53 protein-coding genes, 1 tRNA gene and 1 pseudogene (1 of these 55 running past the window's edge) are annotated in these 56,486 nt (G+C 65.5%); 40 read left to right on the top strand and 15 right to left on the bottom strand.

Annotated features, from left to right (window positions below; genetic code table 11):
* The 5 genes from BLU17_RS28740 to BLU17_RS28720 form a co-directional block, all read left to right on the top strand.
* Positions 1–196, top strand: partial view of a cupin domain-containing protein gene (locus BLU17_RS28740; RefSeq protein ID WP_245747060.1) — the 3' end only. The gene continues 266 nt to the left of window position 1, outside the view; only the last 196 of its 462 coding nucleotides appear in the window; the start codon falls outside the window, past its left edge; it ends in the stop codon at positions 194–196.
* Between the two features lie 69 nt (positions 197–265).
* On the top strand, positions 266–598 hold the full coding sequence (locus tag BLU17_RS28735) for a hypothetical protein (RefSeq protein WP_092004946.1): 333 nt from the start codon (positions 266–268) through the stop codon (positions 596–598).
* Between the two features lie 61 nt (positions 599–659).
* Positions 660–1,475: an SDR family NAD(P)-dependent oxidoreductase gene (locus BLU17_RS28730; protein ID WP_092004943.1), complete on the top strand. Its 816-nt coding sequence runs from the start codon at positions 660–662 to the stop codon at positions 1,473–1,475.
* Positions 1,476–1,518: 43 nt separating this feature from the next.
* Entirely contained in the window at positions 1,519–2,316 is a 798-nt protein-coding gene (locus BLU17_RS28725; protein WP_092004940.1) for an SDR family NAD(P)-dependent oxidoreductase, read from the top strand.
* A 57-nt stretch (positions 2,317–2,373) separates the two neighbouring features.
* On the top strand, positions 2,374–2,769 hold the full coding sequence (locus BLU17_RS28720; RefSeq protein ID WP_092004980.1) for a VOC family protein: 396 nt from the start codon (positions 2,374–2,376) through the stop codon (positions 2,767–2,769).
* 204 nt (positions 2,770–2,973) lie between these two features.
* Here BLU17_RS28720 and BLU17_RS28715 read toward each other — a convergent pair whose 3' ends face one another.
* A complete protein-coding gene (locus BLU17_RS28715; RefSeq protein ID WP_245747059.1) occupies positions 2,974–3,933 on the bottom strand; it encodes a helix-turn-helix domain-containing protein in 960 nt (319 codons plus the stop codon).
* Positions 3,934–4,276: 343 nt separating this feature from the next.
* On the opposite strand from BLU17_RS28715, the gene BLU17_RS32750 reads away from it, so the two are divergent.
* Positions 4,277–4,708: a hypothetical protein gene (locus BLU17_RS32750; protein ID WP_143189368.1), complete on the top strand. Its 432-nt coding sequence runs from the start codon at positions 4,277–4,279 to the stop codon at positions 4,706–4,708.
* 285 nt (positions 4,709–4,993) lie between these two features.
* Here the strand turns inward: BLU17_RS32750 and BLU17_RS28710 are convergent.
* Positions 4,994–5,084 (bottom strand) — tRNA-Ser (locus tag BLU17_RS28710).
* Between the two features lie 219 nt (positions 5,085–5,303).
* Here BLU17_RS28710 and BLU17_RS28705 point away from each other — a divergent pair.
* Together BLU17_RS28705 and BLU17_RS28700 are read left to right on the top strand one after the other, a co-directional pair.
* The gene (locus BLU17_RS28705; RefSeq protein WP_092004934.1) at positions 5,304–6,509 is read left to right on the top strand and encodes a porin; all 1,206 of its coding nucleotides are present in this window, start codon (positions 5,304–5,306) and stop codon (positions 6,507–6,509) included.
* 86 nt (positions 6,510–6,595) lie between these two features.
* On the top strand, positions 6,596–7,267 hold the full coding sequence (locus BLU17_RS28700) for a nitroreductase family protein (RefSeq protein ID WP_092004930.1): 672 nt from the start codon (positions 6,596–6,598) through the stop codon (positions 7,265–7,267).
* Between the two features lie 49 nt (positions 7,268–7,316).
* Here the strand turns inward: BLU17_RS28700 and BLU17_RS28695 are convergent, their stop codons facing one another.
* Positions 7,317–7,733 carry an HIT family protein gene (locus BLU17_RS28695; RefSeq protein ID WP_092004927.1) on the bottom strand — a complete coding sequence of 139 codons (417 nt, stop codon included), beginning with the start codon at positions 7,731–7,733 and terminating at the stop codon, positions 7,317–7,319.
* Between the two features lie 242 nt (positions 7,734–7,975).
* On the opposite strand from BLU17_RS28695, the gene cfa reads away from it, so the two are divergent.
* Complete coding sequence (gene cfa, locus BLU17_RS28690; protein WP_092004924.1) at positions 7,976–9,145, top strand: cyclopropane fatty acyl phospholipid synthase; 1,170 nt, start codon at positions 7,976–7,978, stop codon at positions 9,143–9,145.
* A gap of 58 nt (positions 9,146–9,203) precedes the next feature.
* Here cfa and crcB read toward each other — a convergent pair whose 3' ends face one another.
* Positions 9,204–9,584 (bottom strand): fluoride efflux transporter CrcB, encoded by a 381-nt coding sequence (gene crcB / locus BLU17_RS28685; RefSeq protein ID WP_092004921.1) that lies wholly within the window; start codon positions 9,582–9,584, stop codon positions 9,204–9,206.
* A gap of 235 nt (positions 9,585–9,819) precedes the next feature.
* Positions 9,820–10,566, bottom strand: coding sequence for an SDR family oxidoreductase (locus tag BLU17_RS28680; RefSeq protein ID WP_092004917.1), 747 nt, complete (start codon positions 10,564–10,566; stop codon positions 9,820–9,822).
* A 723-nt stretch (positions 10,567–11,289) separates the two neighbouring features.
* Here BLU17_RS28680 and BLU17_RS28675 point away from each other — a divergent pair.
* From BLU17_RS28675 to BLU17_RS28650, 5 genes and pseudogenes are all read left to right on the top strand, one after another.
* Positions 11,290–12,033 carry a (Fe-S)-binding protein gene (locus BLU17_RS28675; protein WP_092004977.1) on the top strand — a complete coding sequence of 248 codons (744 nt, stop codon included), beginning with the start codon at positions 11,290–11,292 and terminating at the stop codon, positions 12,031–12,033.
* Entirely contained in the window at positions 12,030–13,424 is a 1,395-nt protein-coding gene (locus tag BLU17_RS28670) for a lactate utilization protein B (protein WP_092004914.1), read from the top strand. The genes BLU17_RS28675 and BLU17_RS28670 overlap by 4 nt, the downstream gene beginning before the upstream one ends.
* Positions 13,411–13,998, top strand: coding sequence for a LutC/YkgG family protein (locus tag BLU17_RS28665; protein WP_092004911.1), 588 nt, complete (start codon positions 13,411–13,413; stop codon positions 13,996–13,998). Before BLU17_RS28670 ends, BLU17_RS28665 begins: the two co-directional genes overlap by 14 nt.
* Positions 13,999–14,010: 12 nt before the next feature.
* Positions 14,011–16,239, top strand: coding sequence for a cation:proton antiporter (locus BLU17_RS28660; protein ID WP_092004908.1), 2,229 nt, complete (start codon positions 14,011–14,013; stop codon positions 16,237–16,239).
* A gap of 702 nt (positions 16,240–16,941) precedes the next feature.
* Positions 16,942–17,196 (top strand): annotated as a pseudogene (locus tag BLU17_RS28650) (hypothetical protein); the annotation flags it as partial.
* A 280-nt stretch (positions 17,197–17,476) separates the two neighbouring features.
* On the opposite strand, the gene BLU17_RS28645 reads toward BLU17_RS28650, so the two are convergent.
* Together BLU17_RS28645 and BLU17_RS28640 are read right to left on the bottom strand one after the other, a co-directional pair.
* Positions 17,477–18,865, bottom strand: coding sequence for an NYN domain-containing protein (locus BLU17_RS28645; RefSeq protein ID WP_176929223.1), 1,389 nt, complete (start codon positions 18,863–18,865; stop codon positions 17,477–17,479).
* Between the two features lie 200 nt (positions 18,866–19,065).
* Complete coding sequence (locus BLU17_RS28640; protein WP_092004902.1) at positions 19,066–19,932, bottom strand: IclR family transcriptional regulator; 867 nt, start codon at positions 19,930–19,932, stop codon at positions 19,066–19,068.
* 162 nt (positions 19,933–20,094) lie between these two features.
* On the opposite strand from BLU17_RS28640, the gene BLU17_RS28635 reads away from it, so the two are divergent.
* The 4 genes from BLU17_RS28635 (at position 20,095) to BLU17_RS28620 (ending at position 26,909) form a co-directional block, all read left to right on the top strand.
* Positions 20,095–22,422 carry a cytochrome P450/oxidoreductase gene (locus tag BLU17_RS28635; protein ID WP_092004899.1) on the top strand — a complete coding sequence of 776 codons (2,328 nt, stop codon included), beginning with the start codon at positions 20,095–20,097 and terminating at the stop codon, positions 22,420–22,422.
* Positions 22,423–22,469: 47 nt separating this feature from the next.
* A complete protein-coding gene (locus BLU17_RS28630; protein ID WP_092004896.1) occupies positions 22,470–23,834 on the top strand; it encodes an MFS transporter in 1,365 nt (454 codons plus the stop codon).
* A gap of 315 nt (positions 23,835–24,149) precedes the next feature.
* Positions 24,150–25,682 (top strand): class I adenylate-forming enzyme family protein, encoded by a 1,533-nt coding sequence (locus BLU17_RS28625; protein WP_092004893.1) that lies wholly within the window; start codon positions 24,150–24,152, stop codon positions 25,680–25,682.
* 69 nt (positions 25,683–25,751) lie between these two features.
* Positions 25,752–26,909, top strand: coding sequence for an acyl-CoA dehydrogenase family protein (locus BLU17_RS28620; RefSeq protein WP_092004890.1), 1,158 nt, complete (start codon positions 25,752–25,754; stop codon positions 26,907–26,909).
* Positions 26,910–26,973: 64 nt separating this feature from the next.
* On the opposite strand, the gene BLU17_RS28615 is transcribed toward BLU17_RS28620, so the two are convergent.
* Complete coding sequence (locus tag BLU17_RS28615) at positions 26,974–27,876, bottom strand: LysR family transcriptional regulator (protein WP_092004887.1); 903 nt, start codon at positions 27,874–27,876, stop codon at positions 26,974–26,976.
* Positions 27,877–28,151: 275 nt separating this feature from the next.
* Here BLU17_RS28615 and BLU17_RS28610 point away from each other — a divergent pair, with 275 nt between their 5' ends.
* From BLU17_RS28610 to BLU17_RS28550, 13 genes are all read left to right on the top strand, one after another.
* Complete coding sequence (locus BLU17_RS28610) at positions 28,152–29,057, top strand: SDR family NAD(P)-dependent oxidoreductase (RefSeq protein ID WP_092004974.1); 906 nt, start codon at positions 28,152–28,154, stop codon at positions 29,055–29,057.
* Positions 29,057–30,349 carry an acetyl-CoA hydrolase/transferase family protein gene (locus BLU17_RS28605; RefSeq protein WP_092004884.1) on the top strand — a complete coding sequence of 431 codons (1,293 nt, stop codon included), beginning with the start codon at positions 29,057–29,059 and terminating at the stop codon, positions 30,347–30,349. Before BLU17_RS28610 ends, BLU17_RS28605 begins: the two co-directional genes overlap by 1 nt.
* Positions 30,350–30,405: 56 nt before the next feature.
* On the top strand, positions 30,406–31,605 hold the full coding sequence (locus BLU17_RS28600) for an acetyl-CoA C-acetyltransferase (protein ID WP_092004881.1): 1,200 nt from the start codon (positions 30,406–30,408) through the stop codon (positions 31,603–31,605).
* Between the two features lie 43 nt (positions 31,606–31,648).
* Positions 31,649–32,824, top strand: a complete 1,176-nt coding sequence (locus BLU17_RS28595; protein ID WP_092004878.1) for a phenylacetate--CoA ligase family protein — start codon at positions 31,649–31,651, stop codon at positions 32,822–32,824.
* The gene (locus BLU17_RS28590; RefSeq protein ID WP_092004875.1) at positions 32,821–33,957 is read left to right on the top strand and encodes a lipoate--protein ligase family protein; all 1,137 of its coding nucleotides are present in this window, start codon (positions 32,821–32,823) and stop codon (positions 33,955–33,957) included. The genes BLU17_RS28595 and BLU17_RS28590 overlap by 4 nt, the downstream gene beginning before the upstream one ends.
* Entirely contained in the window at positions 33,954–34,754 is an 801-nt protein-coding gene (locus BLU17_RS28585) for an enoyl-CoA hydratase/isomerase family protein (protein ID WP_092004872.1), read from the top strand. Before BLU17_RS28590 ends, BLU17_RS28585 begins: the two co-directional genes overlap by 4 nt.
* A gap of 21 nt (positions 34,755–34,775) precedes the next feature.
* Positions 34,776–35,645 carry a MaoC/PaaZ C-terminal domain-containing protein gene (locus tag BLU17_RS28580; RefSeq protein WP_092004869.1) on the top strand — a complete coding sequence of 290 codons (870 nt, stop codon included), beginning with the start codon at positions 34,776–34,778 and terminating at the stop codon, positions 35,643–35,645.
* Between the two features lie 32 nt (positions 35,646–35,677).
* A complete protein-coding gene (locus BLU17_RS28575) occupies positions 35,678–36,466 on the top strand; it encodes a citryl-CoA lyase (protein ID WP_092004970.1) in 789 nt (262 codons plus the stop codon).
* Positions 36,467–36,624: 158 nt separating this feature from the next.
* Positions 36,625–37,470 (top strand): HTD2 family dehydratase, encoded by an 846-nt coding sequence (locus BLU17_RS28570; protein WP_092004866.1) that lies wholly within the window; start codon positions 36,625–36,627, stop codon positions 37,468–37,470.
* A 38-nt stretch (positions 37,471–37,508) separates the two neighbouring features.
* Positions 37,509–38,672, top strand: coding sequence for an acyl-CoA dehydrogenase family protein (locus BLU17_RS28565; protein ID WP_092004863.1), 1,164 nt, complete (start codon positions 37,509–37,511; stop codon positions 38,670–38,672).
* Positions 38,673–38,687: 15 nt separating this feature from the next.
* Positions 38,688–39,866, top strand: a complete 1,179-nt coding sequence (locus BLU17_RS28560; protein ID WP_092004861.1) for a CaiB/BaiF CoA transferase family protein — start codon at positions 38,688–38,690, stop codon at positions 39,864–39,866.
* Positions 39,867–39,911: 45 nt separating this feature from the next.
* Positions 39,912–41,291, top strand: coding sequence for an MmgE/PrpD family protein (locus BLU17_RS28555; RefSeq protein ID WP_092004858.1), 1,380 nt, complete (start codon positions 39,912–39,914; stop codon positions 41,289–41,291).
* Positions 41,288–42,091: an HpcH/HpaI aldolase/citrate lyase family protein gene (locus tag BLU17_RS28550; RefSeq protein WP_092004855.1), complete on the top strand. Its 804-nt coding sequence runs from the start codon at positions 41,288–41,290 to the stop codon at positions 42,089–42,091. The genes BLU17_RS28555 and BLU17_RS28550 overlap by 4 nt, the downstream gene beginning before the upstream one ends.
* Before the next feature lie 74 nt (positions 42,092–42,165).
* Here the strand turns inward: BLU17_RS28550 and BLU17_RS28545 are convergent, their stop codons facing one another.
* Together BLU17_RS28545 and BLU17_RS28540 are read right to left on the bottom strand one after the other, a co-directional pair.
* Positions 42,166–43,158 carry a hypothetical protein gene (locus BLU17_RS28545; protein WP_092004852.1) on the bottom strand — a complete coding sequence of 331 codons (993 nt, stop codon included), beginning with the start codon at positions 43,156–43,158 and terminating at the stop codon, positions 42,166–42,168.
* Positions 43,159–43,628: 470 nt separating this feature from the next.
* Positions 43,629–44,246 carry a LysE/ArgO family amino acid transporter gene (locus BLU17_RS28540; RefSeq protein WP_092004967.1) on the bottom strand — a complete coding sequence of 206 codons (618 nt, stop codon included), beginning with the start codon at positions 44,244–44,246 and terminating at the stop codon, positions 43,629–43,631.
* A gap of 131 nt (positions 44,247–44,377) precedes the next feature.
* Here BLU17_RS28540 and BLU17_RS28535 point away from each other — a divergent pair, with 131 nt between their 5' ends.
* The 3 genes from BLU17_RS28535 to BLU17_RS28530 all read left to right on the top strand — a co-directional run bounded on the left by BLU17_RS28535 (position 44,378) and on the right by BLU17_RS28530 (position 46,513).
* Complete coding sequence (locus BLU17_RS28535; RefSeq protein WP_092004849.1) at positions 44,378–45,286, top strand: LysR family transcriptional regulator ArgP; 909 nt, start codon at positions 44,378–44,380, stop codon at positions 45,284–45,286.
* 383 nt (positions 45,287–45,669) lie between these two features.
* A complete protein-coding gene (locus tag BLU17_RS32745; RefSeq protein WP_143189367.1) occupies positions 45,670–45,936 on the top strand; it encodes a hypothetical protein in 267 nt (88 codons plus the stop codon).
* Between the two features lie 268 nt (positions 45,937–46,204).
* Positions 46,205–46,513 carry a DUF3331 domain-containing protein gene (locus BLU17_RS28530; RefSeq protein WP_245747058.1) on the top strand — a complete coding sequence of 103 codons (309 nt, stop codon included), beginning with the start codon at positions 46,205–46,207 and terminating at the stop codon, positions 46,511–46,513.
* Positions 46,514–46,832: 319 nt separating this feature from the next.
* Here BLU17_RS28530 and BLU17_RS28525 read toward each other — a convergent pair whose 3' ends face one another.
* Complete coding sequence (locus tag BLU17_RS28525; protein ID WP_092004961.1) at positions 46,833–48,083, bottom strand: MFS transporter; 1,251 nt, start codon at positions 48,081–48,083, stop codon at positions 46,833–46,835.
* Positions 48,084–48,094: 11 nt separating this feature from the next.
* Complete coding sequence (locus BLU17_RS28520; RefSeq protein ID WP_245747057.1) at positions 48,095–49,129, bottom strand: PRC-barrel domain-containing protein; 1,035 nt, start codon at positions 49,127–49,129, stop codon at positions 48,095–48,097.
* 547 nt (positions 49,130–49,676) lie between these two features.
* On the opposite strand from BLU17_RS28520, the gene BLU17_RS28515 reads away from it, so the two are divergent.
* Positions 49,677–51,077 carry an NCS2 family permease gene (locus BLU17_RS28515; protein ID WP_092004844.1) on the top strand — a complete coding sequence of 467 codons (1,401 nt, stop codon included), beginning with the start codon at positions 49,677–49,679 and terminating at the stop codon, positions 51,075–51,077.
* 166 nt (positions 51,078–51,243) lie between these two features.
* Here the strand turns inward: BLU17_RS28515 and BLU17_RS28510 are convergent, their stop codons facing one another.
* Entirely contained in the window at positions 51,244–51,642 is a 399-nt protein-coding gene (locus BLU17_RS28510; RefSeq protein WP_092004841.1) for a hypothetical protein, read from the bottom strand.
* A 128-nt stretch (positions 51,643–51,770) separates the two neighbouring features.
* On the opposite strand from BLU17_RS28510, the gene BLU17_RS28505 reads away from it, so the two are divergent.
* Genes BLU17_RS28505 through BLU17_RS28495 form a run of 3 tightly spaced genes read left to right on the top strand, consistent with a single transcriptional unit; the run spans position 51,771 to position 53,342 of the window.
* Positions 51,771–52,229, top strand: a complete 459-nt coding sequence (locus tag BLU17_RS28505; protein WP_092004955.1) for an ArsR/SmtB family transcription factor — start codon at positions 51,771–51,773, stop codon at positions 52,227–52,229.
* Positions 52,163–52,567 carry an SRPBCC family protein gene (locus tag BLU17_RS28500; protein ID WP_092004958.1) on the top strand — a complete coding sequence of 135 codons (405 nt, stop codon included), beginning with the start codon at positions 52,163–52,165 and terminating at the stop codon, positions 52,565–52,567. Before BLU17_RS28505 ends, BLU17_RS28500 begins: the two co-directional genes overlap by 67 nt.
* A gap of 34 nt (positions 52,568–52,601) precedes the next feature.
* Positions 52,602–53,342, top strand: a complete 741-nt coding sequence (locus BLU17_RS28495; RefSeq protein WP_092004838.1) for a DUF899 domain-containing protein — start codon at positions 52,602–52,604, stop codon at positions 53,340–53,342.
* A gap of 78 nt (positions 53,343–53,420) precedes the next feature.
* On the opposite strand, the gene BLU17_RS28490 is transcribed toward BLU17_RS28495, so the two are convergent.
* Positions 53,421–53,603: a hypothetical protein gene (locus BLU17_RS28490; RefSeq protein WP_027821027.1), complete on the bottom strand. Its 183-nt coding sequence runs from the start codon at positions 53,601–53,603 to the stop codon at positions 53,421–53,423.
* A gap of 446 nt (positions 53,604–54,049) precedes the next feature.
* On the opposite strand from BLU17_RS28490, the gene BLU17_RS28485 reads away from it, so the two are divergent.
* On the top strand, positions 54,050–54,292 hold the full coding sequence (locus BLU17_RS28485; RefSeq protein ID WP_218137051.1) for a hypothetical protein: 243 nt from the start codon (positions 54,050–54,052) through the stop codon (positions 54,290–54,292).
* Here BLU17_RS28485 and BLU17_RS28480 read toward each other — a convergent pair.
* Positions 54,279–55,193, bottom strand: coding sequence for an NAD-dependent epimerase/dehydratase family protein (locus BLU17_RS28480; RefSeq protein WP_092004831.1), 915 nt, complete (start codon positions 55,191–55,193; stop codon positions 54,279–54,281). The genes BLU17_RS28485 and BLU17_RS28480 overlap by 14 nt on opposite strands.
* A 108-nt stretch (positions 55,194–55,301) precedes the next feature.
* Between BLU17_RS28480 and BLU17_RS28475 the strand changes: the two genes are divergently transcribed.
* Positions 55,302–56,228, top strand: coding sequence for a LysR family transcriptional regulator (locus BLU17_RS28475; protein WP_092004829.1), 927 nt, complete (start codon positions 55,302–55,304; stop codon positions 56,226–56,228).
* Positions 56,229–56,486: the final 258 nt, after the last annotated feature.

Here is a 56,486-nt window from a genome sequence, read left to right as displayed (position 1 = left end):
GGAACACGGTGGCGACACCGTCGTTGCACCGGCTTACGGCTATGAGTCGGCCAATGCGCGCCACGACAAGACCTACTTCCCGGTTGACTCCGAGTTCTACATGACGTTCCTCGGCCCCCTCGAGTTCATCACGGAAGACGGCACGCCCATTGTCGTCGTGACGTGGGACCAGGCCCAGCGCGCCTACATCGACTGATCGTACGGAAGTCAACGCAGGCCACTGACGCTGTCGCCAGCGGCCGCGTTTTCCATCGAAGGGGGCAACATGTCAGCAACCAGCCAGGTTTTCGACCACCATCTCGGCGCCTTCGCGAAGGGCCTCGATGAACTGCTCAAGGATTACGACGATCGCTCCGTCATTGTCACGCCTGAGAAGTCGTTCCGTGGTGTCGGCGAAATTCGCGCATTTTTCAGGGCCTTTCTCGACGGCGCGCAACCGGCGTTCTGGGACGCGTTCAAGGTGACCAGCAAGAGCACGGAAGGCGACATCGCGTACCTCGCGTGGGAAGCGAAGCCGTTCGTCACGATGGCGACGGACACGCTCTACGTGCAGGGCGACAAGATCGCCGTCCAGACGTTCACCGCGTTTTCGTCGTAATACATTAGTTACCCTAAACAGCGGTCCGTTAGGACCGAAATCTATATCAGTGGAGACACACATGGCGGGTAAACTCAATGGCCGCGTTGCGGTTGTTACCGGCTCAAGCTCCGGCAACGGGCGCGCGATTGCAATCGCCCTCGCAAGGGAAGGGGCGCACATCGTATGCTCCGACCTGAAAAAGAGTGCACTTTCCGGTGGGTATGAGAAGGACATCGAAATCGATACCGACGACGTGATCGCGCAGGCAGGCGGGAAGGCCACGTTCGTTGCTGCCGACGCGAGCAGGGCGGCCGATGTGCAAAGCGTTATCGACCACGCAGTCAGGACGTTCGGCAGGCTCGACATCATGGTGAACAACGCAGGCGTATTTACCGGCCTGCACAACATCATCGACGAAACCGAAGATCAGTACGACTTCACGATGAACATCAACGCCAAGGGCGTCTGGCTCGGCTGTAAATATGCAATCACACAGTTCATGAAGCAGGGACCGATGAAGAGCTCGACTGGCGCTGACCTGCGTGGACGCGTGGTGAATATCGCGAGCATCGGCGGCCTGGTTGGCCTCGCGCTGGAGCCGGCGTACTGTGCGTCGAAAGGCGCGGTAGTCAACCTGACGCGCGAGCTGGCGCTCGACTTCGCACCGGAGCGCATCAACGTGAATGCCATCTGCCCGGGCTTTCTTGCTACGGCAATGGTCCGCTCATTCCTCGAAAAGGACGAAACGAACAAGTTGCTGCACGATCTCACGCCGTGGCCGCGTGTGGGTGCTGCGGAAGATGTCGCGCGCGCCGCGGTTTTCCTGGCGTCGGACGACGCCGAGTGGATGACAGGCTCGATGCTCACCGTCGACGGTGCATTCACGGCGCGTTAGCGCTTGCCGCCATTGTATTCATATCGGCAAATGGAGATGCATCATGGACAGACTGAAAGGTAAGGTGGCCATCGTTACCGGCGCCAGTTCCGGATTTGGTCGAGGAATCGCAATGGCCTATGCGGCGCAAGGCGCAAAAGTCGTCGTGAGCGACATTCACGAAGAGCCTAACAAGGGTGGCTTCGAGCGTGATGCACAACTGACGACCGCTGCTGCCATCAGAAAGGCCGGTGGCGAGGCGACCTACGTGCAGTGCGATGTTACGAAGCAGGGCGACGTTGCCAATCTCGTCCAGGAAACAGCGCGCGTCTACGGCGGTCTCGATGTCATCGTGAACAACGCCGGCGTCTACCGAGCCGGCAAGCTCGCTCACGAGTTTGGCGTCGAAGACCTGGATACGTGTTTCGCCGTCAACGTGAAGGGCATGTGGTTCGGCTGCCAGGAGGCCATCAAGCTTTTCCTGAGGCAGGGCCGCGGCGGCAATATCGTCAACATCGTCTCGACCGCTGGCCTGCAGGGTCACCCCAGGCAATCCGTGTACAACATCTCGAAGGGTGCCGCGGCGAATCTGACCCGCTGTCTCGCCATCGAATACGGTCGCGAGAAGATTCGCGTCAACGGCATTTGCCCGACCTACGCCAAGACGTCGCTGACGCGGGCGCTGTTCGACGACAAGGACTTTGACAAGGCGTTCACCGATGTCATTCCGCTAAAGCGCTGGGGCGAGGTCGAGGATATTGCGAACCTCGCAATCTTCCTTGGTTCGGATGAGTCGAGCTACATCCACGGCGACCTGATTCGTATCGACGGCGGTGAAACGCTCTGCCGTTTCTCCGTCTAGCCCGTGACCGCTGGCGTGGGTTCTTCCACGCCAGCGTAAGTACTTTGGATGAAAAACGTGGCCAGGATTATTCACACCATGATTCGTGTGCACGACCTTGCGCGGTCGCTGCAGTTCTACCAGGATGCGCTTGGGCTGTCGGTGAATCACCGCCTCGACTTTCCCGAGTTTTCGCTCGTGTATCTGCGCAACGCGGAGAACGATTTCGAAATCGAGCTCACGTGGAACAAGGGGCGCGAGCCGGCTTACACGCACGGGGACGGATACGGCCACGTCGCAGTGGCAGTCGAGAATCTGGAAGCGGAGCATGGACGTATGGTGTCGCTAGGTATCGAGCCCGCACCGGTGAAGGCGTTCAAGCGCGGAGATGAGGTGCTGGCTCGTTTCTTCTTTATCCAGGACCCGGACGGTTACAAGATTGAAGTTCTCGAGCGTTCCGGGTACTACGCGTGAGCGTGCGATCGAGCATGACGCAACACCATCCCGTCGGTGCGCGTGGCATTCAGACCCGGCGCCGCATGGGGCTTTGGGTCTCATAGCTCTCCTTTTCACGCGCCGAATTTCCCCGTCTGTGACGCATGCCCCGCATACTTTCGGATGCGGGGCATGCGTCGTGTATTGTCGCGCGCACCTACGGGAAGTTTTGGGGCAGATGAATTACGGCGTCGTGCCGGCCCGGCGAGCATCGCTCGGTGATTGGCCGAACTTTTCCTTGAATACGCGGCAGAAGTGACTGGTCGAGTTGAACCCCCAGCGAAACGCAATCTCTCCAATCTGGAAGCGGTGATACGAAGGGTCCAGCAACGCCCGACGACAAGCATTCAGCCTGCTTTGCAGAACGAAGCCCGAGACGGTCATGTCGCTGCGCTGGAACAGCATGTGCAAATATCGTAGCGATATCCCGTTTGCCTCCGCGATATGCACTGGTGTCAGGTCCTCCTGATGGAGGTGTTGGAGGATGTAGTCCTGAACCTTGCGCAGCATTACCGCCGTTGCATCAAAAGGCGACGTCTGCTGCTGGCCGGATAGTGCGACGCCCAACAATTCGAGGGTCGAGCGACTGACCGTGCCTTGCACACTCGAGTCGAGCGTCGAAATCTGATTCGAAAGGGCGAGCAGGTGCACGGCTAATAGTGAGCCAACCCCCGTTTTGCTCTCGATGCGCCCGCCGGATGGTAAATGCTTTCGTTCGGGGACGTGCTCCCGCATGAGTGCCCAGGGAATCATCAGCGTGACTTTATGCAGACGTTCCATAACCTCGAACTGGACGACCTGGTCGGTCGTCCAGACCACGAGGTCTCCCGAATTCACTTCGACGCCGCTGTCGCCGATCCTGAAGCGCTCACGGCCACTCGTCGTCAGTTGCACGCCGATGTACAGCTCGTCGTCACGGTGCACGTGCTCGCGCGTACGCTCGCCAACACACGGGTCGCAGATGGTTTCGACGATTTCGGTCCCTGCAAAGTCGTGCCGACGAAGGGATGCGTAGAAAGTCGCAGGCAAGCGTTGCGGCACCTGCCATGCTCGATAGCTGCCGCTCAGGACTTCTTGCCAGGCATCCGTCCTGTCGCCGAGCGCAACATCTGCGGAGCACCAGCTAGTTGGCTGACTTAACACAGGATGTCTCCTTAGTCGCCCAGTCCGATCAGGTGGCCGGACGTACCTATACATTTTTGAATGTACGTCGCATCAAGGCCGCCATTCAGTAGGGGCTTCCCTAAACCTGTTATAAATTCTCGACCCTAATTTGGTAGCTCAGGTGCGGGTCCGTCTTTCCATGCCGTTCGTGGCGCTCAGCCGTGGTCGGCTCGGGCTTGCCAATACGCTCCGAAGAACACCGTCGACGCATCGAGGCAAAGCAATGGCTTGGAGAGCTGCTAGACTGTGCGGCAACTATTTCCAATCGATTTTTATGGTTTCGTTCCTGAAACCGTTGACTTACGTTTGTGGGTAATTTTTTATGCAAGATCAATTCATGCTCTCTGCTTGGGTAAGATACGGGGAACACAAAACACTTAAAGATTGCCGACTTCCTGGAATCTATGTGCTGGCTCATTTTAAGAAGCCACCAGTATCAACGGCCTCCGTCACCTCAAAAGAGGTAATTTATATCGGAGAAACAACTGGGCAAGATATCGCAAAGAGATTGTATCAATTCGGCCGTTCCGCATTTAAGCGGCTCCCGGCACATAGCGGAGGGTGGAGATATTCCGACGAGTTCCTGGGTAGCTCTGAAATCGATCAACCACCCAACAATCTGTATGTTTCCATCATGGGTGTAAATCAATCTGACACGGAACAGGCAACAGTTTACATAAAATATCTTGAACGGTCTGCGATTTGGTTATTTTTTCAAAAAAACAAATCTCTCCCGCGCTGCAATGCTGCGTGATGGGTTGTCACCCAACGTCGCACATCGCAGAAGAATAGATACCGGCCGTCAAAAGGAATTCCGCCATTGAGCAGAATTCCTTTTGACGGCCGGAGCAGAATTGAAGCGATGTTCTTGTCGCCGACCTGACACTGCGAATTGCAGGCGGGAGTAGAACACGCCATGACGTGACTGACTGATGCGGCCTGGTATCTTCAACGTCTTGATGGAAGCGGCGCCCCAACGAGGTACATCAAGCCGTGAGCCATGAAAAAAGCCGTTGAAAAATCAACGGCTTATGTATTCTGGCGGAGAGAGGGGGATTCGAACCCCCGATAGGCTATTAACCTATACACGCTTTCCAGGCGTGCGACTTAAACCACTCATCCATCTCTCCGGCGGGACGCGAATTATAGCAGAGTCCGCGCCCCGGAGGAAAGCCGTCGCGCAGCACCTGGCACGGCTTGCGCTTTGAAAAGTCCGCCGCACTCCCTAAGCAACGCAGAAATCGTTCGTTCCCCGCTAGCGGGGCTTTCCGTATGGTGTGCCGCACGGCCTTGCAGGCGCTTCGCAGGGACCGCGCAGCGACAAACACAACACGCAACGGAAATCCCGTATGAACAACAAAAAAGACCACCTCTCACGCCGCCCGTTTCCTGCTGCCCTCGTGCTCGCCATTGCCGCGGCAGGCGCCACGACTGCCATAAGCGCTCGTGCGCAAGGCAGCGTCACCCTGTACGGCATCGTCGACGCCGGCATCGCTTACGTGCACAACGCGCAGGGCGCGAGCGGCCAGAACCAGTCGACGCTCGTCAAGCTGAGCAGCGGCAATCTCTCGGGCAGCCGCTGGGGCCTGCGCGGCAGCGAGGACCTCGGCAATGGCCTCGCCGCGATCTTCCAGCTCGAAAATGGCTTCAACGTAGGCACCGGCGCGCTCGGGCAGGGTAGCCGCGAGTTCGGCCGCAAGTCCATCGTCGGCCTCGCCAGTGCGACGTGGGGTACGCTCACGCTCGGCCGCCAGTACGACCCACTCGTCGATCTCGTGCAGCCGGTCACCGCGGACGGCCCGTTCGGCGGCGTATTCGGCACGCCAGGCGATCTCGACAACTACGACAACAGCCTGCGCGTAAGCAATTCGGTGAAGTACACGAGCCCGGTCGTCGCGGGCCTGCAGTTCGAGGCGCTTTACGGCTTTGGCGGCGTGGCGGGCGCGACCGGCAGCGGCCAGACATACAGTTTCGGCGCCGCTTACTCGAACGGGCCGCTCTCGCTCGCAGCCGGCTATTTCTTCGCCAACGGCGGCAGCACGCTCACCTCGGGCGTGCGCACCTGGGCGAGCAGTTCGGACAGTCTCTTCAACACGGTCATCAATCAGGGTTTCGCGAGCGCGAGCTCTATCCAGATCGTGCGCGCGGGCGGCAGCTATGCGGTCGGCGCGTTGAGCTTCGGCCTCGCTTATTCGAATACGCAATACGCAGACGATGCGTACTCGACCTTCCACCAGACCGCGAAATTCAACAGCGGATCCGCGTTCCTGAACTACCAGGCGACCGCGGCATTGCGCGCGGGCGTGGGCTATAACTACACGTCGCTCACGGGTCCGGCGTCGGCGCACTACAACCAGGTCAACCTTGGTGGCGGCTACTCGCTATCCAAACGCACCGATCTTTACGCGCTCGCCGGTTACCAGAAGGCGAGCGGCCGCACGCTCGACGCGAAGGGGGCGAGCGTCGCCGCACAGGCCTCGATCGGCGACTTCGGCGTGAGCGCGGGCGCGGACAATCAGGCGCTCGTCGTGGTGGGCATCCGCCACAAGTTCTGATGCATGCTTCGAGGTCCGCAGCGTGCCTCGGCGGCCGCGCGATGGATGGCCGATAATGCTTCGTCGATCCATCGAGGAGAACCCGCTTGAACGTCAGCGAAGCCGTCACCAGCCGCAAGTCCGTTCGTCAGTTCCTGAACGATCCCGTGGATCCTGGCGTGATCCGCCGCGTGCTCGATACCGCGGCGCGCGCCCCCTCGGGCGGCAACCTCCAGCCGTGGCATGTGCACGTCGTGGGAGGCGAGTCGCTCGCGAAGCTCAAGGCGATCATGGTCGATCGCATTGCGCAGGCGCCAGCGGGTGAGCCGACGGAGTACGACGTCTATCCGCGCGAACTGGGTTCGCCGTACCGCGAGCGGCGCTATCAGGTGGGCGAAGACCTTTATCGCAGCATCGGCGTGGCGCGCGAGGACCGGCCGGGCAGGCTGCGCCAGTTCGCACGTAACTACGCATTCTTCGATGCGCCGCTGGCGCTCTTTTGCAGCGTGGATCGTCAGATGGGGCCGCCGCAGTGGGCCGATCTCGGCATGTTCCTGCAGACAGTGATGCTGCTTCTGCGCGAAGCCGGCCTGCATAGCTGCGCGCAGGAATGCTGGGCGCGCTATGCGCAGAGCGTTGGCGAGTTTCTCGCCTTGCCGCCCGAGCGGATGCTCTTTTGCGGCATGGCGATCGGTTACGAAGATGCCGGCGCGCCCATCAACCAGTGGCGTTCGGCGCGCGCGCCGCTCGAAGCATTCGCGCAGTTCGACGGCATCTGAACCGCCTTTGAACCTGGCGGGCAGGGCTACTCCTTGCCCTACACCTGGCTTACAGCGCGGCGCGAATGCGCGCAGCCAGCGTTTCGAGCTGCGCCATGTCGGCCATCTCGCGCGCATGCGGGCGCAACGCTTCTCCGGCGCGGCGCGGAATCACGTGGAAATGCACGTGCGGCACCGTTTGCCCGGCCGCGGCGCCGTTGAACTGCGCGATCAGCAGGCCCTCGGGCGCGAGCACCTTGCGCACCGCGGCCGCCATCTTCTGCACGGTCGCCATCGCGGCCGCGCCGGCTTCGGGCGAAAGGTCGTAAATGAACTCGGCGCCTTCCTTCGGCAGCACGAGCACGTGGCCTTCGGATTGCGGCATCACGTCCATGATCGCGAGCGTCGCGTCGTCTTCGTACACCTTGATGCAGGGGGCTTCGCCACGCAGGATGCGCGCGAAGATGTTCTTGTCGTCGTAGGCCATGGTCAGTGTCTCCGGCTTGGGCGCGTTGCGTGCTCGCGCATGCCGATGCGGATTCTATCGAATTGAACTGGCGATTATGGCCTGTGCGGTGCGGGCTGTGCGTGTTCCTGCACATTTTTTGAAGCGGGTGCATCATAGAGCCTCTCGCAGTGCGCACGACGACGAATGTTTTCATAGCAACCTTCTTGTTTGGGACCGGAGAAAGGCGTCAGGAAGCCAACGCCGGTTGACACGGAGCACGTATGGCAACGACTGATCTCGAAGCAGCCCATCCCGCCCGCGAGTCGACGGGGTCGGGGGCCTGGCGGTTCGCATCACAGCTATTGGCACGCGCAGACGTGAAGCTCAACGGCACCCGGCCGTGGGACATGCGCATCCACGACCCGCAGGTGCCCGAGCGCGTGCTGGCGCTAGGCAACCTGGGCCTCGGCGAGGCCTACATGGACGGCCAGTGGGATTGCGAGCAGCTCGACGAATTCTTTGCGCACGTGCTGCGCGCGCATCTGGACGATCAGATCGACCCCGCCCGTCTCGTCTTCCACGCGCTCAGGGCGCGCCTCATGAACCGCCAGACCGTGCGCCGCGCCTGGAAGGTGGGCCAGCAGCACTACGACATCGGCAACGACTTCTACGAGGCCATGCTCGACAAGCGCATGACCTACACGTGCGGCTACTGGTCGGGCGGCGCGAAGACGCTCGACGAGGCGCAGGAGGCCAAGCTCGATCTCATCTGCCGCAAGCTCGGGCTCGAGCGGGGCATGCGTCTGCTCGACATCGGCTGCGGCTGGGGTAGCCTCATGAAGTTCGCAGCCGAGCATTACGGCGTGTCGTGCGTGGGCGTGACGATCTCGAAGGAGCAGGCCGCGCTGGGCGCCGGGCGCTGCAAGGACCTGAGCGTGGAATTTCGTCTGCAGGACTACCGGCTGCTCGACGAAAAGTTCGACCGCATCGCGAGCGTGGGCATGTTCGAGCACGTGGGCCCGAAGAACTATCGCACGTACATGGAAGTGGCCCAGCGCTGCCTCGTCGACGACGGCCTTTTCCTGCTGCATACCATCGGCAAGAACCGCCGCGACACCACGCCCGATCCCTGGATCGACAAATACATTTTCCCGAACGGCGAGCTGCCGACCATCGGCCAGATCGCCGACGCCTCGGGAGGCCTCTTCGTCACCGAAGACCTGCACAACTTCGGCGCCGACTATGACCGCACGCTGATGGCGTGGCACGCGAATTTCGAGGCCGCGTGGCCGCGTTTCAAGGCGCAGATGGGCGAGCGGTTCTACCGCATGTGGCGTTACTACCTGCTTTCGTGCGCCGGGGCGTTTCGCGCGCGCGACATCCAGCTTTGGCAGTGGGTGTTTTCGAAGGACGGTTTGCCGGGCGGCTATCAGCGTCCTGCGTTGGGCTGATCGCTCGACCGCCTGGTCGCGCGGCCGCGTTTCGCGAGAAGCGGGCGCGGCCGTTTTCTTACCGGATGAGGGCGGAGACCGTGGCGATACCAAGGATCGTCATGACGACCGAGGCGCACACGTGGATTGCGATTTCGCCCGCGGCCCAGCCGAAGCGCCCGTGCTGCAGATGCGAGACGACTTCGGCGGAAAACGTCGAGAACGTCGAGAGGCCGCCCATCAGCCCGGTGATGACGAACAGCCGCCATTCGGCGGAAAGCTGCGGCATGCGCCCGAAGAACGCGACAGCGACGCCGATCACATAGCCCGCGATGATGTTCGATGCGAGCGTGCCGAGCGGCAGCTCCGGGTAGACGGCATTCAGGCGCAGGCCAAGGACCCAGCGCAACAGCGAACCGAGCGCGCCGCCGATGCCGACGGCGAGGATGGACAGATACATGGTCTGAAATGGTTGAGGGCGCACTGAGTGGGCACCGGCGCGCCGGCCGCCCGGCCCGCTTTGCGCACGCTTTGTGCATGCTTCGAGCACGTTTCGTGGCCGCTGGTGCCGTCGTTTGCACCGGTGGTACCGTTTTCGTGCTCGGAGTGTAGCACCGGCGGCAGGCGGCCGGTTTCCCGCCGCGATCCCCGGCCTTCATTCCATGGTTTGCCATTCACTGCGGGCACGCGGCGCGTCAGACGATCCCGCCGTTTGCGCGCAGGACCTGGCCGTTGATCCAGCCGCCGTCCGGACCCGCGAGGAACGACACCAGCCCGGCGATGTCGCCGGGTTGCCCGAGGCGCTGCAGCGGCGGCATGTTCGCGAAGTGCCGGACCTGCTCGTCGGTCTTGCCATTGAGGAACAGTTCCGTCGCGACCGGCCCCGGCGCGACCGCGTTTACGCAGATGGCGCGCCCGCGCAGCTCGCGCGCGAATACGCGCGTGATCGCTTCCACGGCGGCCTTGCTTGCCGTATAGAGCGCGTAGCCGGGCAGGTTCATCGCGAGCGCCGACGTCGAGAAGTTGATTACGCGGCCGCCTTCCGCGAGCTTTGTCGCCGCTTCGCGCAGCGTGTTGAGCGTGCCGCGCACGTTGATGTCGAAGGTTTCGTCGTAGAGGGCATCGGTCGATTCGGCGATCGTGACGGTCTTCATGATGCCGGCGTTGTTCACGAGCACGGTGGGCTGGCCCAGCTTTTCGGCGGTGGTTTCGAAGAGCCGGCGCACCTCGTCGGCCTTCGCGATGTCCGCCTTCACCGCGATGGCGCGGCCGCCAACCGTTGCGATCTTCGCGACGAGCGCCTCGGCGCCGGCGCTGCTGGACGCGTAGTTGACGACGACGGCATAGCCGTCGCGCGCGAGACGTTCGGCGATGGCGGCGCCGATGCCGCGCGAGGCGCCCGTGACGATGGCGACGCCGCCTGAGTTCGTGGATGCGTTCATGTTCGTGCTTCCTTTTCGTGGATGTTGAGAACGGGTTCGATCATGAACGAAAGGGGGGCGGCGATCATTGCGTGCCGCCGGGTTTCATTATTCCATTTCAATTAACAATGGTGCATGCCGCCGAAGCGCTGCGCGGGATCGGCCAATTGTGCGCATTGACCCACCGTGTCCGCCTGTCCGCCGTCCACCACGCGCAGCGCATGACCGAGCAGGTTGGTCCGGTCGCTCGCGCCAAATCCGTACTCCGAAGCATTTGTGTCCGCACCGGCGAGCGTTCGACGCGGGATCGGCGAGCATGAGCAGCGAATCGTTGATGATGAGCGTGTAGCCGGGATTCGCCTCCATGCGGGTTTTCACGTTCGGATTCGCGATCTTCCGGAAACGTGCGGTCTGACCGTCGGTGCCGCGTGCGGAAGGTGAGCATTTCAGGCGCGAGTGGGGCATACGCGTTTCCCCGCGGCCACTATTTCGCATACGAGGTGAAACCGCGGGGCGCGGAGGTCTCGTTCGACATTCCCGGGCTGGATACGTCGTGGCAATGCGCGCCCGCGTTGCGTTTCGGTTTCGCCTGTATCTCCAACGACGTGCATCCGGGCGGTAGTTCTTCTGCGCGGCTGCGGCAGTCATGATGCGCCGCGGCATGCCGCGGCGCGCGTGCGGGCGCGACCCTTCGCGCAGTTCGGCAGTAGAATGTTCGGGTCCGCTTTTCGTGTGAGCCTGCGCATGAAAGTCGCCTTGTTCGTCCCTTGTTTCATCGACGCGTTTTACCCCGAAGTCGGTATCGCGACGCTCGAATTGCTGGAACGCTTCGGCTGCGAGGTCGACTATCCGCTCGAGCAAACCTGCTGTGGCCAGCCCATGGCCAACAGCGGCGCGCAGGCCGAGGCGGCCGGCGCGGAGCGTGTGTTCGCGCGCGCCTTCGCTGGCTACGACTATATTGTCGGACCTTCCGCGAGTTGCGTGAATCACGTGCGGGACCACTTCGACGCAATCGAGCAAACCAGCGAAGTGCGTCAGGTCCGCGAGAGCACCTACGAGCTCGTCGAGTTCCTGCACGACGTGCTCGGTGCCCGCGAGTTCCCCTGGGCCGAATTCCCCTGGCGCGTGGGCCTGCACAACAGTTGCAGCGCGCTGCGTCATCTGCATGAAGCCTCCGTTTCCGAGGTGGCCGGTCCGGCATTTTCGAAGCCGCTCGCGCTGCTCGAACACGTGAAGGGCATCGAGTTCGTGAAGCCCGCGCGTCCCGACGAATGCTGCGGCTTCGGCGGCACGTTCGCCGTGACGGAAGAGGCGGTGTCGGTCCGCATGGGCCAGGACAAGGTCGTCGATCACGTGAGCGCGGGCGCGCAGTACATCGTTTCGGCCGACATGTCCTGCCTCATGCACCAGCAGGGCTGCGCCGAGCGCATGAGCGCGGACATCCGCTTCATCCATATCGCCCAGGTGCTCAACGGAGCGCGCGAATGAAGCGTGTCGAACATGCGAAGCTGGCCGGCGCGTTTCTCTCGCGGCCCGAGCACGTCGCCTTTCACGACAAGCGTCTGTGGGACTTGCGCTCGAAGCGCGACGCACAGGCCCACGCCATTCCCGAATGGGAAACGCTGCGCACGCTCGCGTCGCAGATCAAGGCGCATACGCTCTCGCATCTGGCCGACTACCTCGACCAGTTCACGCGTACGGCCGAAGCCAACGGCGTGCAGGTGCATTTCGCCGATACGGCGGAGGAACACAACGAAATCGTCCATCGCATTCTGAGCGAGCGCGGCATGACGGCGCTCGTGAAGAGCAAGTCGATGCTCACCGACGAGTGCGAGATGCGCCCGTACCTGGAGTCGCGCGGCATTTCGGTGATGGAGACCGACCTCGGCGAGCGCATCCAGCAACTCGACAGGCAGCCGCCCAGCCATATCGTCGTGCCCGCCGTGCACAAGTTGCGCGACGACGTGGCCGAAGTGTTCGGCCGCACCATAGGCACCGATCCGCACAACAACGACATTCATTATCTGGCCGAAAGCCAGCGCATGAATACGCGGCCGTGGTTCGTGCGCGAGAAAACGGCGGGCATGACGGGCTGCAACTTCGCGGTGGCCGAAACGGGTACCGTGGTGGTGTGCACCAACGAAGGCAACGCGGACCTTTGCGCGAACGTGCCGCCGTTGCACATCGTTTCGATGGGTATCGAGAAGCTCATTCCGCGCCTTTCCGATCTCGGCGTGTTCGTGCGCATGCTCTCGCGCAGCGCGCTCGGTTCGCCGATCACGCAGTACACCTCGCACTTTCGTGCGCCGCGGCCGGGCGCGGAAATGCATTTCGTGCTTGTCGACAACGGCCGCTCCGAGCGGCTCGCCATGCCCGGGTTCTGGTATTCGCTCAAGTGCATCCGCTGCGGCGCATGCATGAATACGTGCCCCGTGTACCGGCGCAGCGGCGGCCTGTCGTACGGCAGCACCTATGCAGGGCCGATCGGCGCGATCATCAACCCCACTTTCGATCTCAAACGCTTCAGCGCATTGCCGTTCGCCTCGACGCTCAACGGCAGCTGCACCAACGTGTGCCCCGTGAAGATCAATATTCACGAGCAGATCTATCAGTGGCGGCAGGTCATCGCGGCGCAGCACGAATTGCCGTTCGTGAAGCAGGAAGTGCTCAAGATGGCGGGGCGATTGCTCGGCAGTCCGACGCTTTATCGCGGGGCGGTGACTTCGCTCGAAGGCGCGTTGCGGCGCCTGCCCAATTTCATGCTCTACAACCCGCTCAACATCTGGGGCAAGCAGCGCGATCTGCCGCATGTGCCGCGCACCACATTCTATGCGTGGTACCGGAAGAACCGCAAGGGAGGCGGCAATGGCGGATCGTGAGGCGTTTCTCGCGCGCGTGCGCGCGGCGCAGCCCGCGCACGAACCGTTGCCCGAAGTGCCGCTTTTCGCGGCGCCGGCGGGCGACTTGCGCGAGCGCTTTGCCGCCGCGCTCGAACTGATGGGCGGCGGCGAAGCACGGGCGCAAAGCGCGGCCGACGTGCGCGCGCTGATCGTGCAGCGCTTCGGCGACGAGGCGCGTATCGCTTCGGCCACGCCCGAGGTGCAGGGCACGCGCGGGATCGACGCAGCCACGAAGGCGGTGTCGCTCGAAGACGTCGACGTCGGCGTGGTACGCGCGCGCTTCGGCGTGGCGGAGACGGGCTCGTTGTGGCTGAGCGAGCGCGAGTACGTCGTGAACGCACTCGGCTATATCGCGCAGCATCTGGTGGTGTTGCTCGATCCCGGGCAACTGGTGGCGGGGCTGCAGGACGCGTACCGGCGCGATGATTTCCGTGGCGCACGCTATGCGGCGCTCGTCACGGGGCCGTCGGCGACGGCCGATATCGAAGGCGTGCTGATCCGGGGCGCGCAAGGGGTGAGGTCGTTGACGGTGGTATGGTTGCCGGCGCCGTGACGGCGACACGCTATGGTCATCGACATTCTCCTTATGAGCGGCTTCCTGCTGGCGAGCATCGCGTTCGTCCAGGCGGCGAGTCTGCGCTGGGCGGTCTCCGAGTCGGTGCTGCTCGCCGCGTGGGGCTTCGCGCTGGGCGGCATTTACCTCGTGAGCGGCGAGGCATGGCCCACGCTCGCTGCTAGCGTCGTGAGCCCGGCGCTGGCGCCGCAACTGCCGCCCGAGGCGTACTTGTGGATTTTCCTGCCGCCGCTGCTCTTTCAGGCCGCACTCAGTGTGAACGTGCGCGAGATGCTCGGCGACGCGGCGCCCATTCTCCTGCTCGCCATCGTGGCCGTGTTCGTCGCGACCGGCGTGGTGGGCGGCGCGATCCGGCTCACCGGTCTCGGGCCGCTTGCCGACGGTCTCTTGCTCGGCGCGATGATCGCGACGACCGATCCTTCCGCCGTGCTCGCCGTGTTCCGCGAAGTGGGCGCGCCCGAGCGGCTCGTGCGCCTCGTGGAAGGCGAGAGCCTGCTCAACGACGCAGCCGCCATTGCGATTGCGGGCGTGCTGATCGCCGCGCTCACAGGCGACGCCGCCAACGTGTCGGTAACGGCCGCGCTGCGCTCGCTCGGCGTCGCACTGGGCGGCGGCCTCGCAGTCGGCGCGCTGGCCGGGCGCGTGTTCGCGTGGCTCATTCCCGCGCTGGGCGGCGAGGGCAAGGCGGAAGTCTCGCTCAGTTTCGCGCTGCCGTATCCGCTTTATCTGTTCGCCGATCAGACCTTGCACGTCTCGGGCGTGGTGGCCGTGGTCGCGGCGGGCCTGGTGATAAGCGGGTTGGGACGCACGCGGCTCTCGCCCGTCAACTGGCAGCATCTGCAACTGATATGGGAACAGATTGCGGCCATGGCGGGCGCGGCCATCTTTCTGCTCGCCGCCATGCGGATTCCGCGCACGCTGAGCGACGCGCACTGGGTCGATCTCATCGCGCTCGCCGTCGTGGTGGCAGCGGCGCTCGCGGCGCGTCTCGTCGTGGTGTTCGGCATGTTGCCGCTTCTGAGCCGGCTACGGCTCACCGAGCCCGTGAGCGCCGCTTACAAGCTCGTGATCGCATGGGGCGGACTGCGCGGCGCGGTCACGCTCGTGCTCGCGCTCGGCCTTGCCCAAGACACGGCGCTGCCCGAGTCCACGCGCCGCTTCGTGGCGATTCTCGCCACGGGTTTCGTGCTCGTGAGCCTGATCGTCAACGGGACGTCGCTCAAGCTGCTGATCCGGCGCCTGCATCTCGATCTGCTTTCGCCGCAGGAGCAGGCGCTGCAGCAAAAGGCGGTGCAACTGTCTTCGATCGGCGTTTCCGAGCGCGTGCACAGGGCGGCGCGCACGTTCCACATTCCCGAGGCGATCGCCGACCAGGCCTGCAATACGTTCCGGCACAGCATCGACATCGGCGCGACCGCGTTCGATATCGAAGCCGCGCTCTCGGATCGCGAGCGCCTCGTCATCGGCCTCGTCACGCTCGCGGCCAAGGAGCGCGACCTGATTCCGCAGTACGGTAGCGGGCTCATCACGATCCGCAATCTGGATGCGATGATGCGCAACGCCGACGCCATGATCGAAGAGGCGCGCGCCGGCGGACGCATCGGCTATCAGCGCGCCGCGGCGAAAATCCTCGCCGATACGCCGGGGTTGCGCGTCGCGCGCTTCGTCTATCGCTGGCTGGGCATCCGGCAGCCCTATGGCGACGCGCTCGCCGATCGTTTCGAACTCCTGATGTGTCGCCGCGTGGTGCTGCACCAGCTCATCGTCTTCAACGACGGTAGCCTCACGCCGCTGCTCGGCGAGCGTCTCGCGAAGCTGCTGAAAGCGATACTCAGGGCGCGCATCGAGAAGGCGGAGCGTGGGCTCGCGGAAGTGCGCCAATGCTTCGGCCATGCGGCGGACGTGCTCGAACGGCGCATGCTGCTGCTCTATGCGCTGCGCGAAGGGCGCGAGCGTGTAGCGGCGATGTATGAAGACCGCTCCATATCGAAGGAGGTCTACGACTCGATCCGGCGTGAGCTTGACGTGGCATGGAAGCTCGCGGTACCGCGAGCGCATCCGGACATCGTGCCGACCGAGGACGAGGCGAGGGCGATCCATGCGCGCGTCGACGCGGCGAGCGCCGCCGACGCGGAACGTGGCGCAGCGCCTCCAGCGCCCGCGGAGCCTGCTGCGACGCAAGAAAGCGCCGCAGCAGCGGAGCAGAAGCCGTTGCCGTGACGGAAATCGTCCGCCTTGCTCGTGTTCGTGCTGCTGCCCGGAGGCACGGGGGCCTGGCGTGCCGCTGCGGCCGCGGCCGCTTTTGCCCGGGGAGCATCGCAAGCATGGGGCCGTGCAGCTTGTGATCGGCATGCTGGTGATGTTCGCGGCACTCGTGCTGAGCCTGCTCGCCGCATCGGCGAAATCGAGCTTCGACACGGCGACCGACGACATGCGCGCGTAGGCCGCCGACCTGATCCAGCGCGACCGGCGCTTGCGCGACTACGGGCCCGAAGCGGCCGCCGCGCGTACCTTGCTGCGCGCCTACGCGGCAAGCGCAATCGCCTCGACCTGGCGCGAGGAGACGCCGCCGCAGGGCAGCTACTATCCGCACGCCCCTGTCGTGAACGGCGAGGCTATTGATAGCCGGCACGCTCGGTGCGCTGCTCGACTCGGTGGGGCGCGAGATCGCCGCTCTCGGGCCGCGCGATGCCTGCGATCTGGCGCCGGCGATCGTGCTGATCGTGCCCGGCGCGGTGTCGATTTCGTCGGCGGTCTACGTGATCGCGGATCTCGACACGCCGTTCGCGGGGCAACGGGTGGTGCCAGGCGATCCGATGCGCGACGCGCTCGCGCACATGAATCTGCCGGCCGGCTGGCGACGTGAAACCGACGTTGCGCTAGACTCGCGCGACGTGACGCATAGAGGAAAGGAGATTCGCCATGTTGCGCAAGACGCTCAATGCTTCGCGCCTGCAGGAGGAAATGCACCGGCGCATACACCGGCTTCAGGAAGTGCTAGACGATGGCGTGAAGATCGGCGTGCCGCGCCCGCAGCGACAGGCACCCGATCGCAGCGGCTGCAACTGGACGATGCAGCATTTTCACAACGCAGCGGGCTTCGAGGCGAGCGTGGCACGCGTGCTCGCGCAAGTGCAGGCCGAGTACAACCTCGCGACTGCGCCGGGTGAAGCGGGCGAGCACGCAGCCAGCACAGCAGACGACGCGCGCGCGCCCTTCGGCGCAACGAAACGGGCTGCGGTGAATCCGTTTGGCGAGGTGAAACCCGCGCCGGCCGCAAATCCGTTCGGCGACGCGAGGCCGTCGGGCAAGGAAAATCCGTTCGGCGGCGGCGAACCAGCGAGGGACGAGGGTGAGCAGGAGCCGGCCAGGCGGCCGCGCAATCCGTTCGGCGATTGATCGTATTGATCGACGTGCCGAGCGCCGCTCATGGCGCGCGGCGCACGCCATACCGTTTTCAGCTTTCTTCCGGAGCCGGCGCGGACTTGCTGCGCGCGCGGCGCGCCCGCGAGGGTGCTTTCTTCACAGCGGGCTCGGCCTGCGTAGCGGCTGCCGGCGCTGGTTCGCCGGGGGTGCCTTCCTGCGCTTCCGATGTCTTCTTTGAGGCCTTCTTGCGTGCGGGACTCTTGCGCGTAGCCGTCTTGCGCGCCCGCCCAGGCAGGGCCGGAGCAGCGTCAACATGGTCTGCCGTTTCGTGCCCGGCCTCGAAGGTCACGGGCTCGCGCGCGACATGCGCCTCGTGGGGCTCGTGTGGTTCATGTCGCTCATAGGCAGGTTCGCGTGCTTCGAACGGCTCGGCCAGGGAGGGCTCAGCGCGGCGACTTCCATCCTCGCGCGCATGCGTTGCGTGTGCGAGCGCTTCGACGGGCTCGAACGGAATTTCGGTCTGCGCCTCGCCGGCTGGCTCGACGGTGGCTTCACGCGTGTCCAGTGCCGAGCCGCCGCGTCCGCCGCGCCGTCCTTTGCGCTTCGACCGCGAATCCTCGGCGCGCGCGACCGCGACTTCCTGCACAGGCGAGCTGGCCGCCGCGGCGACAATCGGAGGCGGATTCAGCCGCGACACCCAGGTGCCCGACTTCTCGTCGCGACCCACTTCGAGCAGGCCGCGCGATTGCGCCTCTTCCAGCAGATTGCCGAACGCGCGAAAGCCGTAGCGCGTTTCGTTGAAGTCGGGCCGGCGGCGCTTGATGGCGCTCTTGAGCACCGAAGCCCAGATCTTGCCGCTTTCGCCGCGCTCCAGCACAAGCGCGTCGAGCGTCTCGATCGCGAACGAGACGGCCTTCGACTTGCGTTCGTCGCCGTCCTGCCTGGGCTGCCGCTCCTCGCCGCCCTGGCGCTTCGCGCCGCCTTCGGCCTTGTTCTTGCCTTTGCCGTGGACATGCTGCTCGCGCACGAGGTCGCGGACCAGGTCGTCATAGAAGATGAATTCGTCGCAGTTGGCGACCAGCAGGTCGGACGTGGAGTGCTTCACGCCCACGCCGATCACTTTCTTGGCGTTCTCGCGCAGCTTCGAGACCAGCGGCGAAAAGTCGGAGTCGCCGCTCACGATCACGAAGGTGTCCACGTGCGACTTCGTATAGCAGAGATCGAGCGCGTCCACGACGAGGCGGATGTCGGCGGAGTTCTTACCCGACTGGCGCACGTGCGGAATCTCGATGAGCTCGAAGCTCGCCTCGTGCATCGCGGCCTTGAAGCCCTTGTAGCGCTCCCAGTCGCAGTAGGCTTTTTTCACGACGATGCTGCCTTTGAGCAAGAGCCGCTCGAGCACGGGCTGGATATCGAAGCGGTCGATCTTCGCGTCGCGCACGCCGAGCGCGACGTTCTCGAAGTCGCAAAACACCGCCATGCTGACGTTTTCCTGGGGGGAGGCCATGTGATTGGTTCGTTCCATCTACAGTTCGAATTCACATGATAGCCGGTCGCACCGCAGCGGACAGCGAATCGCGATTGGCGCGGCTCGCGCGGCGCGACTTTCCAGGACTATCCGCGCACGGCCATGCCGCCTTTCGACATCGAACGCTCGGCGCCGGCCATCGCGAGGAAGCGTCAGCCGCGCGCCACGTAACCGAGCAGGGCGCTCGCGGCGTCGGCTTCGCGGCGCACGGCGCGTCCGACCGGACCTTCGGGCGAGGCGTCGAAGCCGCCCGTCGCGCCCAGCGCCGTGAGCGCGGCGCAGAGCTTGCCGGTGTGATCGAAGAGCGGCGCCGAAACGGCGCTGATTCCCTTGAGATTGGTATCGCGCACGCTCGCGCAGCGCGCTGCCCGCACCTCGCGGCACAACGCGCCGACCGGATCCCGGGCGTCAAGTTGCGCGCGCAACGAGGCGTCGGATTGCGCGAGTTCGTCCCCGGCTTGCGCGAGCACGCGGGCGTCGTCGAGCAGGCCGAGAAACACGCGGCCCGTGGACGACCATAGCAGCGACATCACCGACCCCACGCGCACGTTCACCGTCACCGGCAAGCCCGGCTCTTCGAAGCGGATGATCGTGGGGCCCTTGTTTCCCATCACCGCGACGAACGACGTGACTTCGAGCGTCTCGCGCAAACGCACGAGCGCCGGCTCCGCTATGCGCACGGGATCGGCCTGGCGCATGGCGGCCACGCCGATCATCATCGCCTCGCCGCCGAGCAGATACTGCTGCGTAGCGGTGTCCTGCGCGACCAACCCTTCCTCGATCAGGCTCACGAGATAGCGATGCACCTTCGCGGGACTTTCGCTCACACACGCGGCGAGCGCCGAAAGGCTCGCGCGTCCGCCGAGGCGGGCGAGACCTTTCAGCACGGCCATGCCGGTCTGCGCGGACTGCACGCGCTGACGACGTTCGCGCGGCGCGGCGGCGCTCGCGTCGCGTGTGCTTTTTGCGGCTTTCGCGGCGGGCGCGGCGCGGCTGGTGGTGTTTTTCCTGCTTTCCATGCTGGCGGGGCGCGGGGAGTGGGTCGGGTTCATGCGAGATTTTAGGGCGCGTAGTTGCGGCGCAGCGCCGTTGATGAACCGAGGTTAACCCCTATCTCGGAATTACGCAATGCGTACTAGAGTTACGCAAAACGTAACACTTGCAGCATGCAGGAGATGCATATGAGCGAGACACCCTCACAGCCGCCGGGCCGCTGCCCGTTCCCTCATGCGGCGAACGCCGCGCCTCGCTGCCCGGTCAGCGCCAACGCGGCCGCCTTCGACCCCTTCAGCGACGGCTACCAGCAGGATCCGCCCGAATACGTGCGCTGGGCGCGCGAGCAGGAGCCCGTGTTCTACAGCCCGCAGCTAGGCTACTGGGTCGTGACGCGCTACGACGACATCAAGGCGATCTTTCGCGACAACCTCACGTTCTCGCCGTCCATCGCGCTCGAAAAGATCACGCCTACCGGCCCCGAGGCGAACGCCGTACTCGAGTCGTACGGCTATGCGATGAACCGCACGCTCGTGAACGAAGACGAGCCCGCGCACATGCCGCGCCGCCGCGTGCTGATGGAACCGTTCACGCCCGAACATCTCAAGCATCACGAACCAATGGTGCGACGCCTCGCGCGCGAATACGTGGACCGCTTCATCGACGAAGGCCGCGCCGATCTTGTCGACCAGATGCTCTGGGAGGTGCCGCTCACCGTGGCCCTGCATTTCCTCGGCGTGCCCGAAGAGGACATGGACCTGCTGCGCAAGTATTCGATTGCGCACACGGTCAACACGTGGGGGAGGCCGCGGCCCGAAGAGCAGGTCGAGGTCGCGCACGCGGTGGGCAACTTCTGGCAGTTCGCGGGCAAGGTGCTCGACAAGATGCGCCAGAACCCGGATGGCCCGGGCTGGATGCAATACGGCATCCGCAAGCAGAAGGCGCATCCCGAGGTCGTCACGGACTCCTATCTGCATTCGATGATGATGGCCGGCATCGTGGCCGCGCACGAGACCACGGCCAACGCCACGGCGAACGCGATAAAGCTGCTGCTGCAGCACCCGAACGCGTGGCGCGAGATCTGCGAGGACCCGAGCCTCATCCCGAACGCGGTGGAAGAGTGCCTGCGCCACAACGGCTCGGTGGCCGCGTGGCGGCGCCTCGCGACGAAGGACGTGCAGATCGGCGGCGTCGACATTCCGGCGGGCTCGAAACTGCTCATCGTCACCTCGTCCGCGAATCACGACGAGCGCCATTTCGCCGACGCGGACCTGTTCGACATCCGCCGCGACAACGCGAGCGATCACGTCACCTTCGGTTATGGCTCGCACCAGTGCATGGGCAAGAATCTCGCGCGCATGGAGATGCAGATCTTTCTCGAAGAGCTCACGCGCCGCCTGCCGCACATGCGCCTCGCGGACCAGGCATTCACTTACGTGCCGAACACGTCGTTCCGGGGTCCTGAGCATTTGCTCGTGCAATGGGATCCGGCGCGCAACCCGGAGCGCGGCCATCCCGCCTTGCTGGACTTGCAGGTGCCCGTGCGCATCGGCGAGCCTTCGGCACATGCGCTTTCGCGGCCCGTGCTGGTCGAGCGTGCGGACGCCGTCGCGGACGGCATCGTGCGTCTGCGCCTCGTCGCGCCCGACGGCGGCGTGCTGCCGCGCTGGGCGCCGGGCGCGCACATCGACGTGGAATGCGGCGACACCGGCCTTTCACGCCAGTACTCGCTGTGCGGAGACCCCGCCGATACGGGCGCGTTCGAGATCGCCGTGCTGCGCGAAACGGAGAGCCGCGGCGGTTCGGCATGGGTGCACGACACGCTGCGCCCGGGTATGCGCCTGAAGATTCGCGGGCCCCGCAATCACTTTCGGCTCGACGAAGAAGGGCGTCGCGCGATTTTCGTCGCGGGCGGCATCGGCATCACGCCTGTGAGCGCCATGGCGCGCCGCGCACGCGAGCTCGGCATCGACTACGAACTGCACTACAGCGCTCGCTCGCGCAAGGCGATGGCGTTCGTCGCGGAACTCGCCGCACTGCACGGCGAGCGTCTGCATCTGCATGTGTCGGAGGAGGGCACGCGCAACGACTTCGCCGCGCTGCGCGTGGACGCGCATACGCGCGTCTACGCCTGCGGTCCCGCGCGCATGCTCGAAGCGCTCGAAGCCTGTAGCGCGGCGTGGCCCGCGGACGCCCTGCGCGTGGAGCATTTCGCCGCGAGCGGCGGCAAGCTCGACCCTTCGCAGGAGCGCGCGTTCGAAGTCGAGCTCAAGGACTCGGGGCTCGTGCTCAACGTGGCCGCCGACCAGACCGTGCTCGACGCGCTGCGCCGCGCGAACATCGACGTGCAAAGCGACTGCGAGGAAGGGTTGTGCGGATCGTGCGAGGTGCGCGTGCTCGCGGGCGAGATCGATCACCGCGACGTGGTGCTCACGCGCGCCGAGCGCGAAGCGCAGTCGCGCATGATGACCTGCTGCTCGCGCGCGAAAAGCGGCCGGTTGATACTCGAACTCTAGCCTGTGCGGTGCGATCGAGACGAAAACGTAATGATGGGAGACATCGCATGACAAAGACCGTCGAGGTCACCGGCGTTATCGACGAAAGCCGGTTCGGTCCGTATCAACTGCTCGTGGTCGCGCTATGCGCGCTGTGCCTCGTGATGGACGGCTTCGACGTCCAGGCAATGGGCTACGTCGCGCCGGTCGTGATCCGCGAGTGGGGCATCGCGAAGGAGACGCTTTCGCCCGTGTTCGGCGCGGGCCTCTTCGGCATGCTGGTGGGCTCGCTCACGTTCAGCGCGCTTGCCGACAAGATCGGCCGCCGCCCCGTGCTGATCGGCGCGACGCTGTTCTTTTCCGCATGCATGGTTGCAACGGGTGTCGCGCATTCGATTATGGAACTCGTGGTGTGGCGCTTCGTGGCGGGCCTCGGCCTCGGCTGCATCATGCCGAATGCAATGGCGCTCGCGGGCGAATACAGCCCGCGCCGCATGCGCGTGACGCTCATGATGATCGTCTCGTGCGGCTTCACGCTGGGCGGCGTGCTGGGCGGCCTCGTCACCGCGACGCTGATTCCCGCGTTCGGCTGGCGCGCGGTATTTTTCGTGGGCGGGGCGATCCCGCTCGTGCTGGGCGTGCTGATGTGGCTTGCGCTGCCCGAGTCGATCCAGTTCCTGCTGTTTCGCGGTCGTGGCGAGCACACGCAGGCGCGGGTGCGCCGCAATCTCGCCCGCGTGGCGCCGTCGCTCGCGCTGCCCGACGGCGTGGCGTTCACGACCACGGAAACGCGCTCGCGTGGCGTGCCGTTCGTTGAGCTTTTCAAGGAGGGTCGCGCGCGCGTGACCCTCCTGCTGTGGGTCGTGAACTTCGCCAATCTGCTCGCCATGTATTTCCTCTCGAACTGGCTGCCGACCGTGATCCGCGACGCCGGCTATTCGACCCGGACCGCCGTGCTCGCAGGCACGGCGCTATGGGGCGGCGGCGTGATCGGCACGCTGCTGCTCGGGCGCATTATCGACGTGGCGGGTTTCACGCGCGTGCTCGCCACGACTTTCCTCATCGCGATTGTTTCGACCGCTGCCATCGGCAATCCGGCCGTGATGGTTTCCGTTGCGGCGATGTTCGTTGCGATCTTCCTCACGGGCTTTTCGGTGATCGGCGGCCAGCCCGCGCTCAATGCGCTTGCCGCCACCTACTATCCGACGTCGCTGCGTTCTACCGGGATTGGCTGGAGCCTCGGCGTGGGGCGCATCGGATCGGTCGTCGGGCCGGTGCTGGGCGGTGGGCTGATGCATCTGCAATGGTCGTCGTCGTCGCTCTTTCTTGCGGCGGCGGTACCCGCCTGCGTGTCGCTCGCGGGGATCCTGGCGATTCATCGGGCGAATGGCCGTGGCGACCGTACTCGGGGAGGCGAGCGTGCGGCGGCGTAGATGGAGCGACTGGCGGCGGCGCATGACGCGCCGCTGCGCGCCCGCATGCGGACCGGGCCGCCGCGCCATGTGCCGGCGCTACGCTTGCGCCAGTGGCGGACCCTGACCGGCGACGGCACTCGCGCCCCGGGGATCGAGACGATAGTCGTCTTGATGCGCGGCCATTGGGGCTGATTCCGACTTCCGGGCTGACGAATGCCGGCTTTACCGAAAACGAATTGTTGGTTGCCCGCGCCTGAACCACACTGATACCTGTCGCGATGCGGCGCGCCATGGCGCACCGCACGCAAGGAGAGAGCAACGACAGGAGGTGGCGTGGTGAGGCGAGCGGCGCGCAAGATCAGCGACATCGCGCGGCACTGGGCGGAGGTGTCGCCCGAGGCCGCGGCGATTCGCGAAGAAGCGGGGGTGACCAGCTTCGGGCAGCTCTGGAACAACGTCGGGCACGCGCAGCGATTCTTGCGCGAGCAGGGCGTGGACGTGGGCGACCGTGTGCTTGTCGTGGCCGAAAACTGCTCGGCCGTGGTGACGTTGCTGTTCGCGCTTTCGGAAATCGGCGCATGGCCGGCCGTGGTCAACGCGAGGCTCTCGGAGCGCGAGATCGAAGCGATCCGCGCCCATTGCCGCCCGCGTCTCGTCTTGTTTACACACGGCGCCTCACCCGACGCGCTGCGCCACGGGGTGCGTTGTCGAGCACGCGAAATCGCTCCGCCCGGGCTCGGTCCGCTGATGATGGCTTCCCCCGATCCCAACGTCGTGCGCGAGGCCGCCGCGCTCGCGCACGAGGTCGCGGTGCTCATCTATACGTCGGGCACCACGGGGCAGCCCAAGGGCGTGATGGCAACGCATCGCGGCCTGCTGCATTTCGCGCACGTTTCCGCGACATCGCGTGAGATGACGCAGGCGGACTGCGCATACGCAGTGATGCCCATGTCGCATATCTTCGGCCTCGCCACGCTGCTGCTCGCCACGTTCGAAGCGGGCGCGAGCCTGCATCTCGCGGCGCGTTTTTCGGCCGAGGAGGTCGTGAAGGCGCTCGGCGCTTCCGAAATCTCTATCCTGCAGGGCGTGCCCACGCTTTTCACGCGCATCGTCGCCTATGTGCGCGAGCATGGCGGGGCGGTCCGCGCCCCGCGCCTGCGCTACCTCTATACGGGCGGAGGCCCGCTCGATCCCACGCTCAAGCAGCAGGTCGAAGCGCTCTTCGGCATGCCGCTCCATCACGGTTACGGCATGACCGAGTACGCGGGCTCGCTCTTCATTACGCGCATGGAGCGCCCGCGCAAGGACGTGTCCGCGGGCGAGATCGTGGAGGGTGCCGAATTGCGCGTCGTCGGGCCGGACGGCAGCGACGTGCCGCGCGGCGAGCCGGGCGAGCTGTGGGTGCGCGGCCCGGGCGTCATGCATGGCTACTATCGCGAGCCGGACCTCACCGCCGAAGTGCTCGACGCCGAAGGCTGGCTAAAGACCGGCGATCTGGGCCGCCTCGACGCGGACGGCGCGCTCTTTATCGTGGGCCGCTCGAAGGACCTGATCATCCGCTCGGGCTTCAACGTCTATCCGATCGAAGTCGAGTCGGTCATCAACAGCTACGACGCGGTGCGCCAGAGCGCAGTAGTCGGCCGGCGCGACGCCGAAGGCAACGAGGAAGTCGTGGCCTTCGTCGAAGCGAAAGAAGGCGCGACGATCGACGCCGCCGATCTCGCTCACTACCTGAGCGAGCGGCTCTCGCCCTACAAGCGGCCTTCGGAGATCGTGCCGATCGACATGATCCCGACCACCGCGAGCGGGAAGCTGCAGAAGCAACCCTTGCGCGAAATGGCCAAACGTGTCGTGCGCTCACGCTGAGCATGCCTGATTATCTTTTCCCTGCGGGCGGCGCCGTGCCGCCCGTTCAATGATTGCAGGACATACACCATGATTCGCGACCAGGAAACGATGAACGTTTTGCTCGACAACGTCGCGCGCTTCGTGCGCGAGCGTCTCGTGCCGAACGAAGCACGCGTGGCCGAAACCGATGAAATTCCCGCCGACATCGTCGACGATATGAAGGCGATGGGGCTCTTCGGGCTCACCATCCCGGAGCCATACGGCGGGCTCGATCTCACCATGGAAGAAGAGGTACTGGTGATGTTCGAGCTCGGCAAGACTTCGCCCGCGTTTCGTTCCATCATCGGCACGACGGTCGGCATTGGCTCGCAGGGCATCATGATCGACGGCACCGACGAGCAGAAAGCGACGTGGCTGCCGAAGCTCGCGAGCGGCGAGATCATCGCGAGTTTCGCGCTCACCGAACCCGGCGCGGGTTCCGACGCTGCCTCGCTCAAGATGCGTGCGGAACGTCGCGGCGACCACTACGTCGTGAACGGCACGAAGCGTTTCATCACGAATGCGCCGCAGGCCGGCATGTTCACACTGATGGCGCGCACCAACCCCGACGAGCCGCGCGCGGGCGGCATCACCTCGTTCATTGTGGATGCGAAGACGCCGGGCATCAGCTTCGGCAAGCGCGACAAGAAAATGGGGCAGCGCGGCGCGCATACGTGCGACGTCATTTTCGAAAACGTGAAGGTGCCGGCGGAAAACATCATCGGCGGCAAGGAGGGCGTGGGCTTCAAGACGGCGATGAAGGTGCTCGACAAGGGGCGCATTCATATCGCGGCGATCTGCGTGGGCGTTGCGCAGCGCATGCTCGACGACGCGCTGCGCTACGCGATGGAGCGCGAGCAGTTCGGCGAGAAAATCGCCGAATTCCAGCTCGTGCAGGCAATGCTCGCCGATAGCCAGACCGAGCTCTACGCTGCGCGCTGCATGGTACTCGACGCGGCGCGCCGCCGCGACGCAGGTCAAAACGTGAGCACCGAGGCCGCGTGTGCGAAGCTGTTCGCCTCGGAAATGTGCGGTCGCGTGGCGGACCGCGCGGTGCAGATATTCGGCGGCGCGGGCTACATGTCCGACTACGGGATCGAACGCTTCTATCGCGACGTGCGCCTCTTCCGCATCTACGAGGGCACGAGCCAGATCCAGCAGATCGTCATCGCGCGCAACATGATTCGTGCTGCGAACGGGCGATGACGTCAGAGGCGGTGCGTACCGCCTTTAAGCTATCAAAACGGAAAAGAAGCCCGAAAAAACCGGGCTATTCGAGCCGGCCGATGCCATCGGCCACCAGCAGGTCCACGAGCTTGCGGGCAAAGAGCGGCAGCGCGTCGCGATCGGTCATGCAGATCTGCAGCTTGCGCACGGCCCATTCGTCCGTGAGCGGCACGATCTTGAGCGACATGGTTTGCGCATGGCGGCGCGCCGTGCCTTCCGGCAGCACGCCGATGCCGATATTCGCTTCGATCATGCGGCATGCCGCCTCGTAGTTACCGATCTGGATGCGCCAGCGTATCGTGCGCTGCAGATCCGATGAAGCACGCTTGAGGAACGAAAAAATCGCGCTTTCATCGGGCGGCCCGATGAAGTCGTAATCGAGCGTATCGGCGAATGCGATCTCGCTCGCCTGTGCAAGCGGGTGGCTGAGCGCCGAAGCGAGCACCAGTCTGTCGCGCCGGTAGGGGAGCACCTGCAGACCTTCGGTGCGCACGTTGCCGGCCACGATGCCGATGTCGATCGTGCCGTCCTGCACCGCGCGCACGATGTCGGGGGAAAGACGCTCGTGAATGTCCACGTACACGTCGGGATGATTGATGAGGTAGGTGCGCAGCACGGCGGGCAGAAATTCGCTCATTGCCGTGGTGTTCGCGAACACGCGCACATGCCCCTTCACACCCTGCGTGTATTCCTGCAGGTCGCCGGTCAACTGCTCGAGCTGCTTGAGCACGCGCCGCGCGTGTGCGAGCAAGGTCTCGCCGGGGCCGGTGAGCGTCACGCCCTGGCTCGTGCGGCTCAGGAGCTTCACCCCCACCTGTTCTTCGAGATTCTTGATGCGCGTGCTCGCAGCCGGCAGCGACAGGTGCGCGCGTTCCGCGCCGCGCGTGAGGCTGCTCGCTTCGGCTACGTGGGTGAAGAGCTTCAGGTCGACGAGATCGAAATGCATGGGTTGGCTTGCCGCGACTCCGCTGTCTGCATGTTCCTTCGTTTGAGGGACGAACCGGTCCTGAGCATTATTGTGCCGCGGCGCAAGGCACGCCATTAGCGATAGTACGGGTTAATCCTGGCCGAAACGGGCGTTCGGCATATCCAAATTGTGCAGCCGTATCCGATGCGTCAAGCTGCAACACGAACGGCACGGATCGCCACATAACGATTCCAATTGAATGAACGCCCGGCGCAATGCGGGCTGGAGGAGCGAAGACGATGACGACGCAACGAATGCTGGACGGCAAGGTAGCGGTGGTGACGGGCTCGGGCGGCGGCATTGGCCGCGACATCGCGCTGATGATGGCGCGCCACGGCGCGAAGGTCGTGGTCAACGACGTGGGCGCCTCGCTCACCGGCGAGGGCCACAACGACGGCCCCGCACAAGCCGTGGTGAACGAGATCAAGGCATTCGACGGCGAGGCCGCCGCGAATACCGACAGCGTGGCCGACCCAGCGGGCGCCGCGCGCATCGTGCAGAACGCGCTCGACGTGTTCGGCCGCATCGATTGCGTGGTGAATAACGCGGGTATTCTGCGCGACCGCTTTTTCCACAAAATGAGCGAGGAAGAGTGGGACGCGGTGCTGAAGGTTCACCTCTACGGCTCGTACTACGTTTCGCGGGCCGCCGCGGAGCATTTCAAGGAACAGCGCAGCGGCGCGTTCGTGCATATGACGTCCACGTCGGGTTTGATCGGCAATCTCGCGCAAGCCAACTACAGCGCGGCGAAGCTCGGCATCGCGGGCCTCTCGAAGTCGATTGCGCTCGATCTGGAAAAATTCGGTGTCCGTTCGAACTGCGTCGCGCCGTTCGCCTGGAGCCGCATGATCAATTCGATCAAGATCGATTCGCCGGAGCAGGAAGCGCGCGTGGCGAAGATCAAGCAAATGACGCCCGCGAAGATCGCGCCGCTCGCCGTCTATCTCGCGAGCGAGCAGGCCGCCGAAGTGACGGGCCAGATCTTCGCGGTACGGAACAACGAAATCTTTCTGATGAGCCAGCCGCGCCCCGTGCGCTCCGTGCATCGCAGCGAGGGCTGGACGCCGGAGACGATTGCCGGGCATGCCATGCCTGCGCTGCGCAAGTCGTTCCATACGCTCGACGTTTCCGCCGACGTCTTCAGTTGGGACCCGGTCTGATGACGCGCGGTGCACGCGCGGCGCGCAGCGTCGACGTCGCGCAGCTCGATTTCGCGCAGTACGTGCGGGCGGGCGACACGATTACGTGGGGACAGTGCGGCGCCGAGCCTTGCACGCTCACCGGATTGCTGATGGCGCAGCGCAAGTCGGTTGGCGGGCGGTTCCGCGTGTTCGTGGGTGCGTCGTGGTCCGATACGCTCGATCCCTCGTATGCCGACTGCGTGGATTTCGCGGCGTACGGCGCGTCGGGAACGAATCGTCGGCTCGAACGCGAGGGCATGCTCGACATCCTGCCATGCCACTACTCGCAGTTTCGCAGCGTGTTCACGAGCGGTCCGAATCGCGTCGACGTGCTGCTGCTGCAGGTCGCGCCCGCTGACGACGCCGGGAGCTTTAGTCTTTCGATCGCCCACGAGTATCTCGTGCCGCTCATCGACAGCGCGCGCGTCGTGATTGCGGAGGTCAACGCTGCTGCGCCATGGACTTATGGCGAGCGCACGTTGCGTGCCGAAGACTTCGACGCGCTGATCCATACGGACCGCGCGCCACTCGAAGCGCCTGCCACACAGGCCGGCGAGATCGAACGGCGCATCGCACAACACGCAGCCTCGCTTATCGACGACGGCTCGACGATTCAGCTCGGGCTCGGCGCGCTGCCGGAGGCCATCGTCGCGCGGTTGCGCGACCGGCGCGACCTTGGCGTGCACAGCGGCACCATCGGCGATGCCGTGGTCGATCTGATCGAGGCTGGCGTGGTGACCAACGCGCGCAAGCCGCGCGACCGGGGCGTGAGCATAGCGGGCACGATGATGGGCACGCGCAGGCTCTATGCCCACGCGCACCGCAACGCGCAGATCCAGTTCCGCTCGACCACGTATACCCACGATATTGACGTGCTTGGCAGCCTCGATCGCTTCGTGGCAATCAACTCGGCGCTCGAAGTCGATTTGACCGGACAGGTCAACGCGGAGTCCGTGGGTGGCCGTTATGTGGGCGCCGTGGGCGGCGCGCTCGATTTCATGCGCGGCGCGGCGCGCTCACGCGGTGGCGTGGCAATCGTTGCGCTCGCATCGAGTTCGCGGTTTGGGAGCCGCATCGTCGCGCGCCTGTCGGGGCCGGTCAGTACGCCGCGCAGCGACGCCGCGGTGATCGTCACCGAGCACGGCGTGGCGGATCTGCGCGGGCTCACGCTGGCACAGCGCGTTGAGCGCATGCTGGCCATTGCGCCGCCCGAATGGCGCGAGACGCTTGCGGCGAAGCACCGGGAAAGGCGAAACCCGATGCCGGACTGAGCGCACCCGAAGGTGCGAGGCGAGAGATAACCGAACAACATGGAAAGGAATCCAGAATGAGAAGAGCAGCGATAGTTGCGCCGGTGCGCACGCCGGTCGGGACGTTCGGCGGCAGCCTGCGCCCGGTCGCCGTCGAGACGCTTGCGGCCACCGTGCTCCGAGAAACCATCGCGCGCAGTGGTGTGGACCCCGAGCGCATCGAGGACGTGGTCTTCGCGCAGTCGTATGCGAACAGCGAAACGCCGTGCATTGGCCGCTGGGCCGCGCTCGAAGCGGGGCTGCCGGTACATGTGCCCGGCATGCAACTCGACCGGCGCTGCGGTGGCGGCCTGCAGGCAGTCGTGACGGCCGCGATGATGGTGCAGAGCGGCGCTGCGGACGTCGTGGCGGCTGGCGGCGTGGAAAGCATGAGCAACATCGAGTACTACACGACGGACATGCGCTGGGGCGCACGCTCGGGTTCGGTGAAGATGCACGACCGCCTTGAGCGTGGCCGAGAACGTTCGCAGCCCGAAACACGCTTCGGCTACATCTCGGGAATGATCGAGACCGCCGAGAACCTGGCAAAGGCATATGGCATCACGCGCGAGGAAGCGGACGCTTACGCGGTGCGCAGTCACCAGCGCGCGGCGGCGGCGTGGGAGTCGGGCCGCTTTGCCGAGGAAGTCGTGCCCGTTTCGGTGCCGCAACGCAAGGGCGACCTGGTGCGCTTCGCACGCGACGAAGGTGTGCGCGCCGACGCGAGCGAGGCTTCGCTCGCGATGCTCAAGCCGCTCATGAAAGGCGGCACGGTGACGGCAGGCAATGCCAGCCAGCAGAACGACGCGGCCGCCGCGTGCCTGATCGTCGCCGAAGATCAGCTCGACAAGCTCGGCCTCACGCCGCTTGCATATCTCACGGGCTGGGCTGCGGCGGGCTGCGAGCCCGCGACCATGGGCATCGGCCCGGTGCCCGCCGTGCAAAAACTGCTGCAAAAGACCGGGCTGGGCTTCGACCAGCTCGATCTCGTCGAACTGAACGAGGCATTCGCGTGCCAGGTGCTCGCCGTGCTGAAAGGCTGGGGCTGGCACGACGAATCGCGGCTCAACGTGAACGGCTCGGGCATCTCGCTAGGCCACCCGATCGGCGCGACCGGTGTCCGCATGCTCGCGACGCTGCTGTACGAACTGCGCCGCCGCAAGGGCCGCTACGGCCTCGAAACGATGTGTATAGGCGGCGGCCAGGGCATCGCGGCCATTTTCGAGCGCGCCGCTTGAGCACGAACGCTTTGCGCCCGCACTACCGATAACGGAGGAGACGATGCTCGATTTGCTCAACGCGCAACTCGCGCGGCTGCAAGCACATCGGTTCTATGCAGGCCGGTTGCCGCACAGCATCGAGAGTGCAGCCGCGTTCGCCGAGCGCGTGCCGCTGATGTCGCGCGCCGAACTGGTGGCCGAGATGAATCGACCGGGCTATGGCGCGTTTGCGCCCGTGGTGCCGCCGGTGCGAGTTCATCTCACGCCGATGGGCGCGTCGCTCGTGCCCATCCTGCATAGCGCGAACGACCTGCGTGCGATCGAAGATGCATGCGGCCAGCATCTCGATGCGTGCGGCGTCGGTCCCGGCGATGTTTGCATGGTCACCTTCGGTTATCACCTGTTCGTCGCGGGGCTCTTCTACCAGACGCAGATGGAAGCGCGCGGTGTCGCGTGCATTCCGCACGGTCCGGGCGAAACCGAACGCGCGGCGCGCGTGGCGCGGCAATGCGGCGTGACGGTGCTGGCCGGCAATCCGTCTCATGCGCTCAAGCTCATCGAAGCGGGATGCCCCGTGCCGCGCGTGTTCTTCGCGGGCGGCGAGCCGTTCACGGGCAATGGCGCGCTCTATGCGCGCGTGCGCGAAGCGATGCCGGGCACGTTGCTGATCGACAGCTACTCGCTTTCCGAATGCCTGCCCGTTGCGCGCACGTTTCCGGGTAGTGAGGGCGTGCACGTGTTCGACGAACTCCTGTATGCCGAAGTTATCGATCCGGACACGGGTGCCCTTGTCGAAGAAGGCGAGCGCGGCGAACTCGTGCTGACGCATTTGAAGAAGGAACTGCAGCCGCTCTTGCGCTACCGCACCGGCGACCTCACCGTGCTTGAGCGCACTGCGCCCGTACACGGGCGCACAGTCTCGCTGCCGCGCGTCGTGTTCGGCCGAGCCGATTCGATGGTGAAGATCAAGGGCGTGAAGGTCTACCCGTCGGAGCTGAAGACCGTGCTGCTGGGCATGAAGGGCGCGACGGGCGCATATCGGCTCGTGGTCGGCACGAAGGACCACGGCGGCGATCACCTCACGCTGGAAGTCGAAGGGCCTGTGGAGGCTGCGGCGATCGAGACCATAGCCGAGCGCTTCAAGCGCCAGACGCTGATCCATGCGGACAGGATCGAGGCAGTCGCGAAGATCGAAAGCGGCGCACTCGTGGAAGACATCCGGAGGCAGACAACATGAATGCAAGCGCAACGAATAGCGAGGCGCCGTGGCGCCTCGTCGTGGGCGACCACAGCTATGCCGACTTTTCGATCTCGGTGTCGCCGGCGGTCGAGCGCGCGGTGGCCGAAAAGCTCGCGCCGCCCACCGTCTATCTGAACGTCTTCGACGAAGACAGCATCACGGTGGGCGTGAACGAGGACCCGAACCAGGTACTCGATCTGCCGTTCTGCCGCAGCAACAACGTGCTCGCACGGCGGCGCGTGAGCGGCGGTGGCGCGATCTATGCGGGGCGCGGGTCGGCGTTTCTCGCGTTCTATTTACCGACTGGACTGCGAGGCGTTCCCGGCACGGCGGCGCAGGCATTTCCCACGATACTCGGGCACGTCGCCGGAGCGCTGCATGAGGTATTCGGCCTGCGGGTCGCCTACCGTCCGCTCAACGACGTAGAGATCGATGGCCGCAAGCTCGTTGCGACCTCGCTGAAGATCGAGGGCGGCGTGCTGACCTTCCGCATCCTGCTCAACGTGAAAGCCATCGATACGGCGATCGCCGCGCGCGCCATGCCTATGGCACCCGAGAAAGTGAAGGACAAGAAGCACAAGGACCTCGGCTCGCGCTATACGTACCTGGAGCAGGAACTGGGACGCGAGGTGCGCGCCGGCGAACTGGCGGCCTGGGTGCGGGCGTGCGTGCGCCGCGCGTTTGGCGATGTTGCGCTGGAGCCGGGTGCGCTCGGCAGCGACGAGCGTGTGTTCGCGCAGCAAGCCGAGAGCGAATTGCACGGCGAAAGCTGGTTTCATGAAAAGAGCGAGGCGACGCGCTACGATCCGATCGCGCAGGCGGGCGATCGCGTCGTGCGCGGGCGCGAGAAGGCGCCGGCAGGGCTCATCTGGTTGAGCCTGCTCGTGCGCGGCGGAACAGTGGTGAAGGCAATTGTCAATGGCGACTGGCATCCGCGTCCGCTAGCGTCGGTTGCCTGGCTCGAAGACGGCTTCGCCGGGCTCGCCGCCACGCGCGAGGCGTGTTCGGCGCACATCGAAGCATTTCTCGCGCGGCCCGATGTGGAATTCGCGGGCGTCGAGCCCGTCCACCTCGTCACGGCGCTCGACAAGGCGCTGGCCGAACTCGCGAACGCAGGGGTGAGCGCATGAGCGACGACGAACAACGGACACTCCTGATCGAACGAGAAGCGGGCATCGAGACACTCACGTTCAACCGCCCGGAGGCCAGGAACGCGCTCAATGTCCAGATGCGGGAAGAACTGCACGACGCTGTGCAGCGCATTCGCGCCGATCGTAGCGTGCGGGCCGTCGTGCTGCGCGGAGCGGGCGAGGACTTCTGCTCGGGCGGCGACGTGCGCGGCATGAACGTGACCAGCGCGCAGGCCGGACGAGATCGCATCGACGACCTGCATGGCTGGGTGAGCACGCTGATCGACCTCGATCGTCCCGTGATCGCCGCCGTGGACGGCGTGTGCTACGGCGCCGGCTTCAGCCTCGCGCTCGCGGCCGATTTCGTGATCGCCAGCGCGCGTGCGCGCTTTTGCATGCCGTTCATGAAGGTTGGTCTCGTGCCCGATTGCGGCGCGTTCTACACGCTGCCGCGCGTGGTGGGGCTCGCGCGCGCGAAGGATCTCGTGTTCACGGCGCGCGAGGTGCGCGCCGCGCAGGCGAAGGAGATGGGCGCGGTGCTCGAAGTGGTCGAGGCCGGCCATCTCCATGTGCGCGCCGCGCAGATCGCGGCCAGTCTCGCGGCGGCCTCGCCCGTCGCCTTCGGGATCGCCAAGCGCGCGCTGAATCAGTCGCTCGGCAGCGATTTGCGCGTGATGCTCGAAATCGAGTCGGCGGCACAGGGCATTGCGTTCACGACCGGGTTTCACCACGAGGCCGTGAAGCGCTTTCGCGAAAAGGCCGACCCGCTCTTTACCTGGCCTGCCGCCGATGCCTGAATTTTCACCTCCCGCAACGCCATGACCATCGACTATCACACCCTGCGTAACTGGCCGTTCGAGGACATCGAGCAGACCTACACCGCTCGTGACGCCATGCTCTATAGCCTCGCGGTGGGATACGGCGCAAATCCCGTTGATTCGGATGACCTGGCATTCGTCTACGAAAAGGACTTGCGCGTTCCGCCGACGTTTGCCGTCGTACTGGGTTTTCCTGGCTTCTGGGCGCGCGATCCGCGCTCCGGTATCGACTGGGTGCGGCTTTTGCACGGCGAGCAGAGCCTCGCGATTCACAAGCCGTTGCCGGCGGCCGCCACCGTGATCGGGCGCTCGCGCGTCACGCGCGTGGTCGACAAAGGCGCGGGCAAGGGCGCGCTGCTCGAAATCCAGCGTAGCATTACGGACAAGACGAGCGGCGAGCACTATGCCACCGTTACGCAGCTCACGTTTTGCCGCGGCGACGGCGGCTTCAGCGCCGGCAACGGCTTGAGCGACGACGCACCGGCTGCGCCGCCGCCCATGCCCGAGCGCGCGCCCGACTACCATTGCGATTTGCCAACGCGCCCGGAAACAGCGCTGATTTACCGTCTGTGCGGCGACGACAACGCCCTGCATGCCGACCCGCAGGTCGCGCGGGCAGCCGGTTTCGAGCGGCCGATCCTGCATGGCCTGGCGACGTGGGGCGTGGCCGCGCATGCGGTGCTCAAAACGCTGTGCGCGAGCGACCCGGCGCGCCTCGCGGCATTTCACGCGCGCTTTACCGCGCCTGTTTATCCGGGCGAAACGATTCGCACCGAGATGTGGCGCGACGGTAATAAAGTGAGCTTTCGCGCGCGCGTGCTGGAGCGCGACCTGCTCGTGCTCAACAATGGCCGTGCGCAGTTGCGCTGAACGCTACTCTGGATAACGAAGGAATGACGATCATGTCCCGTCAACCGAAACCGCTCGTGCGCTCCGATATCGCGTACAGCACGCCCGATCGCATCGTCGTGCGCGGCAAGAGCCTGCCCGACGAAGTCCTCGGCCACATGAATCTGGGCGACTTCGCGTTCCTGCAACTCACGGGCAAGACCGCCACGCCGCAGCAGTCGGCGATGTTCAACGCCATCGTCATCACGCTCGTCGAGCACGGCATGACGCCGAGCGCCATCGCGGCGCGCATGACTTATGCAGGCGCACCGGAGTCGTTACAGGCCGCCGTGGCCGCAGGCCTCTGCGGGCTCGGCTCGGTGTTCGTCGGCAGCATGGAAGGCGCGTGCCGCATGCTCTCGGAAGCGCTACCCTACGAAGCCGATTGCGACGACCTCGAAAAGCTCGCCGTCGATACGGTCGCGGCATGGCGAGCGCGCGGCACACCGATTCCCGGGCTCGGTCATCCGCTGCACAAGCCAATCGATCCGCGCACGCCGCGCCTGTTCGAACTGGCTGCGCAGAACGGCATGTCGGGACGTTACGTGACGCTCATGCAACGCATCGGCGCGCAAGCGGAGCGCGTGTCGGGCAAGGCGCTGCCCATCAACGCCACGGGCGCGATCGGCGCGATTTGCTGCGAATTCGGCTTTCCGTGGCGTATCGTGCGCGGCTTCGGCGTGATGGCGCGCGCGATCGGACTCGTCGGTCATCTGCTCGAAGAGGGCGAGCGCCCGATCTCATTCGAGTTGTGGCAGCGTGTAGAGGACGAGGCGTCCGCGCATCTGCGCGGCGAAGGTTGAGGTCGGCGCACGGCGTCCTTTGAAAGCCGCATGCAAGTATCGGATGGCAAAGGGCGAGGGATTAAGGAAAGCGGAAGGGCCGATTCGGGAAAGCCAACTTCGCGAAACGGCGCGAGCCGTTCATAGTATGGCCAACAGTCTCGCAACGGAGAACCGCCATGCCGGAATCGCAAACGCCATCGCTGGATGCGTGGCTCGAAAAAACCGAAACGCTCACCGACGACATCACCGCGTTTCCGCTGCGCGCGCTCGCGGCCACGCTCGACCGTAGCGCCCCCGATAGCGCCGTGCCGCCGCTGTGGCACTGGCTCTATTTTCTGCCGGTCTGCCCGCTCGCGGAGACGGGACGCGACGGGCACCCGAAGCGCGGCGGCTTTCTGCCGCCAGTCGAGCTGCCGCGCCGCATGTGGGCGGGCGGACGCCTGGCTTTTCACGCGCCGTTGCGCGCCGGCAGCGCGGCCACGCGTACGTCGACGATCGCGAATATCGAGGACAAGACCGGCCGCAGCGGCCGCCTGGTGTTCGTGACCGTGCAGCATCGCTACGAAAGCGGCGGGGTGCTGTGCATCGAGGAAGAGCACGACATCGTCTATCGCGACGCACCGCAGCCGGGCGCGGGCGCGCCGAGGCCGGTGGCGGCGCCCGAGGGCGAAACGTGGTCACGCACGCTCACCGCGGACCCGGTCATGCTGTTCCGCTATTCCGCGCTCACGTTCAACGGCCATCGCATTCACTACGACTTTCCGTACGTCACGCAGGAAGAGGGGTATCCGGGGCTTGTCGTCCACGGTCCGCTCATCGCGACCTTGCTGCTCGACCTGATTCATCGCGAGCGGCCCGGTGCCGCCGTCTCGACGTTCGCGTTTCGCGCGGTGCGGCCCACATTCGGGGGCAACGCGTTCACGCTGTGCGGCAAGCCCTCCACCGACGGACGCGCGATCGAACTCTGGGCGAAAGACCACGACGGCTATCTGACGATGCAGGCCACCGCTACGCTTGCCTGAACATCGGCTCGATCATCCATAGCAAAATCATATCGATCATGCAAACCACGCAACAAGATTCGTTTCAGGACGTCCGCGAAGCCGTGCGCGATCTGTGCCAGCAGTTCTCCGGCGAATATTTCCGCAAGATCGACGAGGCGCGCGGCTATCCCGAAGCGTTCGTCGACGCGCTGACGAAAGCCGGCTGGCTCGCCGCACTGATTCCTCAGGAGTACGGTGGATCGGGCCTTGGGCTTACCGAAGCCTCCGTCATCATGGAGGAGATTAATCGTTCGGGCGGCAACTCGGGTGTGTGCCACGGCCAGATGTACAACATGGGCACGCTTCTGCGCCATGGGTCGACGGAACAGAAGCGCAGGTATCTGCCGAAGATCGCGAGCGGGGACTTGCGCCTGCAATCGATGGGCGTGACGGAGCCGACCACCGGCACCGACACCACGAAGATCAAGACGACCGCCGTGCGCAAGGGCGACCGCTATGTGATCAACGGGCAGAAGGTCTGGATCTCGCGCGTGCAGCATTCGGATCTCATGATTCTGCTCGCGCGCACCACGCCGCTTGCCGACGTGAAGAAGAAGTCGGAGGGCATGTCGATTTTCGTGGTCGACCTGCGCGAGGCGATCGGCAACGGTTTGACGGTGCAGCCCATTCTCAACATGGTCAATCACGAAACCAACGAGCTTTTCTTCGACAACCTCGAGATTCCCGCGGAAAACCTGATCGGCGAGGAGGGGATGGGATTCAAGTACATTCTCGACGGCCTGAACGCCGAACGCACGCTCATTGCGGCCGAGTGCATCGGCGACGGCTACTGGTTCATCGACAAAGTGGGCGCGTACGTGAAGGAGCGTGTCGTGTTCGGTCGCCCGATCGGGCAGAACCAGGGCGTGCAGTTCCCGATTGCACGCGCGTTCGTCAACGTCGAAGCCGCGAGCCTGATGCGTTTCGAGGCGGCGCGCCGCTTCGACGCGCACGAAGCCTGCGGTGCGCAGGCCAACATGGCCAAGCTGCTCGCGGCCGACGCTTCGTGGGAGGCCGCGAATGCGTGCCTGCAATTCCACGGCGGCTTCGGTTTTGCCTGCGAATACGATGTGGAGCGCAAGTTCCGCGAGACGCGCCTTTACCAGGTCGCGCCGATCTCGACCAACCTGATCCTCTCCTACGTGGCGGAGCACGTGCTTGGCCTGCCACGTTCGTTCTGACTGGAGGCGCGCGCCATGAGACCTCTCGACGGTATCAAGGTCGTCACGCTCGAGCATGCGATCGCCGCGCCGTTCTGCACGCGCCAGCTGGCCGATCTCGGCGCGCGCGTCATCAAGATCGAGCGGCCTGGCGTGGGCGACTTTGCGCGCGGCTACGACGAGCGCGTGCATGGACTCGCGTCCCACTTCGTGTGGACGAACCGTTCGAAGGAGAGCTTGTCGCTCGACGTGAAGCACGAGGAGGCCGCGCCGATACTCGATGCACTGCTCGCCGACGCCGACGTGCTCGTGCAGAATCTCGCACCCGGCGCGGCGGCGCGCCTTGGGCTCGGCTATGAGGCGCTTTGCGAGCACTATCCGAAGCTGATCGTCTGCGATATCTCGGGCTATGGCGACGATGGACCTTATCGCGATCGCAAAGCCTACGATTTGCTGATCCAGAGCGAATCGGGTTTCCTTTCCATCACCGGGTCACCGGGCGAACCGGCGAAGGCGGGTTGCTCGATCGCCGACATCGCCGCGGGCATGTACGCGTATTCGAACATTCTGAGCGCGCTGCTGATGCGAGGGCGTACCGGGCGTGGCTGCCGTATCGACGTCTCGATGCTCGAGAGCATGGTGGAGTGGATGGGCTATCCGCTCTATTACGCGTTCGACGGGCAATCGCCGCCGCCGCTCGCGGGCGCTTCGCATGCCACGATCTATCCGTATGGGCCTTTTCCTGCCGGCGACGGCAAGTCGGTCATGCTCGGCCTGCAGAACGACCGCGAATGGCGGCTCTTTTGCGAGCATGTGCTGTTGCAACCGGAACTCGCCATCGACGCTCGTTTTGCCGTGAATTCGCAGCGCTCGGCGCGCCGCGCCGAATTGCGCGAACTCATCGTCGCGGCGTTCTCGAAGCTGAGCGCCGCGCAGGTGATCGAACGGCTCGACCGCGCCGGCATCGCCAATGCGCAGATGAACACGATGGCCGACGTGTGGGCGCATCCGCAATTGCAGGCGCGCGAGCGCTGGCGCGAGGTGCAAACGCCGGCGGGAGTCGTTCCGGCGCTGCTGCCGCCTGGCACACCCTCCGGTTACGAAGCGCGCATGGACGCGGTTCCCGCACTCGGTCAGCATACCGAATCAATACTGAAGGAGCTCGGCTACGACGCAGCACGCATCGGTGCGCTGCGGGCAGCCGGTGCAATTTGATCGCGCCTCGCAAGGGGCAAGCGAACGTTACCGAGCCACGCTGACATGACAGATCAACCCGGCCGCGCGCTCGCGGCCTTCGCTTCGCAACTGCGCTTCGACTCGATTCCGCCGCACGTGGTCGAACGCGCCGTCAACCTCTATGTGGACTGGCTAGGGTCGGCACTGGGCGGCAAGGGCGCGCGCCCGGTCGAGACGCTAGCGCGCTTCGCTCACGCCGCGCGGGGTGCGCCGCAGGCGCCGGGACCCTGCGACGTCATCATCGACCGCTCGCGGACCAGCGCGTATTTCGCGGCGATGATGAATGGCGCAGCGTCGCACTTCATCGAGCAGGACGACGTCCACAACGGCTCCGTGCTGCATCCGGCCACCGTGGTTTTCCCCGTGACGCTCGCTCTTGCGCAGGCACTCGGTTCGTCGGGGCGCGAATTCATCGCCGCCTCGGTAGCGGGTTACGAAGTCGGCATCCGCGTCGGCGAATTCATGGGGCGTTCGCACTACAAAATATTCCACACGACGGGAACCGTCGGCACGATTGCCGCCGCGGCGGCGGCGGGGCGCCTGCTAAATCTGACGCCCGCGCAGATGCTCGACGCGTTCGGCTCGGCGGGCACGCAGGCGAGCGGGCTGTGGGAGTTTCTGCGCGACGCGGCGGACTCGAAGCAACTGCACACGGCCATGGCGGCAGCGAACGGTCTCATGGCGGCGCAACTCGCGGCGGACGGCTTTCGTGGCGCGCGACGCATCCTCGAAGGCGCGCAGGGCATGGCGGCGGGCATGTCGAGCGACGCCGATCCGGCGAAGCTGGTCGACCGCCTCGGGCAGCGGTGGGCGACCGTCGAAACGTCGTTCAAGTACCACGCGGCCTGCCGTCACACGCACCCGGCTGCGGACGCGCTACTGGCGGTGATCGGCACGTATCGCCTGAATCCCGGCGATATCGAGGACGTGACTGCTCATGTGCACCAGGGCGCAATCGATGTGCTTGGCAGCGTGAGCGTGCCGCGCACCGTGCATCAGGCGAAATTCAGCATGGGGACCGTGCTCGGTCTCGTTGCGTGTCGCGGTCATGCGGGCGTGAACGAGTTCGAGCACGATTACGTCGCGAGCGACGTCGCGGCATTTCGCGAGCGCGTGACGATGGCGCTGGACGAGCAGGTCGACCGTGCCTATCCCGCGCGATGGATTGGAAAAGTCAGCGTTACGACGCGCGATGGGCGGACATTGCATGGCCGCGTGGATGAGCCGAAGGGCGACCCGGGCAATACGCTTTCGCGCGAGGAGATTGCCGCGAAATTCGTGCGACTCGCAGCGTTCTCGGGCGCGGCCAGCGAAAAAGAGGCGCAGCGTCTTCTCGATGCGGCGTGGGGCATTGCCGATGCGGCACGCGTCGGCGGGTTGTTCGGTGAGGAGGCGGGCGTATGAACGTGACGCTCGCCCGTTCGTATCTCTTCGTGCCGGGTAACCGGCCCGAGCGCTTTGAAAAGGCGCGCAGCGCGGGTGCAGACGCTGTGATCGTCGATCTCGAAGACGCCGTTCAGCCCGAGGAAAAGGGCGTGGCGCGCGACTGCGCACTCGCGGCGCTGGACGCGCAGCGGCCGGTCTGGGTGCGCGTGAACGGCACCGATACACCGTGGTTTGCCGATGATGTCGCTGCGCTTGCCGCGCATGCGGGCGTGGCGGGCATCGTGCTGCCGAAAGCGGAGCGCGCCGAACAGGTCGCCGCGGCGCTTGCACGCGCGCATGCCGCATTGCGCGTGCTGCCGATCGTGGAAAGCGCACGCGGCATCGCGGGCCTGAATGGGCTGTGCGGCGCGCGAGGCGTGCCGCGTGTGGCGTTCGGGACGCTGGACTTTCAGGTGGACATGGGTATCGACGGCGACGGCGAAGAGCTCGACGCGTTTCGTTCGCAGATCGTGCTCGCTTCGAGGCTTGCGGGCATTGCGGCGCCGGTCGATGGCGTTTCGACGGTATTCGACGACGCACAGGCGCTGGAAGCCGAAGCGCGGCGCGGACGGCGTTTCGGTTACGGCGGCAAGCTTTGTATTCACCCGAAGCAGATCGCGCCCGTGCATCGCGCCTACGCGTGGAGCGACGGGGAGCGCGCGTGGGCGCAGCGCGTGCTCGACGCGGTTCAGGCGAGCGCGGGGGCGGCGGTGGCGCTTGACGGCAAGATGGTGGACATGCCGGTAATTCTCAAGGCTCGGCGAATTCTTGGTGTTTGATTGCCGATGCAGTTTGCGTTGCCGCTACGCAATCTCCATTCGAGCGAGGCGGCGCGTGCAATCGCGAGCGGGTGTCAGGTTTTCTTCTCGCGCAAGAAGCGCAGTGCGAAGCGCACGAGCCGCGGCATCGTTTCCGGCCGCAGGAGGCGCTCGTCATAGCCCGAAAAACGCCGGTCGTTCTCGGCCACGCATAGCCGCATGAGTCGCGGCACGCTGATGTCCACGTCCGTTACCTGCTGCGCGCCGTTCATCGTGAAGTTGTTGTCTTGTTCGTGCTCGTTGCCCTCCGCGTCGATTGCCCGCGCGAGGCCAATGCGCTCCCACGCCAGAAATGCCCAGACGGCCGCCACCTTCAGTTCGAAGCGAATGCGCCGCCACCACGTGAGGCGCGCGCGGTGCCACGCCACCCAGTTCGCGAACAGCAGGATGTGGCGGCATTCCTCCTGCATGACAGGCTCGAAGGTGTCGATGAGTTCGGGTGGAAAAAGGCCCGAGCGCCGCGCGACTTCGAAGAGGCCGAAGGCGAAGAAGCTGTCCACGCATTCGCTGTATCCGGTCACGAGGTAGGCCCATTCGGTGTCCTCAGGAAAAACATAGGGCGGCTCGCTGGCTAGCGGGATGCCGTAGGCGGCCACCATGCGCGAGAGTACTTCCTTGTGGCGGTTTTCTTCCCATGCGTTGAGCGCAAGGGCGTCGCGCATCGCGGCGTCGTCGAGCGTGGCGGCGTAGGCGGCCATGCGCAGGCGCGCCTTGCCCTCCGTTTGCACCGCGATGTCCCAGATCGGGAGCCCGGTGATGCGCTTGAGCGCTACGGGATCGAGCTTTGGCCACTCGAGCACCGAGGGCCGGTAGGGGTTGAAGGTTTCCCGGAACATCCGGCACGTTTCATCGCGATGAACCTGGGTGCCCGGCGCGAAGCGGCCACGGACCGGGCTCATCCAGTGGCGCGTGTTGTGCTCCGCGGCTTCGAGCGTCGCGCGATCGGGTCGTTCGCCGGGGAGCGCCGGCGCGTCGAAGCCGGGAATCAGTTCTGTCGCATCGAATGCGTCGATGAGTTGGTCGTCCATCTTGCAGCTTCTTTTGCCAGGGGCTGGTTCTCGCGATTCAGTCGCGATCGCCTGTCGTCGCAAAAAGCGCTTGGCACCCGTTTTCGTTCGTGGTCGTCGCGCGCGCAAGCTCCGACCGCTTCGGCAAAAGCTTACTTCGCTCCGCTGCGGGATGCAGCGAGCGTGACATGCCGCGCGATCGCCACCTATATTTCATGCGTCTCGATCGACGCAATAATCGTTCGATTCATATCGAATCGTTGAGTAATGGCTGGGTGGCGCCGCGCTCGCGGCAATCGCGTGTCCGGGGCACATACGCATCTGGCCCGAGCACGCCACATCGGGCAACGCACTCGACGTTCGCCTCACGGTCCGTTCGACGCCCACCGGCTTCGCGCATCTCCCTCAATGTGCGGCGATCATGCCGGCCGACCCTGCAGTGCGCACGATGCGCGACGCGGCCGGGCGTCACGAAGCGCCTCGCTCGCGCTTCAGCGTAGTTGCGCGAAGGCGATCAGCAGCACCATTCCGCCGACGGCGCCATCGAGTACGCGCCATGCGCCCGCGCGCCGAAATAGCGGGGCGAGCATGCGTGCGCCATAGCCCAGCCCCACGAACCAGAGGGCGCTTACGCACATGGCGCCGATCGCGAACGCGAGGCGGCTGCCTTGCGGCTCGCGCGCGCCGGCCGTGCCGATCAGGAGGAAGGTGTCGAGATACACGTGCGGATTGAGCCACGTGAATGCGAGCGTCATCAGGATGATGGGCCAGGCGCGCTGTTCCGGTTCATCCGCCGCGGCGTCGCTCTCCAGCACGGCGTGGGAAGGGCGTACCGCGCGGCGCAGCGCGCCGATGCCGAACCACACGAGCCATGCGAGCCCCACATAGAGCACGACATGCACGAAGGTCGGGTAGCGCTCGACGAGCGCCGAAGCGCCGCCCACACCGGCGCCGATCAGCACGAAATCGGACAGCGCACAGAGCACGACGATCTTGCCGACGTGCGAGCGCAGGATGCCCTGGCGCAGCACGAAGGCGTTCTGCGCGCCGATCGTGACGATGAGCGAGGCGCAGAGCGCCGCGCCGTGAGTGAAAGCGAGCCCGTTCATGTCGGTGAGAAGAGGAGTGGGGCGCGAGCCGCGCCGGTAGTTCATTGGACAGCAACGGTAAACGGCGCTAGTCTGCCGCCTGGGCTTGCCTAAGAAAAGCTCATTTTCTTTAACTGGATTAAGGAACGCTAATGCTCGACTATGCGTTGCTCGATGCGCTCGCCGCCGTCGTGCGGCATGGTTCGTTCGATCGCGCCGCGGGCGCGCTCAACGTCACGCCATCGGCCGTCTCGCAGCGGGTGAAGCTGCTGGAGGAACGCGTGGGCACCGTGCTCGTGAAGCGCGGCCAGCCCTGCGTCGCGACGGCTTCCGGAGCCCTGCTGTGCCGCCACACCGAGCGCGTGCAGTTGCTCGAAGCGGAGCTCGGCGGCGCAATGCCGACCTTCACGAGCGCGCTGGGCGCCGCGCGGCCCACGCTGCGCGTGGCCGTCAATGACGACAGCGTGGGCACCTGGTTCATCGACGCCGTGGCGGACTTCTGCGTGGAGCGCGGCGTCCTGCTCGACCTCGTGATCGACGACCAGGACCACACGGCGCAGCGCATGCGCGACGGCAGCGTGCAGGGCGCCGTCACGACCCAGGCCGAGCCTGTGCAGGGCTGCCGCTCGACGCGCCTCGGGCGCATGCGTTACCTCGCCGTCTGTTCGCCTGCGTTTTTCGGCCACTATTTCGCCGATGGCGTGACGCGCGAGACCTTGCGCCGCGCGCCGTGCATCGAGTTCAACCCCAAGGACCAACTGCAAAAGCGCTTCATCCGCCGGATCACGCGCGCGCAGGTCGACGCGCCGCTGCACTGGATTCCCCACGTGGCCGGTTTTCTGCGCTGCTGCCTGAACGGCCTCGGCTGGGGCATGTGTCCCGAGCGCATGATCGCGCCGCATCTCGCGCGCGGAGAACTCGTCGAGCTCACGCCCCGCCGCGCGCTCGACGTCGAACTCTACTGGCAGAGCTGGCGGCTTTCCATCGGCTGGCTCGACGACTTCGGCGCCATGCTCAGGCGGCGCGCCGGCGAATTTCTCGACCAGGGCCGCAGCGGCTGAAGTGTTCGGAGCGCGGCATCTTCATTTGTTTGTCTTTATCCGCGGATTCAATGATGGTTTAGTGTGCACGCAATCGGTGCAGATGACGGCGCTCGTAACGCCGCCGCTATTCGTATGCCGCGAGTTGTGCAATGGTGGTGTTGCCCGTCGGCGAAGCATCTAAAGCAATATTTATTGTCCATTAATTGCCTTTCGAAAGTGAAATGATGCGGAATGCGACGTAGCCAGAAAACGCTCGCTTTGCACATGAATTTCATTTCCAATAGACTGACGTTTCGTATGTGATATGTCTGAGGTCGCTATGTCAAATCCACGCATTGCGTTTCATTGATCGGTCATGTGACATGACTGCGCGCAGACGGGGCGTGAGGGCGGGGAGGTCCGTGGAACCGGCCACTGGCGGGCGTTGCGGGGTTCGTGCGGCCATGGATCGCAGCGTGTCGCGCAGCGATTCAGTTATGGTCGAAAGCCACAGCAGTGGCGGCTTCAAGTCTCTAAACGGTTATTTTTTCCGCACCCAAATTGTTAAGTATCATCAAATCGGCAAAAAAGTTCACAGATGTAAAGAAACTAACATGGGAAACTTGCAGCCGGAACTGAAAGCCCCGCCATCTCATTTTTTGCGTTTGGCATTATCGTGTGAAAATTGAGTTTTTCCTGTGGATTGCGAGTTGGACACGCTATAATCCCCACGTGGCAGAGTGCTTATTCGACCGGCATATTTGAATCGTTTCCACGTGCACGAGGTGCATTATGACGAAATTAGATACCGGCAGCGTTTGGCAACAAACTATTGACCTTCTGTCTGCGGCTTCCGAGCCGGTGAGCCTGGACGGCGAATTCGAAGGCGGCAGGAGCTGCAAACCGGTACCCATCACACGCGGTGCTTCAGAGGCGGCTAACCGGCGGCGCGCCGCCGTGCGTTCGTGGGATGCGCAGGGCATCACCTTGATCCGGCGGCATGATCCGGACAGCATCACGGTTTGCTGGAGCGACGCCACGTATGGGCGCTATTCCGATCAGCTATGGCGGGTCTGCACGGCGCGCCGCAGTGCCGTTTGCGCGCTGACGGGCGAGAAGATCCGCCGCGGCGACGCGGTATTCAGGCCGAGCCCCAACCGTCGCCATCGCCCGGCCAATGCGGACGCGATGATCCTCGCGAGCAAGCTCGACAATCTTCCTAGCGGCGTCGTCGCCGCGCGTCTGGACGAGGCGCTGGCCGCCTGAGCAATCTGCCGGGCACGCCGGTCGCCCGCGCAGTTGCCCCTGGCAATTGCCCCTGGCAGTTGCCTCCCGCCGTTCCCCCCCGGCAGTTGCTTTCCTTTCGACGCGCCGGTCATCTCCCCGCCGTCTTCTGCCGTCCTGCCGCCTTTGTCGAGGCGTGTCGGGGCAGCCCCCGACACGCGCCGGTCATCTCAACGTCATGAAGTCGCGCCCGCCGGCGCCCCGCAGGGCGCTGGCGCTCGGACTTGCGGATCGGATCGGGGAAGGCGCCACCGCTCGCCGGAGCGGGCGCAACGCGAGCCCCGCCGAGGTTGCGCGCCGCCTAGACGGCGGCGTCGCGGGCGCTTTCCTCTTCGAGCGCGTCGCGCGTTTCCGGCATCGCGAGCCATACCATGAGCACCGCGGCAGCTCCTGCGCTCGCGAGCGCGAGGAAGCTCACCGTATTGCCCAGATGATCGGCGATGAAACCGGCGAGCGCCGTCGAAAGCGTCGCGCCTATTCCCGCCGAGAGCCCGAAGAGCCCGATACAGAGGTTGTAGCGGCCTTTGCCTCCGGCCACGTCGGCGGCGATGAGCGGCAGCATCACGCCGAATACGGCGGCCGAGAGGCCGTCGAGCATCTGCACCGGCACGAGGAAATACGGGTTGCCGACGGCGGCGAACAAGAGCGCACGCAGCGGCAGTGCGCAAAAGCCGAGGATCAGCACGGGCCGGCGGCCCCACGCCTGCGCGGTGCGGCCCACCCACGGCGACATCAGCGCGACGATGGCCTGCGGAACGATGATGCACGCCGCGATCACGAGCTGGACGTTGTCGCCCATGCCGGCCGTCACTTCTCCGGCGGCAAGGTTGAGCATCGCGGCGTTGGAGAGATGGAACAGCACCACGCAGGCCGCGAAGGTCAGCATGCGACGGTCGCGCAGCAAGTCGAAAATCGTCTCGCGCGGCTCGGCCGCCTCGGAACCGTCAGATTTGCGCGGCCTGGCCGCGGGTTTGACGTGCACGGCGTTCCGGTCGTACTCGATCATCGCGAGCGCGACGAGCGCGGGCAACGCGAGCGCAGCGGTCAGCCAGAACACCGAGCGCGGCGAGAAGTATTCGCCGCACAGCCCCATCAGCCCGGCGGCCACGGCGCTGCCGATCGAGGCCCAGCGCGCGTTGCGCCCGAGCCGGTCGCCGAGATTCTGGCGGCCCACCAGCGCGAGCGCGAGCGCCGCCATGGCCGGCACGAGCATGCAACTCGCGAAGCCGTGGAAGATCTCGGCGGCCATGACCGCCACGACGGTCGGGCTTACGGCGAGCAGCATGGCCGAGATGATGATCGCGATAATCGCCCACGCGGCGGCGGCCTTCTTGTTGCGCAGGGCGTCGACGGCCGCGCCGCCCGGCACCTGGCTCACCATCGCGCTGATCGTGCCGACCGAGAGCGCGAGACCGATCTCCCCCTGCGTCCACTTGTGCGAGGCCAGATACGAGGCGATGAACGGCCCGAAGCCCGTCTGCACGTTCGCCACGAAGAAGTTCAGCCAGTCGAGCGCGCGCACGCTGCGCTGGCTTGGGGTGGGTTGTTGCATCGTGCAGCCCGTCATTTGGCACCGTGGGCGCTGGCTGCCGGGGCGGTGGCGGGGGTGGCCGGAGCGGCGGCGGCCGGGACCGCCGGGTTGGCGCCAGCCGGCGGGGCCGCGGGCGTGACGGCATGCACGGGTTGCTCGGGCGCGTAGGCCGGCGAAGCATCGACCTGCTGATCGGACATTTCGAGCTGCGCTTCGAGCACGTTGTTCTTCGTGACGAAGCGCAGGGCGGACCAGTCGGCGGCGATCGTATGGCGCTTTTCGAGCGTGCCGCTTACGTCGAGCACCACGGCCTGCGGGTCGGCGCTCCCGTCGAGCAGCACGTCCACCACGCGGCCCACCTTCGCGCCGTTGGCGCGCTCCACGGTCGCGTCGAGCATCGGCAGACGCGTTGCGCTCGCTTCGGGCGCGCCCGGCTGTGCGGGGCCGGCCTTGGGCCGGTCCGGCACCTGCAACTGGCTGGGCGGCAGGGCGAGCGTGATGGCGGGCGTTTTCGCCTGCGTGTTGACGCGCACGCCGGTCCACGGGAAGTTCGCCTTGCGGTCGCCGACGCCCATGAAGCCTTGCAGGTTCACGACGACCTCGACGGGCTTGCCGCCGGGCCCCGCAACCATGTCGACGGCGCGGCCCACGACCTTGCCGTCGGTCTTTTGCACTTCGCTGTCGAGCAGCGTGCGAAAGGTCCCGCGCTCGAGCGTGCGCACCTGGACGAGCGGCGGCGGAGGCGGGGCGGCCGGGGCGCTCGCGGGCGCGGGCGGCGGCGGGGCCGGGCGGCGGCGGCGAACCGGTGCGGGGCGCGGTTTGCGCGGCGCGGGCTTTGCCTCGCTGGCGGCTTCCGGCTCGCTCGCGACTTCCGGCGCGGAGGCGGCCTCGGGCTCGCTTGCGGCTTCCTCCGGCTCCACGGCCACGGGCGCTTCCGGTTCGGGCGGGGGCGCCGGCCGGAACAGGCTGCAACCCGACAGCGTGAGCAGCATCAGCAGGATCAGGGCGTACGGCAGGTGGAAAACAGGACGTGCGGGACGTGCCAGACGTATGATGCCGCCTCTCATCAACAGAAACTCCTTGAAGCAGCCGGCGCGATGCTCGCGCGGCAGGGGAAACCGGGTCGGGATGCGTGAGAGTGTAACCCGCGCGCCGGGCCGATCCGCGTAAGCACGGCGCCGGCCACGCGTCGCAGCGGTCGCTACCGCGCCCGCGCCAGCCTCGCGCGCGGCGATTCCGGCCTGCGCACGAGGTGCGCCCAAGTGCGTCCAGGTGCGCCCAGGCGCCTCCAGGTGTAAACGCGGTGCGGCCCGCGCGCCGCGCCCTGTCAGCGGGCATATAAGCGTCGCGGCATGACCTCAATGCGACTCGTGCGATGGGAGCGCCCATAGCGTTCGCCTAACCTTCGCTCCATCCATAAAGAGATGTCAAAAAAACGACGAGCGCCGCGCGGCCCTCGCGCCTCGCAGGTTCTGCGTGCGTAGCGGCGGCCGCGAAGTGAAGCAAGGCGCCGGCAACGCGTCGACACAACTATTCAATCGAGACGAACCTGATGACGGATCGGGCGCCAGCGCCCCGGCCCGTTTCGGCATGCTGATAAAGGAGGCACTCACCATGATCGAACCCCACGCGCAGCCGCTTGCCGGCCCGACCGGGGCCGATGTCGAGACCATCGAGCCGGGTCCGGCCTCGGGTTTCATCGACCGCTATTTCGACGTTGCCGCGCGCGGCAGCTCGCTGCGCCAGGAGGCGATCGCGGGCGTCACGACCTTCCTCGCGATGGTCTATTCCGTCTTCGTCGTGCCGGGCATGCTCGGCAAGGCGGGATTCGACACCAGCGCCGTGTTCGTGGCCGTGTGTCTCACCACGGCGTTCGGCTCGCTCCTCATGGGCCTGTGGGCGCGCCTGCCGATCGCCATCGGCTGCGCGATCTCGCTCACGGCGTTCACGGCGTTCGGCCTCGTGCTCGGCAGGGGGCTCAAGCCCGAAGTGGCGCTGGGCGCGGTGTTCCTCATGGGCCTCGTGTTCACGGCGATCTCGGTGACGGGCGTGCGCTCCTGGATCCTGCGCAACCTGCCGCACGGCATCGCGCATGGCACGGGTATCGGCATCGGCCTTTTCCTGCTGCTGATCGCGGCGAACGACGTGGGTCTCGTCGTCAAGAATCCCGGCGCGGGCCTGCCGGTCTCGCTCGGTCACATCACCTCGCTGCCCGTGATGCTTTCGGTGGTCGGCCTCGCGGCGATCTTCGGCCTCGTGCGCCGCCGCGTGCCTGGCTCGATTCTTGTCGTGATCGTCGCGATCTCGGCGCTCGGGCTCGCCATCGATCCGGCCGTGACCTTCCACGGCGTGTTCGCGTGGCCTTCGCTTTCGGCGCCGGGCCACGCTTCGCTGATCGGCGCGATGGATATCAAGGGCGCGCTGTCGCTCGCCGTGCTGCCGAGCGTGCTCGCGCTCGTGATGACGGCCGTGTTCGACGCGACCGGCACGATCCGCGCCGTGGCGGGGCAGGCGGGCCAGCTCGACGCGAACGGCCGCATCGTGAACGGCGGGCGCGCGCTCACGGCCGACTCGCTTAGCTCGATCTTCTCGGGCTTCTTTGGCGGCGCGCCGGCGGCGGCCTATATCGAATCGACGGTGGGCGTGGCCGCGGGCGCGAAGACGGGCCTCGCCGCGGCCACGGTGGGCGTGCTGTTCCTCGCGGTGATGTTCTTCGCGCCGCTCGCGGGCCTCGTGCCTTCGTACGCCACGGCGCCGGCGCTGATGTACGTCGGCCTCATGATGCTCTCGAGCGTGAGCCGGCTCGACATGGCCGATATGGTCGATTCGATGTCGGGGCTCGTGTGCGCGGTATTCATCGTGCTTACCGCCAACATCGTCACGGGCATCATGCTGGGATTCTGCACGCTCGTGATCGGGCGCTTGGTGAGCGGCGAGATCCGCAAGCTGAACGTGGGGACGGTCGTGATCGCCGTCGTGCTGGCCGCGTTTTACCTGGGCGGCTGGGCCATCTGACGATGCGTGCTCACGCAACCGGTGAGCCGGTCATTCGCCCGGTGACCCCGGCGGCCTGTCCGGGCGGCTGCACGGCCCGCGTCGCTTCACGGCGGCGCGGGCCGTGCGCGGTTTGTGAGGCTTGAGGGGCTTGTGGCTTTGCGGTGCTTCCAGAGTTTTTGGCGCGTTATTTCGGCAGCAGGCTGTTGCCGCGCCCTTTGCCTGGATTGCGGGGTTTGCGCGGCTTGGGCTCCACGCCGATGCGTGCGTCGCGCGCGAGCACCAGTGCGGTCAGTTGCCCGGCAGTGTCTTCGAATGCCTGATCGGCCTGCGGCACATAGAGCCACTTGCCGAGCACGGGATGCGGGCGCAAGGCCGGCATTGCTTCGACGAGCGCAGCATGACGCTCGTGCGATGTGCAGACGAGCAAGCCGTTGAACGGCGGATCGCGGTCGGCGGCGACGAGACAGAGCAGGCCGTCGAGATACGCCGCGTCGCAGCCGAACATCCGCTTGCAGAGATAGCCGGGCTCGCGCTCGAAGGCGTCGAAGATCCAGATGAGCGAGTTGCGGATTTTGGACGGCATGGCGTAGAGGACGGGCGCGGCGCTGGGAAACCGTCATTCTAGTGGCGGCGATGCGTCCGTGCGCGCCGCGGCTGGCCGACGATGCCGCTTTTCTTGACATCGCTCGTTCGGCGTCTATGCTTAACCGCATGGTTAAGTATGACGACGACACGCTGGACCGCACCTTCGCGGCGCTCGCCGATCCGACGCGGCGCGCGCTGCTGGCGCGGCTCGCCCGGCACGACGCACTTTCGGTGAGCGCGCTCGCGCAGCCGTTCGAGATGTCGCTGCCTGCGGTCATGAAGCATCTGGACGTACTCGCTCAGGCGGGTCTCGTCACGCGTGCGAAAACCGGCCGCACCGTGGCGTGCCGGCTCGTTGCGGAGCCGATGGAAGACGCGATGCAATGGCTCGCCCACTATCAACGCTTCTGGGGCGAAGCGCTCGACCGGCTTGCCGCTTTCGTGGAGGAGAACGCATGTCTGCCCGACCCCCAGACGGGCCCGGAAGCGGCGCAGCCCGTCACGCTCCGAGCCTCACCATCCGGCGGCGCATCGACGCGAGCGCCGCGAAGGTCTACGCCGCGTGGACACAGCCGGCGCAATTGATGCGCTGGATGCAGCCGCTCGACACCACGTGCATCCACGCCGAAGCGGACGTGCGCGCCGGCGGCCGTTTCCGCGTGATCCTGCGCGGCGCGAACGGCGAGGAGCACGACGTGAGCGGCACATACCTCGAAGTCGTGCCCGAGCAAAAGCTCGTGTTCACCTGGGCCTGGCGCAGCACGCCCGAGCGCGAGTCGCTCGTCACCGTGACGCTGCATGCCGACGGGCCCGCGACCGATCTCACGCTCAGGCACGAGCGCTTCTACGACGAAGCGGCGCGCGATTCGCACAACGAGGGCTGGACGAGCGCAATCGATCAACTGGTGGCGCTGTTCGACTGAGCAGCGCGGATTCAAGCGCAAGGAGGAGTCGACGATGGAACAGCACGATATCGTTTCGGAGACCGAATGGATGGCGGCACGCAAGGCGCTGCTGGCGGAGGAGCGCGCGTTCACGCATGCGCGCGATGCGCTGGTGGCGAAGCGTCAGGCGCTGCCATGGGTAAAGGTCGAAAAGACCTATACGTTCGTCGCGCCGCAGGGGCCGCGCACGCTCGCCCAATTGTTCGGGCCGCGCAGCCAGCTACTCGTTTATCACTTCATGCTCGGTCCCGAGTGGGAAGAGGGCTGCCCGGGCTGCTCGTTTCTCTCCGACCACGTGGACGGCATGCTGACGCATCTGGAGCACCATGACGTCACTTACGTGGCCGTGTCGCGCGCGCCGCTCGAGAAGATCGAGGCGTTCAGAAAGCGTATGGGCTGGCGTTTTCCATGGGTATCGTCGAATGGCAGCGACTTTAACTTCGACTATCACGTGTCGTTCAGCGAGGCCGACAAGGCGCGCGGCAAGGCGCTCTACAACTATGTCGAGCAGGACTACGTGAGCGACGAACTGCCGGGCATCAGCGCCTTCTATCGCGACGAAGCGGGCAATGTGTATCACACGTATTCGGCGTACGCGCGCGGTGCGGAAATGGCGATCGGCGCCTATGCGATGCTGGAATTCACGGCGAAAGGGCGCAACGAGAAAAAGGACATGCGAGAGTGGATGCGCCACCATGATCGTTACGAGGACGCGCCGTCGCAGCCGGCGTGCTGTGCGCACGCGAAGTCATAGGGGCGGCGCGGGCGGGAAGTTGTCGGCGCAACGAAATGGCTCCGCGGCGGGGCGCGAAAGCATCGCGAGCGAGGCGCGCTAGAGCGACATCTCGAACGCGGGTCGCAGCAGCACTTCGATCGCCATCACGATGAGTCCCATCGCGGCGGCGGCAAGTGTCAGCGTGCCATATTCGTCGTAGCGCGCGTCGTAGAGGCACGCGACCACGAACAGAATGGCGAGCAGATTGGTCAGCCAGTCGAAGTTCAGCGCGAGGAGCATCGGCGTATCCGGTGCCGGCGCGTGGCGTGCGCGGGCGGGTGGTGCAAACCGCCGGGATTCTAGCGGATCGAGCTTACAGATCCGTTAATGAATTTCCTTCGTGGCGCACAAGACCCGCAAGCCTCCGGCCTGTTTAGCTTCAATCACTTCGATGTCGGCACAAGGCTTTCGATTTCTCGCGGAATCGGCGCGCCACGCAGGCCAGGCAAGCGGAGAGGCGTCGATCTTCACCCGCTGCGGGTGGATCAGCAGTACGACTGCGAAAAGGAAATGCACCGTGCGTCGAACGCGCTGGGCGCGCGAGGTTTATGGGCCTTGACGATGAGTATGCCGGCACGGAGCTGGCCGGCCGGCTCGTGGAGGTGGTGCAGCCGTGCTTGGTATGTGGCGCAGCTCGTGCAAGACACCAGGAAGCCGCTCGGCGGCGGGACAAGCAGATGAACCCGATGGGTCTGGTGGACAGGTTGAGCGCGCAGATCATGGCGATGATTCCGGCGTTCGAGTTGCAAGCCGTCCCCGGAAATGCTGTCGGGCCTCAAGGTATGGCTTGCGGCGTGCTCGTTCTGGCGAACGCGACCGTCAGCGGGCTAAAGCTGGCGGCGATAGCCTTGCCGCGGGACCGGCAGCTCGCGACGGAGGAACCCGCGCCGCCGCACCAGACTCTCTCACAGACACTTATTTCCTCGTAACCGGCACCGCGGGCATTTCCGTTCGAATCCACTCGGTAACCGAGGTGCGCCGGGGCTGCCAGCCGAGCAGCACGCGGGCGCGCTCGCCGCGTACGCGGCTGTTCGAGCCGAGACCATACGACGCCATCTCGTAACCCCACTCCTCGATTGCCGCTTCGAGCGGCCAGTCCTGCGGGGCGCCGAGGCCCATCACGTCGGCGAGCGCCGTGGTCATCTCGCGAAAGTTCGCTTCGCCGCTCTCGACGAAATAGAACGTGCCGGCCGGCGTCTTTTCGAGCGCGAGCCGGTAAAGCTCGGTCACGTCGTCGATATGCACGTTCGACCAGATATTCAGGCCGCGCCCGACGTGGCGCATCACGCCGCTTTTCTGCGCCTGGCTGACGAGCCGCGGCAATTGCACGCTCGCCGCGCCGGGCACCGCGCCCACGCCATAGATCAACGTGTTGCAGAGCACGGCGCTTCGCACGCCGCGCGCGGCCGCGGCAAGGACGAGATTGTCGATGGCCACGCGAGGCGCCTTGTCGGCGGTCGGCTCGGGCAGGGCGTCCTCGCGATAGATGCGACCGGTCGCTTCGCCGCCCGAAGCATCGCCCACGATGCTCGACCCGCTCGTATGCAGGAGCGTCTTGCCGGAGCCTTCGAGCGCGTCGAGCAACGCCTCGACCGCCCCGCGATGATCGCTGCTCGCCGCGTTGATCGTGGCGTCGGCGGCGCGTGCTTGCGCCGTCAAGGTCTCGCGGTCGGCGAGATCCCCTTGCACGGGCACGATGCCGAGCTTTTCGAGCGCGGCGAACTGCTCGGGCCGCCGCACGAGGCCGCTCACGGTGTGGCCCGCGTGCACGAGATGCGCCGCGATCGACCCGCCGATGAACCCGCCTGCGCCTGTCACAAATACTTTCATGGGGTGCTCCCTCATCCTTTTGCCGATTGCGATGGCACTCAGTATCGGGGTATCCGTGCTTTGCAAAAACCGTGTTAGTCTCAAATGAATCTTGACTGTGGATCAACAATGAAGACGTCGACCGACGAACTGCTCGTATTCGTCACCGTGATCGATGCGGGGTCGATCACCGCCGCCGCCGAAAAGCTCCAGCAGACCGTGTCGGGGGTGAGCCGTGCGCTCACGAGGCTCGAAAAGCAACTGGGCGTCGCGCTGATTCTGCGCACGACACGCCGCTTGCAGCTCACCGAGGAGGGCGAGCTTTTCCTCGAGCGCGCCCGCGCGATTCTTGCGGCGATGGCCGACGCCGAGGAGGCCGTCACGCGCCACCGCGAGCGCCCTTCGGGACGGCTGCGCGTGGATGCGGCCACACCGTTCATGCTCCACTGCATCGTGCCGCACGTCACGGCGTTCACCGGGCACTATCCCGAGATCCAGCTCGAGCTCACGAACAACGAGCGCATCGTCGATCTGCTCGAGCAGCGCGTGGATATCGCCATTCGTATCGGCGCGCTGCAGGACTCGACGATGCATGCGCGCGCGCTCGGCACGAGCCGTCTGCGCATCGTCGCGAGTCCTGATTACCTCGCGGCGCACGGCACGCCGCAAAGCGTGGCCGCGTTGCGCGAACACCGGTTGATCGGATTCACGGCGCCCGCGCATCTGAATCGCTGGCCGCTACGGGGTGACGGCGAGGGCGAGGCCACCGGGACGGCGCAAGGGGGCGAGACCGGCTACACCATCGAGCCGGCGCTGCGGGCATCGAGCGGCGAAACGATCCGCCAGCTCGTGCTCGCGGCGAGCGGTATCGCGTGCCTTTCCGACTTCCTCACCACGGCCGACCGCGAAGCGGGCCGCCTCGTCACCGTGCTCGACGATGCGCTTCTCGAAGCGCGCCAGCCGATCCACGCCGTCTACTATCGCAGCGCGGCGCTGGCGGCGCGTGTGCAATGCTTTCTTGCGTTTATTGGGGGCAGGCTGCAGCTCGACGCCTGACGGGCTTTGCGCCGGGCCTCATGGATAGTCCCAGGTCACGGCGCGGGGCAGAGGGAGTTGTATAGACAGGCGCGCCAGGCTAGACTTCGGCCACTTTTGCGACTTGTATAGACAGGATTCGACCATGCTCCCGCCCCTCCGCCTCACGCCCGGCTATCTGAGTCTTCCCCAACTGCGCCAGATCGCGCGCGAGGCAGTCAGGCTCGATCTCGATCCGGCCAGCTTCGCCGCCATCGACGCGGGCGCGCGCGCCGTCGC

Origin of the sequence: Paraburkholderia lycopersici (assembly GCF_900096975.1) — a bacterium.
In the GTDB taxonomy this organism is placed as follows: Bacteria; Pseudomonadota; Gammaproteobacteria; order Burkholderiales; family Burkholderiaceae; genus Paraburkholderia; species Paraburkholderia lycopersici.
The sequence above is the reverse complement of the archived record's forward strand: the minus strand, read 5'-3'. Positions and strand labels throughout refer to the sequence as shown.

Bases quoted from the DNA above. Each gene is read 5' to 3' on its own strand.
- cfa (WP_092004924.1), top strand. From the start codon at position 7,976: ATGGCAACGACTGATCTCGAAGCAGCCCATCCCGCCCGCGAGTCGACG.
- BLU17_RS28515 (WP_092004844.1), top strand. From the start codon at position 49,677: ATGATCGAACCCCACGCGCAGCCGCTTGCCGGCCCGACCGGGGCCGAT.
- BLU17_RS28490 (WP_027821027.1), bottom strand. From the start codon at position 53,603: ATGCTCCTCGCGCTGAACTTCGACTGGCTGACCAATCTGCTCGCCATT.
- BLU17_RS28680 (WP_092004917.1), bottom strand. From the start codon at position 10,566: ATGAACGCATCCACGAACTCAGGCGGCGTCGCCATCGTCACGGGCGCC.
- BLU17_RS28620 (WP_092004890.1), top strand. From the start codon at position 25,752: ATGATTCGCGACCAGGAAACGATGAACGTTTTGCTCGACAACGTCGCG.
- BLU17_RS28695 (WP_092004927.1), bottom strand. From the start codon at position 7,733: ATGGCCTACGACGACAAGAACATCTTCGCGCGCATCCTGCGTGGCGAA.
- BLU17_RS28570 (WP_092004866.1), top strand. From the start codon at position 36,625: ATGCCGGAATCGCAAACGCCATCGCTGGATGCGTGGCTCGAAAAAACC.
- BLU17_RS28735 (WP_092004946.1), top strand. From the start codon at position 266: ATGTCAGCAACCAGCCAGGTTTTCGACCACCATCTCGGCGCCTTCGCG.
- BLU17_RS28485 (WP_218137051.1), top strand. From the start codon at position 54,050: ATGGGTCTGGTGGACAGGTTGAGCGCGCAGATCATGGCGATGATTCCG.
- BLU17_RS28610 (WP_092004974.1), top strand. From the start codon at position 28,152: ATGCTGGACGGCAAGGTAGCGGTGGTGACGGGCTCGGGCGGCGGCATT.
- BLU17_RS28475 (WP_092004829.1), top strand. From the start codon at position 55,302: ATGAAGACGTCGACCGACGAACTGCTCGTATTCGTCACCGTGATCGAT.
- BLU17_RS28670 (WP_092004914.1), top strand. From the start codon at position 12,030: ATGAAGCGTGTCGAACATGCGAAGCTGGCCGGCGCGTTTCTCTCGCGG.
- BLU17_RS28585 (WP_092004872.1), top strand. From the start codon at position 33,954: ATGAGCGACGACGAACAACGGACACTCCTGATCGAACGAGAAGCGGGC.
- BLU17_RS28640 (WP_092004902.1), bottom strand. From the start codon at position 19,932: ATGGAAAGCAGGAAAAACACCACCAGCCGCGCCGCGCCCGCCGCGAAA.
- BLU17_RS28560 (WP_092004861.1), top strand. From the start codon at position 38,688: ATGAGACCTCTCGACGGTATCAAGGTCGTCACGCTCGAGCATGCGATC.
- BLU17_RS28480 (WP_092004831.1), bottom strand. From the start codon at position 55,193: ATGAAAGTATTTGTGACAGGCGCAGGCGGGTTCATCGGCGGGTCGATC.
- BLU17_RS28565 (WP_092004863.1), top strand. From the start codon at position 37,509: ATGCAAACCACGCAACAAGATTCGTTTCAGGACGTCCGCGAAGCCGTG.
- crcB (WP_092004921.1), bottom strand. From the start codon at position 9,584: ATGTATCTGTCCATCCTCGCCGTCGGCATCGGCGGCGCGCTCGGTTCG.
- BLU17_RS28510 (WP_092004841.1), bottom strand. From the start codon at position 51,642: ATGCCGTCCAAAATCCGCAACTCGCTCATCTGGATCTTCGACGCCTTC.
- BLU17_RS28540 (WP_092004967.1), bottom strand. From the start codon at position 44,246: ATGAACGGGCTCGCTTTCACTCACGGCGCGGCGCTCTGCGCCTCGCTC.
- BLU17_RS28495 (WP_092004838.1), top strand. From the start codon at position 52,602: ATGGAACAGCACGATATCGTTTCGGAGACCGAATGGATGGCGGCACGC.
- BLU17_RS28675 (WP_092004977.1), top strand. From the start codon at position 11,290: ATGAAAGTCGCCTTGTTCGTCCCTTGTTTCATCGACGCGTTTTACCCC.
- BLU17_RS28505 (WP_092004955.1), top strand. From the start codon at position 51,771: ATGGTTAAGTATGACGACGACACGCTGGACCGCACCTTCGCGGCGCTC.
- BLU17_RS28660 (WP_092004908.1), top strand. From the start codon at position 14,011: ATGGTCATCGACATTCTCCTTATGAGCGGCTTCCTGCTGGCGAGCATC.
- BLU17_RS28725 (WP_092004940.1), top strand. From the start codon at position 1,519: ATGGACAGACTGAAAGGTAAGGTGGCCATCGTTACCGGCGCCAGTTCC.
- BLU17_RS32750 (WP_143189368.1), top strand. From the start codon at position 4,277: ATGCAAGATCAATTCATGCTCTCTGCTTGGGTAAGATACGGGGAACAC.
- BLU17_RS28555 (WP_092004858.1), top strand. From the start codon at position 39,912: ATGACAGATCAACCCGGCCGCGCGCTCGCGGCCTTCGCTTCGCAACTG.
- BLU17_RS28590 (WP_092004875.1), top strand. From the start codon at position 32,821: ATGAATGCAAGCGCAACGAATAGCGAGGCGCCGTGGCGCCTCGTCGTG.
- BLU17_RS28575 (WP_092004970.1), top strand. From the start codon at position 35,678: ATGTCCCGTCAACCGAAACCGCTCGTGCGCTCCGATATCGCGTACAGC.
- BLU17_RS28550 (WP_092004855.1), top strand. From the start codon at position 41,288: ATGAACGTGACGCTCGCCCGTTCGTATCTCTTCGTGCCGGGTAACCGG.
- BLU17_RS28525 (WP_092004961.1), bottom strand. From the start codon at position 48,083: ATGCAACAACCCACCCCAAGCCAGCGCAGCGTGCGCGCGCTCGACTGG.
- BLU17_RS28615 (WP_092004887.1), bottom strand. From the start codon at position 27,876: ATGCATTTCGATCTCGTCGACCTGAAGCTCTTCACCCACGTAGCCGAA.
- BLU17_RS28630 (WP_092004896.1), top strand. From the start codon at position 22,470: ATGACAAAGACCGTCGAGGTCACCGGCGTTATCGACGAAAGCCGGTTC.
- BLU17_RS28545 (WP_092004852.1), bottom strand. From the start codon at position 43,158: ATGGACGACCAACTCATCGACGCATTCGATGCGACAGAACTGATTCCC.
- BLU17_RS28730 (WP_092004943.1), top strand. From the start codon at position 660: ATGGCGGGTAAACTCAATGGCCGCGTTGCGGTTGTTACCGGCTCAAGC.
- BLU17_RS28705 (WP_092004934.1), top strand. From the start codon at position 5,304: ATGAACAACAAAAAAGACCACCTCTCACGCCGCCCGTTTCCTGCTGCC.
- BLU17_RS28535 (WP_092004849.1), top strand. From the start codon at position 44,378: ATGCTCGACTATGCGTTGCTCGATGCGCTCGCCGCCGTCGTGCGGCAT.
- BLU17_RS28665 (WP_092004911.1), top strand. From the start codon at position 13,411: ATGGCGGATCGTGAGGCGTTTCTCGCGCGCGTGCGCGCGGCGCAGCCC.
- BLU17_RS28645 (WP_176929223.1), bottom strand. From the start codon at position 18,865: ATGGCGGTGTTTTGCGACTTCGAGAACGTCGCGCTCGGCGTGCGCGAC.
- BLU17_RS28595 (WP_092004878.1), top strand. From the start codon at position 31,649: ATGCTCGATTTGCTCAACGCGCAACTCGCGCGGCTGCAAGCACATCGG.
- BLU17_RS28600 (WP_092004881.1), top strand. From the start codon at position 30,406: ATGAGAAGAGCAGCGATAGTTGCGCCGGTGCGCACGCCGGTCGGGACG.
- BLU17_RS28520 (WP_245747057.1), bottom strand. From the start codon at position 49,129: ATGAGAGGCGGCATCATACGTCTGGCACGTCCCGCACGTCCTGTTTTC.
- BLU17_RS28580 (WP_092004869.1), top strand. From the start codon at position 34,776: ATGACCATCGACTATCACACCCTGCGTAACTGGCCGTTCGAGGACATC.
- BLU17_RS28635 (WP_092004899.1), top strand. From the start codon at position 20,095: ATGAGCGAGACACCCTCACAGCCGCCGGGCCGCTGCCCGTTCCCTCAT.
- BLU17_RS28605 (WP_092004884.1), top strand. From the start codon at position 29,057: ATGACGCGCGGTGCACGCGCGGCGCGCAGCGTCGACGTCGCGCAGCTC.